Origin of the sequence: Paraburkholderia sp. CNPSo 3274 (genome assembly GCF_024206475.1) — a bacterium.
Taxonomy (GTDB): Bacteria; Pseudomonadota; Gammaproteobacteria; order Burkholderiales; family Burkholderiaceae; genus Paraburkholderia.
Genome location: NZ_JAMBPR010000022.1, coordinates 57,672 through 113,748 on the forward strand (window position 1 = coordinate 57,672; position 56,077 = coordinate 113,748).

Consider the following 56,077-nt stretch of genomic DNA (forward strand, 5'->3'; position numbering starts at 1 on the left):
GGCGTGTACTCCTGTTTGTGCTGCCCATCACGGTATCGCTGTCGCTATCGCTTATCGCCGACATCGACAGTCCTCGCGGAGGGCTCATCCGCGTCGTTCCACAGAATCTCATTAGCTTGCAGCAGTCGCTGCCTACGAACTGACCTGATAGACAGCAATTGGCTAATTTTTAAATGGAAATATTTGGGACCACGGCGATGCCGCGCCAGGCTTAGGCGCTGTAACGTTACGTTCCGAGCAATCGCGCCAACTACCGCCTACCCTGCTGGCAAACGCGCTTATCGATGTGGGGATTCCGGCAATCACGCCTGAGATCGGCGCTGCGCGCGTCTTCGATTTCGACATGATCCCTTTGTTCGTCGAAGGCACGATGAATGTGCTCAAGCGCTACAGTGTCGTTTCTGGCCCGATGGGACGCACCGGGCGGGATGTCGGCATCTTTGTCGGCAATAGCGCGCACACGATCATGACAACGCATGGCGGATTCGTCGAATTGCTGGTCAAGCTGAACGACAAGGTCAAGGCGGGGCAGAAAGTGGCGATTCAGCGCAATACCTTCGGCGAAGTGGTCGCGGAGTATACGACGGAGGTTGCGGGCGAAGTGACAGGGCGCCGTAACGATGCGACAGCAGAGCCTCGCATTCCCCTCGTTATGGTTCTTTATCAGAGCCCGGCCAGGGAGAATCCGGAGGATTACTCCGAGTGATGTTGGGCCAACATTCACGAGACACTCACGCCGCGCGCAAGGCACGACGTATCAAACGCGTAATCCCCGGCTCTTGAGCCGGTAAACGAGTTGCGCGCGCGTGATACCGAGGCTGCGCGCCGCCGCCGAGAGGTTGCCCGAGGCCTGTCGCACAGCGCTCTTGAGCAAGGCCGATTCGATGTCGTCGAGTGAGAGCGGCGCGCCATCGCTTTCGGTGCCCATCAAGAGACTCGTGACCTTGCGCGTGACGCGCTCGGCCTCGTCGCCCGAGCCTGCGCCCGCAAGCTCATTGAGCTTGTCGGAGGGCAGCAGGCTGCCATGCTCGTCCACGCCGAACAGTGACAGGTCGAACGTTTCCCCGCTGATAAAGAGATGACCAACGTCGATGGGTCCGTCGTCGGCCGCGAGTATCACGCCGCGCTCCACGATGTTCTCCAGCTCGCGAATGTTGCCGGGCCAGTTGTAGCTAAGCATGGCGTCAATCGCGCGGCTCGTGAAGCCCGAGACCTTGCGCCCGTGACGCTCGCGATACTTGCGCAGCAAATGATTCAGCAGCACCGGCAAGTCCTCCTTGCGCTCGCGCAGCGAAGGCACGCGAATAGGAAACACGTTGAGCCGGAAATAGAGGTCTTCGCGAAAGCGCCCCGCACGCACTTCATCGCGCAGGTCGAGGTTCGTTGCTGCGACGACGCGCACGTCCACGCGGCGCGTTTGCGTATCGCCCAGGCGCTCGATCTCGCCCTCCTGCAGCGTGCGCAGCAACTTGCCCTGCGCCGTCATGGTGAGAATGCCGATCTCATCGAGAAAAAGTGTGCCGCCGTTCGCGCGCTCGAAGCGGCCAGGGCGGCTTTGCGTGGCGTCTGTGAAGCCACCCTTCTCTACGCCGAACAGTTCCGACTCGACCAGCGATTCCGGAATCGCCGCGCAATTCACGGCGACGAACGCGCCCGCGCCGCGGTTGCTGATGCGATGGAGCGTGCGCGCGAACACTTCCTTACCTACGCCGCTCTCACCGAGAAACAGCACCGTCGCGCGAGTGGCCGCCACGCGGCGGATCATGTGGCATACGGCATTGAAGCCCGGCGATGCGCCAACCATATTGACGTCGCCGAACGCGGTGGGTGTGGCAGGCGCCTCGCGCGGTGCGAACGCATCGTAGGAGCTTACGGATTCCGTACGATCGCCGTCCGCTGCCAGGCCTTGCGTAAATGCCTGCGCTTTCAGGAAGCGAAGATCGTTGGCGGCTTCCTCGCCCCACTCCTCGATCGGCTTGCCGATGATGCGGCAATACGCTTGCCCGAGCGCGCGGCACTCCACCTCGCGATAGAGAATGGGGCGGCCCATGAACACACTCGTATAGCCGCTGGCGTAGCCGATCTGCGTCCAGCACACGGGCTCCGCGCCGATGCCGTAAATGCGCACGTGCTCCTCGTCTTCGGCGCAGCCCTTCCAGAGAAACTCGCCGTAGTACTGGCCTTTTTCGACATCGATCTCGAGCCGCACGGGCTCGACCTCGGTCAGCCCTTCGAGCATATGGAGCTGCGGCCCGACGGCGAACATCTCGGTGACATTGTTCTCGGGGCGCACCTTGGCCGCCAGTTCGGCGTCACGCGCGCCGGAGTTGTAGCCCATGCGTGTGAGCAGCCCGCGCGCCGCGTCAATGCCGAGGCTGTCGATCAGCTCACGCCGCAGCGTGCCGAGCGACTGTGCGTGCAGCAGCACCATGCGCTGGTCGTCGAGCCAGATGCGTCCGTTGCCGGGCGCAAAGCGCAGGCGCGACATGAGGTCGGCGATATCGGGATAGCGCAGGCTGTCCACGCGCGCGCCCTTTGGCGTCACGAGCTTCATCGCTTCCTCTGCCTGCTCTGACTTGCGCTGCGTGCCCATGCTGCCGTGCCCCCTCCATCGATGAACGGCCCCACGATAGGGGAAGCCGCGTGGCCGCGCAAGGCGGATTTGTGCGTGTCGGCAAGGCCCGCGGGTTATCCCCGATGCTCGTTTGATCAAACGATTTCGGCCTCATCAAGCGGCACTCGATCATTTGGTCGATCCGCCGGCGTGGCGCCCTGAGGACGCCGCAACGCGTCATGAAGCGCCGTGTGCGCGCCAACTCCCGGACGCAAAAGACCTTTCGCCCGCCAAGCCGTGCTCGGGCCACGCCACGAACCGCACCCTGGCCCGCTCATTGCATAAAGGGAATACAGCGCGGCCCATTGCACGAAAACATCCAGCGGCCGCGAGACTGAACAAAAACGGAGGAGGCAATGAGCAAACTGCAAGCGCATGCGCCAGCACTCGATCGGCCCTTCGACGTGGCGCGGCGCTATGTGCGTCTCAAGTCGCGCCGCGACGACGGCTTCGTCGAGTTCGACTTTTCGATTGGCGATCCACGCATCTGCGTGGAGCTCGTGATGCGCGAGCCCGATTATCGCGCGTTCTGCAATGCGCACGATGTCGTGTGGCTTTCCACCGTGGAAGCGGCCGCACTCGACGCCGAAGAACTCAAGTGGCGCTACGGCCTGCCCGGCTTAGCCGAATAAAGGCGGTAACGCCGTCCCCATTCGACCGATGACACGGAGGAGCACGAGATGCAAATCGATATCAAGACCTCGGCAGTACAGCCGGTCCGGCAGACGTTCTCGCATATCGCGCGGCGCCTCGGCGCCGACAAGCCCGCCTCGCGCTACCAGGAGGCGACGTTCGACCTGCAGCCCGAGGCCAACTTTCACTATCGCCCGCTGTGGCAGCCGCAATACGAGCTTTACGACAAGGCGCGCACTGCTATTCGCATGAACGACTGGTACGCGTTCAAGGACCCGCGCCAGTACTACTACGGCGCCTATACGATCGCACGCTCGCGTCAGCAGGAGACGATGGAGAAGAACATCGAGTTCGTCACCAGGCGGACGTTGCTCTCCGGGTTGCCGGAAGAGCAGAAGCGGCGCGTCGCTTCGCTCATGGTGCCGCTGCGCCACGTGGAGTGGGCGGCGAACACGAACAACTGCTTCGTCACCGCCTATGGCTGGGGCACCGCCATCACGCAGGCCACGATGTATCACAGCATGGACCGCCTCGGCCTCGCCCAGTATCTCTCGCGCATCGGCTTGCTGCTCGATGGCAACCTCGGCACCTCGCTCGTGGCGGGCAAGGAGGCCTGGCTCGAAGCGCCGATGTGGCAGCCCCTGCGCCGCCTCGTGGAAGACCTCATGGCAGTGCAGGACTGGTTCGAGACGTTCACGGCGCAGAACGCGGTGATCGACGGCCTGCTCTACCCTCTCGTGTACCGCCATATCGACGCGCGGCTCTGCGCGCAATGCGGCGCGGGGCTCAGCATGCTCAACGAATTCGCGATCGGCTGGTTCGACGAAACGAACCGCTGGGTGGACGCCACGCTGAAAACCGCGGCGGCCGAATCGCCGGAAAACGCGGCGCTGCTCTCGTGCTGGGTGGAGATGTGGCACGGCCGCACGCTCGACGCCTTGCATCCGCTCGCCGTGGAAGCGCTGGGCGCCGAGGGCGCCGCTGCGGCGCTCGCGGAAATCGATACGGCCTTTACGGCGCGCATCACGAAGCTTGGTATCGCCATCGCGACGCCGGGCGAACGCACGGAGGCAAATCATGGCTGACACCGTTTTCATTGCCTTCCAGACCAATGACGACTCGCGGCCCATCGTCGAAGCCATTGCCGAGGACAACCCGCATGCCGTGGTCAACGCCCTGCCCGCCATGGTCAAGATCGATGCGCAAGGCCGCCTCGTAATCAGGCGCGAATCGATCGAAGCGCGCATTGGCCGGCCGTTCGACTTGCGCGAGCTGCAACTGAACCTGATCTCGCTCTCCGGCAACATCGACGAAACCGACGACGAATTCATCCTGGCGTGGAACGCCTGATCAAACACTAGGAGCATGACGATGAGCACGCCCAATACCGCGCCGAAAAAACTCAGCATTAAGGAAAACTACGCCATGCTCACGCGCGGTCTCGCGTGGGAAACCACGTACCAGCCGATGGACGCAATTTTCCCGTACGACCGCTTCGAAGGCATCAAGGTGCACGACTGGGACCGCTGGGAAGACCCGTTCCGCCTCACGATGGACGCCTACTGGAAATATCAGGGCGAAAAGGAACGCAAGCTCTACGCGATTATCGACGCATTCCAGCAGAACAACGGCCAGTTCAACGTGACCGACCCGCGCTATATCAACGCGCTCAAGCTGTTTCTCACGGGCGTGAGCCCGCTCGAATATGCGGCGCATCGCGGCTTCGCACTCGCAGGCCGTAACTTTCGCGGCGCGGGGGCGCGCATTGCCTGCCAGATGCAGGCCATCGATGAACTGCGCCACGCGCAGACGCAGGTCCACACGATCAGCCAGTACAACAAGTTCTTCAACGGCTTTCATGACTTCAGGCACATGCACGACCGCGTCTGGTATCTGTCCGTGCCGAAGTCGTATTTCGAGGACGCGATGAGCGCCGGGCCGTTCGAATTCGTCACCGCCATTTCATTCTCTTTCGAATATGTGCTCACGAACCTGCTTTTCATGCCGTTCATGTCGGGCGCGGCGTTCAACGGCGACATGGCGACGGTCACGTTCGGCTTTTCGGCGCAGTCGGATGAATCGCGCCACATGACGCTGGGCCTCGAAGTCGTGAAGTTTCTGCTCGAGCAGGACCCCGGCAACGTGCCGATCATCCAGAAATGGATCGACAAGTGGTTCTGGCGCGGTTACCGCCTGCTCACGCTCATCGCGATGATGATGGACTACATGCTGCCCAAGCGCATCATGTCGTGGCAGGAAGCGTGGGAAACCTACTTCGAGCAAAACGGCGGCGCGCTCTTTCACGACCTGGAGCGCTACGGCATCCGCCTGCCCAAGTATCACGACGTTGCGACGAAAGAGAAGGATCGCCTCTCGCACGAGGCGTGGGGCATCTTCTACAACTACACCCACGCCGCGGCCATGCACACGTGGATCCCCACCGACGACGAAATGGACTGGCTCGCGCAGAAGTACCCCGCGACCTTCGACAAGCTCTACCGCCCGCGCTACGAATACTGGCGCCGCCAGCAGCAGGAAGGCAAGCGCTTCTACAACGACTCGCTGCCCATGCTGTGCCAGGTGTGCCAGATCCCGATGGCGTTCACCGAGCCCGACGATCCCACCAAAACCTGCTACCGCGAGAGCGATTACCTGGGCAACAAGTTCCACTTCTGCTCGGACGGCTGCAAGGACATCTTCGACAACGAGCCCGAGAAATACGTGCAGGCGTGGCTGCCCGTGCACCAGATCTACCAGGGCAACTGCTTCGAAGCCGACGTCGACCCCACCGCGCCCGGCTTCGACCCGATGCGCGAGGTGCTGCGTTACTACCACATCGAGCCGGGCGCGGACGGCCACGAATTCGAGGACTCGCCAGACTGCGCGAACTGGCGGCGCTGGACCGGCAAGGCGGCATACGGCGGCGAAACCGCGAAGGAAGCCGCACAGGAAGACAAGCAGGAAGAACGACGCGATCGCCGCGCTGCATGACGCGTGCGTCGCCCGACATAACTTCACGGAGACACATCATGGCTGTTGTCGCATTGAACGAAGGCTACGCAGGGCCGGTGCGCGACCGCGTGGAAAACTTCCACGGCAGCCAGTTGCTGTACGTGGGCTGGGAGGACCATCTCATGTTCTGCGCGCCGCATTGCCTCGCCGTCGCGCCGGACATGACATTCGGTACGCTCGCACACGAAGTGATTCCCGCGATGTATGGCATGCATCCGGACTGGTCCTCGGTGCAACCGGAAAGCATCGAATGGTTCCGCTCGCGCGAGCGCTTCATACCCGACTTCAACGCGAGCCTCGCCGCGAACGGGCTCGGCCACAAGGCGCTGCTGCGTCTGCGCACGCCCGGCCTCACGGGCATTGGCGGCTCGCATAGCTAGCGCGGGAGACACGCATCATGAGCTATCAATTGACCATCGAACCGATCGGCCAGACGATCGAGATCGAAGAGGACCAGACGCTGCTCGACGCCTGCCTGCGCGCGGGCGTGTGGCTGCCGCATGCGTGCTGCCACGGTCTGTGCGCGACGTGCAAGGTACAGGTGGTGGACGGCGAGATCGAGCACGGCGAGGCTTCGCCGTTCGCGCTCATGGACTTCGAGCGCGACGAACGCAAGTGCCTCGCCTGCTGCGCACGCGTGCAGTCGGACGTGACGATCGAAGCGGACATCGACGAAGACCCGGACGCACGCCACTTCCCGGTGCGCGACCACGTGGGGCGCGTGGCCGAGGTCGTCGATCTCACGCCGACCATCAAGGGCATTTTCGTCGAACTGCAAGGCGAAGGCATGGCCTTTCAGGCAGGCCAGTACGTGAACGTCCAGATACCGGGCGAGAGCGTGCCGCGTGCGTTCTCGCTCGCGGGCGAGCCCGGCAGCGCGGTGCGTATCGAACTCAACGTACGTCTCGTGCCCGGCGGCAAGGGCACGACCTGGTTGCACGAGCAACTGAATGTGGGCGATACGCTGCGTTTCTCGGGACCATTCGGCCGCTTTTTCGTGCGCGCTTCGGACCCGCAACCCGTCATCCTGATCGCGGGCGGCTCGGGGCTCTCGAGTCCGCGCTCGATGCTGCTCGATCTGCTAGCGCAAGGCGACACGCGCCCCATCACCCTGCTCTACGGCGCGCGCAGCCGCAGTGAGCTCTACTATCACGAAGCGTTCACGGCGCTTGCCCAGCGCCATGCGAATTTCATCTATGTGCCCGCACTCTCCGACGAGCCCGCCGATTCAGGCTGGGAAGGCTTTCGCGGCTACGTCCACGACGCAGCGCGCGAGCATTTTTCAGGCGACTTCCGCGGCCACAAGGCGTACCTCTGCGGGCCGCCAGTAATGATCGAAGCGGCGATCCGAACCCTCATGCAAGGGCAGCTGTTCGAGCGCGACATCTACACGGAGAAGTTCCTCACGCACGCGGACGGCGCGCAGGGCGCGGCGCGTAGCCCGCTGTTCAAGTCCATTTGAACATCTATCCCGGCAACAATATCGAAGGAGACCGCATCATGAACCACCAGGCCATCGACACGCTGCTTGCCAGCATGAGCGAACCCACCGCCGGCGCGGCGAACCCGCGCACGAAGGCTATCGTCGATCGCATCGTGCGCGATCTGTTTTATACGGTCGAGGACTTCGACGTCTCGGCGAGCGAGTTCTGGACCGCCCTCAACTACCTGGCCGACGCCGGGCCGGAATTGGGCCTCATTGCCGCAGGCCTCGGCTTCGAACACTTTCTTGATATGCGGCTCGACGAGGCCGAGTCGATGCTGGGCCTTGAAGGCGGCACGCCGCGCACGATCGAAGGCCCGCTCTACGTGGCGGGCGCGCCGGAATCCACCGGCTACGCGCGGCTCGACAACGGCTCGTGCCCCGGCGAAACGCTCCTTATGCGTGGGCGGGTGCGCGGCGAAAACGGACAACCGGTTGCGGGCGCGCTCGTGGAGGTCTGGCACGCGAACCATCTCGGCAACTACTCGTACTTCGATCAGTCGCAGCCGCCGTTTCATCTGCGGGCGTCGATCCGCACCGACGCCGAAGGCCGCTACAGCTTCCGCAGCATCGTGCCGGTGGGCTACAGCGTGCCGCCCACTGGCAAGACGCAGCAGTTGCTCGACCAGCTCGGCCGTCACGGCCACCGCCCCGCGCACATCCACTTCTTCGTTAGCGCGCCCAACCACCGCAAGCTGACCACGCAGATCAACATCGCAGGCGACCCGCACCTCTGGGACGACTTCGCGTTCGCCACGCGTGAGGGGCTCGTACCCGCCGTCAAGCGTCAAGACGCGGGCGACGGCAAGCCGTTGGGCATCGAGGGCGAATTCGCGCTCATCGACTTCGACTTCAGGCTCAGCCGCGAGCGGGAAGCGGCGCCGAGCACCGAAATCGAACGCCTGCGCGCCGCCGCATAGCGGGCGCATGCGTCATGCAGGCCAGGCGGGCGGCCGCCGCATTCTGGGAGGAACGGTGATGAAGATCGTCAGGCAAGACGCATGGACCTGCACACTCGAATTGATCGAGCGCCTTTCGTCCGGGGCCGCCATGCGCGCGGCGCCCTGCACGCCAACGCGCACGGTAACATGTAACGCCGCGCGCATGGAGTTCGTGGAGCGACTCTCGCCCACGATCGTCACGTTCAACTGGCGCGACGCGACTTCGGGATGCTACGGCGAGCAGCTCTGGCACCTCACCACCGCGCGCGCCCGCGCCAGTTGCATGCTGAGCGGTGCGCCAATCCGCAGAGGCAGCGCGGTTTATCGCCCGCGCCTGCGCGGGCGACGGGCCGCCAACGCGGACTGGATCGTACTTGCGGCGACGATCGACCGTATCGAAGGCGAGTCGTCCGGCTCAATCGATTAGCAGATCAACATAAATCAGCATGACGTAGAGCGAAAAGAGGATTCGGCGACAGCGGTTGATCGCCTTCCGTGTTTGGCCTGCAAGGCAGCGTGCTCTACGCGTTCGGCAATGTGACAGGCAATTTCCAGGCGGGCAAGCTTGCTCAAGCGAATACGGCAATGGGCAGAACGCCCATCGAAACCCGCGATTCGTGCGGCGGGAAGATATACCAGCCGCCATCGTCGTGACGGAAAAAGAACATACCGACTTCGCCCACGGCACAAACCGTACTGACATAGACGCAAGACCGCCGCCTCCTCGCGCCGTGAGCATGCCGCGTGATGCACAACTGCATCTCTGGTTGCAATGCGAGCCATTTTTCGGCCATGGCTCGCAATGACACTGGTTTCCCGTACATCTTCGTCTCCTTTCCGGCTCGCATGGCATTCGTCTGGCTCATGGCCGGCGAACTGGATAGCCGGTTGCCGTATTGATCGAACCGCCAGCGGCACTCTATGCAATGCAACAGACATGCCAAGTCTCCCCTGGCTGGGGAAGCTCGCGTGGTCGCCGCGCTGTGATGCCGGTGGGCTCGGCCTGCGCGGCGCCGGCGAGGCGGGTCACCGAGGAACAGAGGGCTGTTAGCGGATCGCGGGGTTTGATGAAATGAGCGAATACTGCCGGCAATGGCCCGCCATCGCTTCATCAATTGATGAAGCGATGGCACGAGCAGTCTGTGGAGGTTCATCCTCGAAATCGACAGCTAGTTTCCCGTTGCAGCAGTGCGCAAACGCTCCGCCCTTGTCTCCGATATCTTGAGGATGCAATGAATTAAATACTCTGCCGGTTTTGTAAGCTGCGCGTCGGGCGGCGAAAGGAGAAAGAGTTGCAACGGCGGAGGAGGAGGCTCGATTGGCAACTCTACGAAAGACCGCCCCACGACCGTATCAGTAAGCGCGAGAAGATTAAGCGAGAGCACGGCATCCGAATTCAGCGCAAGCGCGTAATAGAGCGAATACGAAGTACAAAGGGTGATCCGTTCTGGCGGCGCGAGGCCCGCATTCTGGAACATGCCGCGGACGAAGGCAGGATAGCTGGCGGTGACATCGGTGTGAATCCATTCGGCATCCTGCAGATCGGCCAGATCTTTTGCGCCTGAGAATTTTCCATGCGCACGCGTAACCAGCACCGAATCGAATGCGAAAAGCGCTTTGACTATCCCCGGTGCTTCCCCGCGATTCACGGGGAAGGCCGCCAATGCGATGTCGATGGTCCGGTTGCCCAGCCGCTCGGTCAGTTGATTGAACTCGAGTTCGCGAAACTCGACAGTCACGCGGGGCCAATGCCGGCGGAATTCGACGAAAGCTTCCACGAGCCCGGCCATACCCGCAAGCGGCGTCACACCGACGACCAACCTCCCTTCGCGTTGGCCTCTCAAATGTCCGAGATCTTCTTCGGCGCGCTCTAGTTCACGGACGATGTTGCGTGCCCGTTGCAGCAACGTCATGCCTTCCGCAGTCGGTGCCATGCCCCAGGGGTGCCGTTCAAGCAATTGAACGCCGCACTCGTTTTCCAGTTCACGAATCGCCCGGGTGACGGCCGGCTGCGTCAGGTGCAGTCGCCGCGATGCACCGTGGATGCTGCCCGTTTCGGCGGTTTCGATCAGGGCGCGCAGTTGCTGTATTTTCATAATGTGGAATAACGTGCGGTTTTGGTATTCAGATGCAAGTTTTTGATTTTTTATTTTGACCGATCGTTCGTAGTCTACGCCCTGGATTCTGAGAAACGCCAGCAGGAGGCAAAACTAATGACCCGAGCGACGACGCCCCCCGAAACGCTGCAATACGCCGAACTAGTGGAAGCATTGCGCCGTCACGAAGCACAATTCATTCAAATCCGCCACGACATCCACGCCCATCCCGAACTGGGCTTCGCGGAGAAGCGCACTTCTGCCCTCGTTGCCGAACAGCTCGCGCAATGGGGCTACGAGGTGACGACAGGCATTGGCGGCACGGGTGTCGTCGGGACGATCAAGCGCGGCGACTCGCCACGCGCCATCGGCCTGCGCGCCGACATGGACGCCCTGCCGATCCAGGAAGCGACGGGCCTGCCCTACGCGAGCACCGTTGCCCAAACGATGCACGCCTGCGGCCACGACGGGCACACCGCGGTCCTGCTCGCCGCCGCGCACCACCTCGCTACGCAGGGACAATTCGACGGCACGCTCAACGTCATTTTTCAGCCCGCCGAGGAGGGCCTTGGTGGCGCCTCACGCATGATCGACGATGGCCTTTTTCAACGATTTCCCTGTGATCAGGTCTTCGCCCTGCACAACGCACCCGGCCTCCCGGTCGGCCATTTCGCGGTGCGTCACGGCTGCATGCTGGCGTCGTCCGACACCGTGACGATCACCGTCACGGGTCGCGGCGGGCATGGTGCGATGCCTCATCTCGCGAGCGATCCGGTCGTTGCGGCAGCAAGCATCGTCATGGCGCTTCAATCGATCGTCGCGCGCAATGTCGAACCGACGCGCGCAGCGGTGGTGACGGTCGGCTCGATTCACGCGGGCAAGGCGGCTAACGTGATTCCTGCGACGGCCACGCTGGAGCTTTCGGTGCGTGCACTCGACAGCGAAACGCGCGATACGCTCGAGGCGCGCATCCGCAGCATCGCCGAACTGCAAGCGCAGTCGTACGGCTCGACTGCAACGGTCGACTACCACGCGGTCTCGCGCCCCCTCGTCAACGACCGGGCGGCAACCGATCACGCGATCGCCACCATCGAGGCACTCGTGGGCAAGGGGGCACTGACGATGATGCCCGACGCCCTGATGGGCAGCGAGGACTTCTCGTGGATGACCGAGGCGCTGCCGGGCTGCTACGTGCTGCTTGGTAACGGCGTCGGCCAGACGGGCGGCTGCCTCGTTCACAACCCGGGTTACGACTTCAACGACGCCGCGCTCAGCTGGGGCGCGGCCTGGTTTGTCGCGTTGACCGAACGCTACTTGCGCACTGAATAACCCCAGGCACGTCAGGTGATGGACCGCTGTCACTTGTCGCCCACGCGAGTCGCCGCCTTTCCTTTGCAGTTTCTGACCAACCACAAGAGCCTATAGATGTCAGCACGCAGCCTTCGGCAACATTTCTCCACCGATAACAAACGGGCCAACGAACAACGGAAGCGCTTTTCACGAGGCGCGCTGCGTGTCGGCTACGCCGCAACGCTCTGCGCGGTGAGCCAGGTGGCCTCAGCCCAGGCATCGAATCTGTTCTTCAACGACTACTTCCAGGGCGTGCCGTACGCGACAACCGATGCGTATACGCCGGGGCTCAGGCTCTATGGCGTGGTCGACGAAGCAATCGGCTTTACCAGGGGCGCCCAAACCGCCTTCGTTCAGCAAAGCGGCGGCGAGTGGACTTCAAAATTCGGCATGTACGGCGTCGAGGATCTCGGCGGCGGCTACCGTGTACGCTTCGCACTCGAAAATGGGTTCGACGCCTCCAACGGACAACTCGGCACCGCGAGCACCATGTTCAACCGCGAAGCGTGGATTGCGCTTGGCTCCGCGAAAACCGGCGAAGTGAAGCTGGGCCTGCAGGATGCCGTCGGCGTGCCACTCTTCGTAGACGTGTTCGGCGAGGTGCTGTCGATTTCGACGGTTGCCTATCTGGCCGGATGGACCTACGACCTCGGACCGGGCGCCAGCTATCAGCCGTTGCACATCTCCAACGCGATTAGCTACTCGTCGCCGTGGTACGGGCCGTTCAATGCGCAGGTCCTCGTGCAGACGCACACCCAGGATTCGACTGCGCCGACACTGACCAACCGGTCCGTCGCGGTCAATTACTTCGACGGCCACCTGTTCGGGACGATCAGCTATTTCGGCAACTATGCGGTCAACGGGCTCAATCCCTCGCAGTACGTGCGCACCGACAACATCGCCGGCGGCGTGCTCTACGATAGTGGACACTACGTGCTCTCCGCGGGCTACAGCTTCCTCGCGCCGCGGCTCGACGGCGACCGTGTTGCTTCCACTTATACGCTTGGCGCGATCTACCGCTACCAGAAGCGCAACGACTTTCGCGCAGAAGTGGTGTACCGCACCGTCGGCGGCTGGGTCGATCACTCGTACGGCGTGACGCTCGGCTATGACTACAACCTGTCCAAACGCACAGCCCTCTACGTGCGCGGCTCGGTCATCCATAACATCGGCACTGCGCCCACCTATAGCCACTATCCCTACCCTTACACGCAACAGCCCACGCTCGACAGCATCAACAATGCATACGCGGGTCAAAACGGTACGGAGTTCTACAAGACGCCGCACGTTGTGCTGCTCGGCATGTATCACAAATTTTGAGTGGCTCGCGCTACGCACGTCCATCGACTGAGGAAAAACACCATGACGATTCGCCAGCTCACCCGGCTCCCAGCCCTCCTGCTCTTGACCTTATGCGCGAATGTCGGGGCGCAGGGAGCAAGCGCCACTGCGGCGACGGCCGCCGCGACGGGCACATCCGTTGCAGCCGCGTCCGTGCCAACCGACAAGCAGTTGGCCGCCGACGTACGCCACGCACTACGCGACGCGCGCAAGCAAGGCCTGAAGTCGACGTACATACGCGTGCGCGCCCACAACGGTGCAATCACGCTGACCGGTGTCGTCGCAAGCGACAACCAGATCTCACTGGCTACGTCTGTCGCTAACAGCGTGAACGGCGTGCGTTCGGTGACAAGCAAGATCGAAATACGCGCCAACACGGGCCTGAACGGCAACCAGTAAGTGTCGCAGCGCGCGGCACGATACATCTGACGCGCGCCCACGCCCCTTTTACAGCAGCCTCAACATGAATGCAGTCAACGCCAGCGCAACGAGCGCAACGCGCACGCGTCGCTCGACGGTCGTCGCGGCCGCAGTCGGCAACGGCCTCGAGTTCTTCGATTTCACGGTCTATAGCTTCTTCGGGCCGATCATCGGCAAGCTGTTCTTTCCTGCCGACGACGAGTTCGCCTCGCTACTGATGTCGCTCGCCGCCTTTGGTGTCGGGTTCGTCATACGTCCGCTCGGCGGCATCGCGATCGGTATCTTCGCGGACCGCGCGGGCCGCAAGCCCGCGTTGCTCCTGACGGTCGCGATGATGGCGCTCGGCACCGGCCTCATCGGCCTTGCGCCCAGCTACGAACAGATCGGCATTGCAGCCCCCTTGTTAATCGTACTGGGCCGCCTGCTCCAGGGCTTTTCGGCCGGTGGCGAAGTCGGCGCGGCAACCACACTGCTGATGGAATCGGGCAACACCGGACAGCGGGGCGCGCTGGTGAGCTGGCAGATGGCAAGCCAGGGCGGCGCCGCGCTCGCGGGCGCCCTGATCGCGGTGTCGCTCTCGAAATCACTAACCCACAGTCAACTCATCGATTGGGGATGGCGGGTGCCGTTTCTGATCGGGCTCGCGATCGGGCCAGTTGGATTCTTCCTGCGCGCGCGCATCGAGGACACCTCGCAGCAGCTTCGTCCACGTGCGCACGGCTCCGCGAAATTGCGCCATCGCCTTCCGCTGCGGCAGATCGTTGCGGGCGTAATGCTGGTTGTCGGCGGCACGGCCACGATGTACACGATCGTGTTCTTTCTGCCAGCCTTTCTCACGCTGACGCTTGGCATGCCGCCCGCCACGGCTTCGCTGAGCGGTTGCGCAGCCGGTGCCATCCTGCTGGTCGGCTCGCCGCTCGCGGGCAAGCTGGCAGATCGCGTGGCGTCGCGCAAGCAACTCCTCACCAGTACGTCCGTTGCGTCGCTCCTCGCCCTGCCACTTGCGTTTTGGGCAATCGCGACCTTGCCTTCAATGGCCACCGTGCTCGCGGCAGTCTTCGTCCTGGTTGGCCTGATGACGTTGTCGACTCCAGCCGGTTTCCTGATGATCCTGGAAGCGCTGCAGCCCGAAGTGCGGGCAACTGCGCTTGGCATCATCTATGCGGTCGGAGTGAGCTTGTTCGGCGGGTTCGCGCCGTTCACAGTGGGCGCGATATGGCGTGCGACCGGAAGCTTCTACGCTCCGGCATGGTATGTAATGGGCTGTGGATGTCTCAGCCTGCTGGGTCTGCTGCTGTTCAGAGAAGCCCCTCCTTCCGGACATTAAGACGCCGCGCGGCGATCCGTACCCGTTGAGCCGCGCTGTCGGCAATTATCAGGAGTTGCCGTGAGTCCCGTTATGCTGCAGCGATCGCGTCGCGTGCGCCAGCGAGTGCTGCGCTGGCTACGTCCGGGCCCATAGCCAAGCCTTCGGCGTAGATAAACGTCACGTCGGTCATGCCGAGGAAGCCAAGGAAGGTTTGCAGATACGACGTATGGGTGTCGTCCGGCGAGCCGACATACTGGCCGCCGCGAGTCGTTACGACGAAGACCTTCTTGCCCGTCACGAAACCTTCAGCGCCCTCGGCTTTGTACTGGAACGAAATGCCGGCGCGAGAGATAAAGTCGAAGTACGTCTTCAGTTGCGACGAAATTCCGAAGTTGTACATTGGTGCGCCGATCACGATGATGTCGGCCGCCTGCAGCTCCGCGATGAGCGCCTCGCTTCGCGCAGAAATGGCCGCTTGTTCCGGCGTGCGCTGGTCAGCCGGCGTAAAGAACGCGCTGAGGATCGAATCGTCGAGGTGAGGCAGCGGCTTCGCCTGCAGATTACGGACGACGAGTTGCGCGCCCGGATTCGACTGTTGCAGCTTTTCGGTCAGTTCGTTGGCGAGCAAGGTCGATTGGGCGCCTTGCGAGCGGGCTGCCGAGTTTATTTGCAGGATCGTGGTCATGACAGGTTGCTTGCCCTTTGAAGGGGCGGTTGACTAAAGGAGTTCCAACAGTACCGATATCCCGCGTGACGCGGTAGAGCCATATCGGGTGACTCTGTGTCGCCGAATTTGCAACGCGACTGGCAACCTCGGTCCTCAATCCAATCGACACGGCTACAACGCACCGGTCAGGACCGTGAGCTTACGGATGACTGCGGGCGCCGAAATTTTCGATCAGCATCTCGATGAGCACGCGCACCTTGCGCGGTATGTGAGCGCCGGGAGGGCGGATCACGAAAATTCCAGCCTCGGGAACAGGGAATTCACGCATGATCGGAACGAGCGCGCCGGAGGCCACATGTTCGTCCGTCAAGAAATCCGGAAGTGAGGTAATACCGAGTCCTGCAAGCGCAGCAGCGACCAGAGCCTGACCGTTGTTAGAGGTGAACCGCCCGCGCGGATTGATAGTCATCACCCTCCCGTCCACCCTGAACCGCCACGTCTCGGCATTCTGGGAGAGCACTTCATGGTTGGCGATTTCGCCTGGCGTTCGCGGTTCCCCGTGCGCTCGAATGTACGCCGGGCTCGCTACCAGCTTGCCGAATATGGGCCCAATACGGCGTGCGATTAGACTGGAATCCGCGAGGTAGCCTATGCGGATGGCAGCGTCGAATCCCTCGCTCACCACGTCGACGAAGCGATCGCTGAAAGAGGTCTGGAGTTGCAGAAGCGGATGTCGTCCCGCCAGTTCGGCGAGTATTGGTGCGAGGTGGGTTGCGCCGAACGATACAGGTGCCGAGATCCTGAGATGTCCGCGCAACTCGCCGGCCGGAAGGATCGTTTCTCGCGCCAAATCCAGTTCTGCGCAGATGCGCGCCGCGTAATCACGAAACGCGGCACCGGCTTCGGTCAGCGTTGCCCCTCGCGTAGTGCGCGACATTAGTTGGACGGATAGCTCGCCTTCCAGCCGCGCAAGTCTGCGACTGACGACGGACTTCGAAATCCCCAGTCGCCGCGCGGCGGGTGTAAGACCACCTGCATCGGCCACCTCAACGAACGTTTGCAGATCCTCTATGTCGAGCATGCTCTTTCTCGTGTTCAGATCAAGATGGCTCGGGTAGCCACCAACGGAGCACCTCCGGGCATCTCAACGTTGCACTAGTTTGGTGTCGAACGCCATCCGTCCGGCGGGCAGAAGCGTGAGCGAGAGGAAAGCACCCTCGACCGGGGGACACCACTGCGACGCTGGAGAAGAACGTCTACGCGCCGTGCACATCGAATAGCGAGCAACTACAGCGTGAGCCCGCAATTTCTGCGTTGGCCGCCCAGAACTATCGACCGTGTCCCGCCGGTCGAGCACCGGCTGACGAACCACCGGACACTCTACTTTTTTTGGGCTCTCACCGATGCGCCGATAGTGACGGATTTGGGACATTTGTTGCCGGCTTTAAGCCATCGCCTCCGAATCCCCAAAATGGAATGCAGACGGTCCATCCGTTTCTTCCGGGGGAGTGCCTTCTTGATGAGTTCGCGGATTGGCCTTGTCCAACGAATGAACCGTAGGCAGTCGAGGAATGAATGGCTACTACAGCCCGCTCGTTTACCTGAGACTCGCGCATCGATAGACGGCATTGCCATTCAGGTCTGTACGAATCAGATCAGGGCTGACGCATGGTTGACTGAAGGGAACAATTGAATTGCCAAGGGCCGTGATGTTTTCGCGCCGAGACTGGCCCAGAATCGAATACACCCTGGATAAACGCTAACGGAGCAAGCAAATGGGCAAGTTCAGCGATTACGAGTACAGGAATCAACCCGGCTTCGATATGAATACCTTCGAGGGCGGGGACCAGGCCATCCCGATGAAGACACTTGTGATCCACTGTCTCGACCCTCGGGCTGTCGAAATCCCACAGGCCGTCGCTGAGTATTTTGGCGACGAGGTCTACCCGGGAGAAATCATCACCGACGAAAATGGCACTCGAGTTGGATCCACGCGAACACTGTTTGCCGCGACCAACGCGGGTGGACGCGCCGCCTTCGCCCTACAGTCCGTGGCCGCTATGGATTATATATTTGACGTCAAAAACGTCGTTGTCGTTCACCACTCACTCTGCGGTCTAACGACCTTGACGCCAGAGCTGATGATCGAGGAGTTTCGTGATCATCATCACGCTGATATCTCGACGTTGTTTGATCACGAGAGCCTCGCCATCATGGATTTTGAGGAGTCGCTCAGCTATGACATCAAGTTGCTTCGCTCGAGCCCGGCAGTGCCGAAGCACGTCAAGCTCTACGGCTTCTTTTACGAAATCAGTTCCGGCAAGTTGACCGAGGTGGTGCGGGACATTCCTGCATAGAGCGCGACGTGAACGAGTGGGTGCTGACAACGACCTGGAACAACTGGGAATCGAAAGCTGCATGCTGAGCGACACGGTTTTCTATCACCACGACCGCGAGCGCGCCCGAACCTGCATCCACCGCTTGCTCGGCTGGCCGTTCGAACGCGTCGTGCTCGCACATGGCGATTTCTTGACGGACAGCGCCAACGCCCTGGAGCGCGAGGGTCTGGGCCGCCGTGCGTGACCGGCAGCAACGGGTGGACTCCCGCCGACTGCGGACGGCCGACACTCAGCCGTTCTGCGGCGCAGATTCGCAGTGCAGCGCTATGAGCCACCGGTTCCTGGACCTACTCGATCGCAATACTTGACAGAGCACCTGCACTTTCAGCAATGTAGAAGTTGCCGGATTGCGAGAGCCTTTGCGGAGTTCGCCGGCCGGGAGGGCGACCCTTTTTGTGCTGTGCAATGCGTGGCGTCGCGCACCTGAAGGTGAAGCGCAGATGCTTGCGCGTCCGGCGCGCGCAGGCCTCGAATAGGTCCGCATCGCGCAGGAGTTCCACAGTTTGCTGAATCGGTTTGAGGATCCCGGTGCATATTGGCCAGACACATCGCCTGGCGACGATCACCGGCTGCATGTCAATCGTAGCTTCGAAGGGCGCCTCCAACATGTTCAATATCCTCCTGGTTCCCCTGGACGGCTCGCCCCAGAGTTCCCACGTCATCGATCTGGCCAACCGCGTGGCAGCGGCAGGTACGGCGACCGTACACCTTCTATGTATTGTCGACCCATCCTACGCAATGCCTTCCGGTTGCGAGAGCGGTGTCGCACCCGATGGTCTGACGTATCCTTTTGCACACGCGCAGACATCTTTCGCACAATCTGTCCTGGCTACCGCAGCCGCCCGGCTAGCCGACCAGAATCTCACGGTGGAACAGCACTTCTGCGCGGGAAATCCGGCCGACGTCGTCGTCGAACAGGCCCGGCTGCTGAACGCGGAGGTCATTGTGATGGGGCATCATCACTTATCGCGGCTACGCCGCTGGGCCACCCCGTCGACATGCGGAATAGTCATCGACAAGGCGCCCTGTGCAGTACTGATTGCAACTCGCGAGAAGGGATAGCCCCATTAGTTCGAAACTCCAGGGGACCCCTGTGATTGATGATTCTGGCTCGACGTTGGTCGCCGGCGTGCCGACGCAGTTCTTCACATCTGCGGCAAACAAAGTGACGCCGAGCGTGTGCTATTCACTGAGCGGAAACACGCCGTCGCGACGGCGTTGCAAAACCCGGGCATGAAATGCCCGGTAGATCACAAATGCCAACCACAGCGCCAGCACACCGAAGCTCCACCATCGGAGAAATATTCCCCATCCCCAAATAAGTGTCCCAAACGCCGAAAGCGTTAGCCCCCGCCTGGCATCGAGGATCTCGCCCCACACTTCCCCGGCCTTGAATCCGGCGTCCTCGTTTGTGTGGGCGACAACCAGATCCGTTACGGTGCGGTCAAAATAGCGGCGCGACGCCAACAGAAGGCCGGTGATTGTTATTATCGATCCAGACCGTTCAAACAGATGCCAACTTGCTGAGGTCTGCGCAAGGCAGGCGCATATGATCGACGGACAAACGGCCAGCACAATCAATGCGAAGCTGCGGACAAGGAAGCCCCATGGCGTCCGCCAGGCTCCTCGGTGAATCCCGCAAGGCTCTTTACTCAAGATACACACTCCCTGGTCCATTTGTGGGTACCAATCGCCAGCGGGTCATGACACGCATGGCGCATGCGGCGCAACGGCGAAATGTGGCCGGTTCATCAAGCGGGTACGACGCTGCCATGCTTCAAGCACACGGCCGCGCTTGTGTGCCTCCCGCATCAAGTTCCAGATGTCTGTGTTTGGTCGAATCACTACACACTTGAAACGAGCATCGCCAAGGGGGACCGCTTGCGCTCGCCAGGTATCCCCTCAAGCGGCTATTTTTCGTTCTGCCCCGAGGGGATATACGAGCACATCACGGTCAGACCGCGACCCTGAGCCAGGCAAGCGATGCACGTCGTGCGTCACGAAACCCTGCTCGCGGCTTGGCACGTCGAACCACGCGCGATTCGAAAACGAATCGCGAATATCTTCGAGACCGCTCTCCCAGTGCTCCCGCATCGTGTCGATGCTGAATTCGTAATCCTTATAGTGTCCTCCATAGGGCTTGTTCTTGTAGATGAGGTGCACCACATTGATCGCGCTGCCGTCGGCCGCCTCTTCAGCGAGACGAAAGAGCGCATCGGTCCTGCGCAGATCGCCGGGAATGTGCGCGAGCAACTGTTAAAGCGCTAATAGAGACCGGTTTCGCTGCTTGCTCCTCAGGCCGGCATCTTGCGGAAGGAAATCGCAAAGCGATTCCAGCTGTCGATCGCCGAAACGAGCAGCGTGAGATCGACGATCTCCTCGTCGCTGAAATGCGGCTTGACAGTTCCCCAGACCACGTCGGCCACGTGGCCCTGCGATACGCGATCTGTGTCGAATTGCGCGAGGCATGCTGCCGGCTGATCCGGGAGGCGAGTCGGATCGTCGAGGTCTTCATACAGGCACGCCTGAGCGCTTCAATGCTGCGGCGGTTTTGACGTCGACGGCAATCCGCCCCGCGGGCAGAAAAGTAAGCGAGATGACGGCACCGCCCTTGACTTCCGGAAAGTGGTGGCTGCCTGGCGCGGGTGCCGTCCAGCCGCCATAACACCAGCCGTTCGGACCCGCGAGCGCAGCGCCTTCATTGAGCGGTACCACCAGATTGATCTCGCCATACGGGTGCAAGTGATGGTCGGCGCGGAAGCTGCCTTCCGGGTTGTGCTGGATGTTATCCGTGCTGTCCATCAACACCGCTGTGGCGCTGAAAAAGAGCGTCTGCGCGCTGGGCGCAACGATTCGGGAGCGCCGGTAACGCGGGCCAGCGACTTCGGTGTCGGCCGCCCAGCCCTCCTTCACACCACGGGCGATCAGTCGCGACAGATCCCTGTACAACTCGCTTTCAACGCCATACTTTTCATTCAGCCATTGCTCGACCTCGGTGCTCGTGGTCATGTCCTTGACCTCTTGCAGAAAGGGGATGAAACGGGCGACAAGTTCGTCCTTGTGATTTGTGAATTGGGTCTGGGACATGTTTGACATAGCACCTATGAACGTCGGCGAAACCCGATGGAGTGACGCGTAAAACGTCTCTCGATTTCGACGACAGATTGAAACGGATGGGTGGCGCGACCGCAACGGCAATGGCCGCGAGCAACCATTCTTGCTCACGGTGTCCATTCAATCCATAATCAAGCGACCGAATTTCCTATTGCATCGTACAAATTATCCGTGGACCCGCTTTCTGACGTGTTGTCCCTCCTGAAGGTCAAAAGCGTGCCTTCGGCCCGCTTTGAGGCTGCCGGTGCCTGGGCCCTGCGATTTCCCGCCTATCGTCACGTGAAATTCGGCGGCGTCATCAAGGGCGCTCGATGGGTATGGATTGAAGGCGTCACCGACCCCGCGAAAATGGGGGAGGGAGACTTTTGTCTCCTCACTGATGGATTGCCCTACTGTTTTGCAAGCGATCCCGGCGTGGAACTGCAAGACGGAGAGCAGGTGTTTGCCCGCCACCTGGGTGCGGACGGGACTGTACGATTTGGACGGGGAGAGGCGCCCACGATTAGTGTCGGAGGGCTCTTCCAGTTCGACGGCGACATGAGTGGCTTGCTGCTTGGTTTGCTGCCCCCGCTTGTTCTCGTTTCCGCGGATTCCCCGGATGCCAGATCGTTGAGTGCGGCCCTCGAATTGATCAGGGCAGAGACAGAGTCAGTTCGGCCTGGAGCGGCAGCGATGGCGAGCAGCATCGCGAATATTGTGCTCGTGAACATCCTGCGGGTTCATCTTGCCGCCAGCCCGCGGTCAGCGGGCTGGCTAGGCGCGTTGTCGGATCCAAGGATCGGCTCCGCGCTAAGGATCGTGCATGAGGAAATAGCACGTCGCTGGAAGGTGCAGGAATTGGCGTCGAAAGTCGGCATGTCACGCACCGCGTTCATTGAGCGCTTCAAAGATCTCGTGGGATTGCCTCCGCTGGAATATCTGATCCGCTGGCGCATGACGATTGCCAGGGATGCCTTGAAGACGGGCAACGACAATCTCTCGAGCATCGCCGCCGCCGTCGGCTACGCGTCCGAAACCACTTTCAGTTCGACATTCAAAAGGATGTTTGGTCAGAGCCCCAGCCGGTATCGCTCGGAAGCACGAAGCAAGACTTGAATGACCTCACCGCGCATGCAGCCCGGCGGCTATGCGCACGTCTCGGAGTGTCGCCGGAGTTGAAGGCCGCAGAGAACGATCCGATACCCGCTCTCGACAGCGTCGCTTGTCAGCTTCACAAACGCTTTACTGTGGCAACCAAGGTCCAGGTCTATTTCTGCGATCCGCAGAATCCGTGGCAACGCGGCTCGAATGATCCCCCTCATTCGATAGACCATCGTCAACGGTGAAAAGCAACGCTTCCTAGATCTCGACGTAGAGCGCGTTGAACAGCTCGACCTCGGTCGGAAAGTACGTAGACAGGGAGCCGTTAGGCACCCTCGCTTCTTTCGCGATGGCGGCCGTAGCCGCACCCAAGCCTTCGCGTGCGATCAGGCTGATCGCACCGTCGATGATGGCCTGGGCCTCGCCTCACTTTTCGGTCTGGCCATCGCTAGTCGCGCTCAGTCCGATCACGCGAATATCCGAATTCGTCTATGTAAACCGGCGGTTCGAAATGCCGTGCTCGTGCCGAAAGCTGTTGCTGGAATAAATTGGGCAGGCACGTGTTTGCCGAGATATCACCTGCGCAATGGATAACCCTCTCCATTGCGGGTCGGACCGAACTCAATCGTCAGAAAGCAACGTATGGCTTGGACTAGCGACAACACGACAGTAAGGCGTTCAATTCACACACCGGCGTGGTTACTTGCGGGCATCGTCGCCATCACGGTCAATACCGCTCTGCTGGACGTTGCCGCGCGAGGGGGATTGGACACCGGCAATGGCGTCTTGCTACGACTCATACGTCCCTGGATTGGGCCCTTGCTCGATCGCACTGGGTGGGCGCATGCATGGCTAACTGTCGGCCTTTCAGGGCCTGAATCGCATGAGTTCTCGCTGGGTTTTCACATCTTCATCGGTATGCTGATGGCCTTGACTTATGGCTATGGCGAACGTCTTCTTACCTCGAAGCCTTGGAGAAAAGGTCTCGTTTTTGCCATTCTTGTGTATGCGGCCAACGCTTTTGTCCTGCTCCCGCTTTTGGGCGAAGGTATTGCCGGAAGCCGAAAACTATCGGGGATGGGTCAGGGCTATTTTGCCTTCGCGCATACCCGCTTTTTTCTGATCCTGGCTTGTTGTCATGACCGGTTGTCCCGCCGTTCATTCGCTACGAGCACCGCCTGCCGCGCCGACGCCAGGCGTGATTGATCAAGTACGGCACACACTTTGGTTTCCAGAACGGCACAGATATTGGTGTGATGCCCACTTGTGGGCCTCACACTAGCCACACATTTAACGGAAAGGAAATTTAGAATGTCTAAAGTTTGGCTAATTACTGGAAGCGGAAGCGGTCTGGGTCGATTCATTGCCGAAGCCGCTCTGGCTGCTGGCAACCAAGTCGTCGCGACTGCCCGCAACATCCGCCAGCTAGACGAACTGGTGAGCCTGTATGGCGCGAATGTCCGGGCGGTCGAGCTCGACGTCACCGACGAGTCTCAAGGCCAAGCTGCGGTCGATGCAGGGGTCAATGAGTTCGGACGACTTGACGTGCTCGTGAATAATGCAGGGTACGGGGACACACGCCCGTTCGAGCAGGTTCCCTCGAACGAGTTTCGCCGACTGGTCGAGACCTGCTTTTTCGGTGTTGTGAATCTCACTCGCGCGGCGCTTCCGGTCATGCGGCGGCAGCGGAGCGGACACATCATCCAGATTTCTTCGTTGGGTGGTCGTACGGCGTTCCCGGGCAACGCGGCCTATTTCGCGTCGAAGTGGGCCGTCGGTGGCTTCACCGAAGGTCTGGCGCAGGAGACTGCACCTTTCGGTGTCAAGGTAACCGCGCTTGAGCCGGGTGGAATGCGTACCAATTGGGGAAAGCGTGCGCACGCGGACCGACCGGTCTTGTTGCCAGATTACGAACCCTCAGTCGGTGCAAGCGTGAAACAGATGGAAGGCTATTGGGGCAATGAATCAGGGGACCCCGTCAAAGTCGCACAGGTTATCCTCCAGATTGCCGACACTGAGACAGTACCGCCGCACATTCTGCTCGGTAGCGACGCTTTCCAGTTTGCGCGCCAGGCGGAGCAAGCGAGAGCAACCGATGCAGACCGTTGGCAAGCGGTCAGTGTCTCAACTGACGTAGATGCTGTCGGTCCCATTCCGGCGTTTCCGAGCGGGTTGGACTGACGCCGAGACAATCTCCCCAGCCGACATAACCGCGTCGTTTTCCTGGCCAATTTCCGCAGTTATATCGCCATCCTCATCAATCCGTTGTGAATCGATGTGGGTCCTTCCTCCTGGCGACCATGCATGCCAGTTGCAGGCGCCCGATTGCGTGACTCGATCGGGCGCGAAAAACGTGAGTCATTGACCGGCGTAGATCGGTCGCAGACCCGGAACATCCGCTTGGGGTGCGGCCGGCGTGGCTTGCCCGGATGCAGAAGTCCCACTGGCCACGCCGCCATAGCCGCTCGACGCTGCAGCTGAACGGGCCACCCGCGCTTCGGCCTGCTGGATCTGCTGAGGGTAAGACGTCTGATCACCGTCTCCGGGCCGATATCCCGCCTTTTCGAGCTGGATGAGCTGATTGCGAACCTGCGCGCGGGTGAGTGCGCCGCTGGATTGAGCAAATGCGATAGCAGGCGCGGCGAGCGCCACTGCGATTGATAGGGCCGAAGCCAGAACTTTCACTTTCATGATTCACCTCGATGTCTATGAAGGGCTGCGTACGGTTGTTTGCAGCAGGTGAACGCATCGTAGATAGGTAAGCACTCAAGGTAAAGCGCCGCACGGGAACAACATTTGTGAGCACCGGTTAAAAGCCCGGCTTACGGCGCGTGAGCAGCGCATTGGCGATCCACTGCAACGCACCGCACAGCAGCAGATAGACGAGCCCGACGAACAGAAAGATTTGCGCGGGGTACACCAGCAGACGGTTATTGAGCTGATTGGCGAGGAACGTGAATTCCTGCACGCCAACGATATAGGCGAGCGACGTATCTTTGATCAATGCCACCCACTGATTGACGAACGACGGCATCATCACCCGCACGGCTTGTGGCAGGATGACTTCGCGCAGTGCCTGCCAGCGCGTCAAGCCAAGCGAAAGCGCTGCCTGCCGCTGCCCTGCGCCGATCGACGCGATGCCCGCAGAGACCGAATGCGACAGATACGCGCCGCCGATCAGCGCCAGCGCACACACAACGGTCGCAAGACCAGGAACGTCGACGTGCAGCAGGATCGGCATCAAGAAGAAAGTCCAGAAAATCAGCATTAGCACGGGTATCGCGCGAAAGAACGCGACCACGGCGGTCAGCGCGAGACGGACGACTCCGCGCGTCATGGCGAGCGCAACGCCCAGAGCGAATCCGATCAGGGCCGCGAGCAGCGCCGACACCACCGAGAGCGCGATCGTCAGCGCAACGCCTCCCAGCGGTCCCGCCGGAAACGCGCCGATCATCAAATAACGCAAAGCAGGAAACCACTCGAACTCGTTCACGCACGGCCTCGCTGCAAACCGTGCAGTCCGGCGCGTTGCCAGAGCACCAGCGCGACCTCGATGACCGCGATGGCCAGCACATAGAATACGGTCGCGGTGCCGAATGCCTGGAAGGTCCTGAAGCTTTCGGTATCGACCTGCCGCGACATGTACGACAGCTCGCCGACGCCTATCGCCATCGTCAGCGACGAGTTTTTGATCACGTTCATGTATTGGCCAGCGAGCGGCGGCGTCGCAATGCGCAACGCCTGCGGCAGGATCACGTAGCGCAGGGTCGCGTAACGGCTCATGCCAAGCGCCGCAGCCGCCTGCCACTGTGCGCGGTTCACGCCGCGCATACCGGCCAGAAACTCTTCGCCGATAAACGCCGTGGTGTAGCAGGTCAATCCGACCCAGCCAGCGAACAGTTCGAAACTCGGCCAGTGCAGCGTGAGCGGCCCGAACGTTGCCAGGTGCGGCGTGTTAAGCCAGGTCATCCAGCCGGGCGGCAACACGGCCGCGACGCCGAAGTACCAAAACAGCAATTGAACGAGCAGCGGAGAATTGCGGAAGACGAACACGTAGAGCGCCGCAGCGCGCGCAATCGCGCGTGCACGGGCCATGCGCGCAACCGCCAGGAGAAAGCCCAGCGGCGTCGCGCACGACGCCACGCAGGCAGAGAGCGTCAGCGTAACGAAGAACCCTTGTTCGAGCCACGCGAGATACTTCGGTTCAAGCCAGTTATGCATGAATCGGGCGCAGCGTTCAACTGTTCTTTTGCGGGTCGCCGATCTTGAAGAGACGGGGCAGCGGCGCCGCACTCTTCGGGCCGAACCACTTGTCATAAATCTGCGTGGCTTCGCCGTCGCTTTCCAGGTGCGTCAGCGTGCTGTTCACCACCTCGAGCAAACGCGTCTCGCCTTTGGGCACGCCGACGCCTTCGTAGTCGTTCGAAATCGTGAACGGGGAAATTTCGTAGCTCGCCTTGTCCGGCGCGCGCGCAAGCAGCGCGACGAGTTTCGGGCCGTCCTGCGTGATGGCCTGCACATTGCCCGTGCGCAGCGCAGCGAAAGCGAAAGGCGTGTCATCGTAAGCAATGATGGTTGCGCTCGGGAATTTCGCGCGCACCTGCTGCTCGTTGGTCGTACCTTTATCCGCGCCGATACGCAGACCATTGAGCTGTTCCGAAGACTTCAACACGCCCTTCTTCGCAATGAACTGGGTGCCGGACGCGAAGTACGGCGTGCTGAAATCCACTTCCTTCTTGCGATCGTCGGTAATCGTAAAGTTGGCGAATACCAGATCGACCTTGCCCGATTTCAGAAATGCGATGCGATTGGCGGGATTGGTGGGCTGAACTTCGAGCTTCACACCCAGACTCGTGGCGACGGCGCGCGCATAGTCCACGTCGAGCCCAACGATCTGATTGTCTTTCGGATCGACGAAACCGAATGGCGGATTGCTGTCGAACGCAGCAACGCGCAACACGCCCGCCCGCTTGATGTCGTCCAGACGATCCGCATGCGCGGAGGTTGATGCCACGACCAGAAGTGCCGTCAACAGTGCGCCTGGCACTGCGCCCCAGATGCTGCTTTTCATTGTCGTATTTCCTTCATTTCTCGTTGCCCTTGCGCTGCCACTTAAACTTCGCGCTGGCGAAGTACGCAGCCTATCGGCATGACGATTGCGAACGAACCAAGTATTTTTCAGATCGAAAGCGCTGCTGGCGATATGGCCCAACGACACGCTTCAACCGCGGGTGACTCCGCGCTATAAGCGCCGAGATACAGCGATCCAGTGACCCGCTCACGCACCAGGCGCCAGAAGTAATGTTGACGGATGCTTCCTCTCATGCAGACTTGCGCTGCAACTCTTGCCGGGAAAATCGCGTCGACCCGGTAATGTCGACTATCGCCAATGCCGTCGACGCGCATTTCTTTCGCGCGAAGAAATTGAATGCGAATATGTTGCGAAGTTCTTACAAATTCAAAGGGCTATCAACCTTGACCCGGGCACATCGGCTGCTTACGATCAACGCGGGACTTTGCTCTGGGCTTCTTCATCGATCAGTCGATGAATCAGATTCGGACTTCAGCAATGCTGTCTACAAAGCCCGGTTTGTCTGCATTTGGGGGACTTTTATGTCTTACCGCCGCTGGACGTCTCCTGCCGAGACCGCGGAATGGATTATCCTTGTCGGCGCAGCTTTCTCAGTGCTGGGCGGATGGATTCCCTGGATGGGCCATGCGCCATACTACTTCGTTGCCGGTGTTGCACTGATCGGCGCGGGCATCCTCATGCTATGGAACCGCTCAGCGGGACTATGGTGGTATTTCGGCATGTTCGCCGCCGCCCTGATCTGGTCTATCTTCAAGGTTGGGCTGGACGGCTGGAGTCTTCTGCCGCGACTCTTTGTGCTCGCCCTGATCGGCATCGGGATAAGCCTCGTCATTATCACCAGCAATTCGGCAATCGGCCGGCCACTACGCGTGGCGGCAATCATCACGGCGGCAATCTACGTTGTCGCGATCGCCAGCATGCTCTGGTCGGCCATCTCCTGATCAGGACCGCGCGCGGGTCCACTCACATAAACCCACGCGGGAAACTGCAATAGCAATGAATCGGCGCAATTGGGTGCTCGCACGCGGCCTCGACGCCCCTTATCTGATGAATGACGAGGTGCGCGACTTCTTCATCGAACTCGCCGAGCGGACCGATCTCGTTGCGACTCCATGGGTCTCGTTCGTCAAACTGGACGGCGTTCCGATTGCGGCGTCCGTGAACCTGAGCGGTCGCATGGCGCGGCAGGCTCGCTTAATTTCCCCTTGCCGCGGCGCAGCTTCGGCGCGTATTGCGCAGTGCGCGCGAGTTCGCCATCGACCCGTTGTATGCGAAGCTCCGCGCCCTCACGTCGGCGCGGTACATGCCGCATCTCATGGTCAGCCGTCATGCCGGATTGTCCAGGCCTTCACGTAAGCGGGGGCCTCGCGCTCCGGCGCTGTATCGGCCACGGGCGGCAACGGTGCGAGCACCAAAGGCAACACGCCTGCCCAGACGGGCCGATCCATATCCTCCTCGTCGTCCTTCGGGCCGCCCGTGCGGATCTTGGTCACGGACTCCGCAAGCGCTATTCGCATGACCGTGGTCGCCGCCAACTCCTTGCGATTGCCCGCACGCACTTCATGCCTGCGGCCCGGCGCGATGTGCTCCATGAAGGCATCGAGCACGGCAGCCTTGTGCTCCTCTGTCACCACCTCGAACACGCCGTAGATCACGGCGGAACGATAGTTCATCGAATGATTGAACGCCGAGCGCGCGAGCACCAGGCCATCGAGATGTGTAATGGTCACGCAAACCTGGAGGCCATCGGCCGCGAGACGCAGCATGCGGCTGCCGTTCGAACCATGAATGTAGAGATGATCGCCCTCGCGCCAGCATGCGGTGGGGATGCAATGCACGCCATGCTCGTCGGCGAAGGCGACGTGGCAGACGTAGGCGTCGTCAAGAATCTCGTGCAGCGTCGCCGCGTCGTAGTGCGCGCGCTGCGCCACCCGGCGCACGCGCGTACGTTGCGAAGGTGCCGCGCTGGTGTCGGCGGCGGGTTCGTTGACGGCATCGGCAAGGGACATCGTTTTGCTTCCTCTACGGTTCGGGTTGAGATGCTGCCTACGATAGACAACGCGTGGCCCTATGTGTAGATCCAGACTCACCTTGCATGGTGGAGCCACGGAATGACCGGGAGCCGGTTAACCGTATGTAATACACCGTAAACCGTTAAATTCACAACGAAATCATCCGCAATACGCGTCATCGAGATTTGTCAGGAAATAGCTGCAAGATCAAAAAATCTGCTGTACAATCCGGCCTCCTTGATTCCCCGATAGCTCAGTCGGTAGAGCGCCGGACTGTTAATCCGTAGGTCCCTGGTTCGAGCCCAGGTCGGGGAGCCAGATATGCGGGAGTAGCTCAGTTGGTAGAGCGCAACCTTGCCAAGGTTGAGGTCGCGAGTTCGAGACTCGTCTCCCGCTCCAGCACCCAGGCACGCCATCCGCCTGCGCTCAAGACAGCGCCTGATCGCGCCCGCCTCTGGTTTGAGGCAGCGAAAACCGGAAGCACGCCCCTTTCCCCTCCAGCGAAGTCGCTTCGATCTGTCCGCCGTGCGCCTCGACAATCGATTTGCAGATCGACAACCCCATCCCCATGCCTGCGTCTTTCGTGGTCGCGAGCGAGTCGAAAAGGTTGTGCACGATATGCCGTATCGGGTTTCTTTGTCGGCGCGGTCGCGGCCATTCCCGTGGCCATGGTCGATGCCTTTCCGCCCGCCGTGCGCTTTTCCGGCATCTCGCTCTCGTACAACGTGGCCTACGCGGTATTCGGCGGCCTGACGCCCGTTTTCGTATCGCTGATGCTGAAATGGAACCCGTCTGCCCCCGAACTCTATGTGTCCGCGCTCTGCGTAATCGGCGCGTTGACCCGTCTCGCATTGCCCCGCACGTCCGACGCGACGGGAAAATAACTTTCCATTCCGATACTATTCGAAACGAATAGCAAGCAACCTGCGCGGCCTGCACGTGTATCACGTGTGCCGCGCAGCGTTCGCACGCGCATCCGTCTCCTCAACGGCTCATGCGTCGTTGCCGCTGTTGTAAATATTCACGCACGCTATACAAGCGTATGATTCCGCCAGGCGAATTCCGTCATTATTATCAGCGCTGTCGACCCGCGCTGGCGTTCTGTTCCGGCGCGTCATTGTTGTTCAGGAGATCATGCGTGTCCGCCGCTCATCACGTCTGCGTGGTCGACGACGATCAGTCCGTTCGGCTTGCACTCGCCAGTTTGCTTCGTTCGCTCGGCTACGAAGTCGAAACCTTCGAATCGGGGAATGACGTCCTGCGATGGCTTGTGCACAATCGCACTGCGTGCGTCGTCTCCGATCTTCAGATGCCGGGTATGTCCGGCCTTCAAATGTTCGAGGGCATGCTCGACATGGGCATCGATGCGCCGTTCGTGCTGATCACCGCGTATCCGACCGCCGAAGTCGAGGCGCGGGCAATGTCGATCGGCGTGCGCGCGTTCCTCGCGAAACCGGTTAGCGCACACGCGCTAGCCATGCACGTCAAGCAGGCGGTCGCCCCATCCACCTGAAGTTCAGGGCTGCTTTTCGTCCGGCGCAGTGAACGCCGCGGCGAGCGAGAAAACAAGCAGGCACCGTGCGGCGTGTTCGGCTCGAACAGCGAACCCTCGACGCACGCTTGCAGCCCGTGGCCCGAGTCGGCCACCGTGATTTCGGCCCGGCCTCCCTCCACATGGCGAGTGGACATTGTCACCGCCGCTCATCGCATGGCGTCCTGATTCGCGACGATCATGAGAGTCTTTGCCTCGGTGGCCGTGAAAAAATAGTTTTGCGCCCCATAGGGTGCGCAAGCGCTGCATATTCGATGCCAGGCGTAACGTCGTTTTTGGCCAGCGGCTTGCGCACGCCACGATCGCTCTCGATTGGGTACATGCCAAACTCCACCGGTTGCTGATTTCAGGCGTCGATCCAAAGGCAATGCCGCGCGCGAGGCGCGCGATTGCGCAATTATTTTGTAAGCGTTGCCTGCTGAGCGAGAGGTCGTGCGGTGGGTGAACCCTCGTATCCCCCTTGCATCTTACTTACGGATTGCGGCAAACCCTATCTATACCTCCGTACGGCGACTGGAGGGCCAATGGTCTATGCTTCCCACCGGGCAAGGCCCGCATTGACAACCCCTCGTTCATTCTCAACGTCAACAGGTGATTCCATGACGCTTCGTTCCAAGGCGCTTACGGCCGCACTTGCCGTGCTGCTCTCTTCCGCAGCCCTCGCACAAACCACGACGACCGGTGACACGCCCGCGCTCACCAAGCAGCAGATCCGTGCGCAAATGCATGCCGACCGCGCCGCCAACCACGCGTTGGCGAAGAAGGTTCGCGAAGCCCTCTTCAAGAACCGCGATCTGAACGACACGGACATCGCCGTGTTCGCAAATACGCGTACGGGCAAGGTTATCCTGGCGGGCACGATTCTCGACGAATCGCAGGACCAGGTCGCTCAGGACGTCGCATCGAAAGTGCCGGGCGTCCAGTCGGTTTCGTCCAAGCTGACGCTCTACGCAGCACCCTGATGCTCGCGGTGCCAGCGTAAGCGAGTGCGCCGGCCACGCCGGCTCACTTCAGGATTCAACTCAGTCGTTCAATCAAGCGGCAACGGCCTCGCTCAGCACGGCGCTTACTTCGTCGAGCAGTCCGCCCATGCCGTCCAGCACCGAGTAATGGGCGGCGAGAATGATGGTCGAGCCGCTTTCGCCCTGCAATAGGGTTGCGCGCACAAGCGGTGCAGTCGACCAGTCGAACGGCGTGTTCATTTCCCTCGCCGCCTCGACTTCCCACGACGCCCGCGCATTCTCCACCACGCGCAGGGGAAACGTTGAACGCAATCGCTTCCTCATCGAGAACACCCATAGAGCGCCACGCATTCCACGATGTATTCGAAATTCAGCACGACGATTTGTGTCGCAATAGGTATGGCTTCCGGCATTGATACAATAATTTTCAATAATCAGTTGACCGGACATATAGCAGATACCTTCTCTGGTATTAATGCGTTTTGTCTCCTGCCCGCCAGGCGCCAGGCACGTCATGAAGATGAGGAGGACCGGCAATATTCGGCGCGTATGGAATTTTGTTCGCCCGCCGGGTGTTCTGGTCAAGGCGACGGTTTTTCCGCTTACCCCCTATCGTCGAAAAATGAAATCTACCGAGACGATGACTGTCGCCGAATTGTCCGCGCTCCTGCCTTCCACGCTTGTGGGCGTTCGCGCTGCGCATTTCGGGCGATCAGCATGATGCCGAAGATCTCGTGCAGCGCGCGTGCGCTCGAACGTGTGCATCAACTCGGAGCCGGAACGGCGCCACTCAGCTGGATGTTCTCTATCGTACAGTCCACGTGGCTCAACGAACTGCGGGCCCGCAATGTGCGCAACGGTTCGGGCAGGGAATGGGATGACGATTTCCTGGAAACCGTTCCCGATCCCTCTGCAAGGACACCGGAAGAACAGGCCATGAACGGGCAAATCATCCGCGACGTCCAGCAATTACCCGACGCACAGCGCGTCGTCATGCTGCTCGTCGCGGTGGAAGGGTTAAGCTATAGCGAAGCCGCCGAGGTGCTGGACGTACCGATCGGCACGATCATGAGCCGGCTTTCGCGGGCACGCCAGGCAATTGGTGTCCTGTTCAACGACCAGAAAAAAGAAAAGCGCGCGAAAGGCGCGGTGAACAGCAAGCAAATTGGGGCATGACGATGTATGACATCCTGCTCATGGCTTATGTCGACGGCGAACTCACGCCGCGTGAGCGCGAGGACGTGGAGAAGACGATCAGCGCGTCACCCGAGATCGCGGAGCGCGTCGCGCTATTTTCGGCCTCGGCGCTGCGGTACCCGCACGCTTTTGCGCACCAGAAGCTGCCGCCCGTTCCCGAACGGCTCACGCTCAATATCGCGCAGCTCAGCCGCGCGTATTCCGATGTGCCAGAAGCTTCGGACAGCGCTCGACGTAGCGCTGCTGAACCTGCGGGGTTTTCGCGGCGTTTCTCGCGCTTGCCCTTTCGCTTTCCCCTGAAGCTATCGCTGCCAGGACTTGCCATGACTTTCGCCGCCGGTGCGCTAAGCTGTGCGCTGGTGCTGCGCTACGCGACGGACTGGACACGCAACGACCACGGCGCCAGCGCCAGCGCGTTGCACGCCGCGGCCGCGAACGTTTCACCGTGGGTCGCGGCCGCGGTGAACTATCAACAGCTTTACACGCGCGACACCGTAGCCTTCGACGCGCTCACACCGGAAGTGGCCTCGCAGGTGATCGCGCAGATTCACAGCGACGACGGCGTGCCGATACGCGTGCCCGACCTGCGCCCGGTGGGGCTCATCTTCACGCGCATTCAACGGCTGCGTTTTCACGACAGGCCGCTCGTGCAAATTGCGTACCTGTCCAAAACGGGTTTGCCCGTGGCCCTGTGCGTCATGAAGGACCCAAAGCCGGACGCGAACATGACGCATGAGCATGTCGAAAGCATGAACGTTCTGACGTGGCGGCGCGCCAACCTCAGCTACGCGTTGATTGCGTCGCTCGATGACGATCAGCTGCTGGCAATCGGCAAGCAGATCGCCAAGGGCCAGACGGACGAAACCGTCGGACAGGTGGCGCCGCGCGGCAACGCCGCGGGTTGATTGATTACACGCTTTGTCTGTCATTCTGGATTCCGAATTATGTCGGAGTATATATTTTCCAGAAGGAACACCGCAGCGTAGCCCGAACGAACGCGCCGCCTGGAATAAACACCGATAACGGACTGTTCTGATTGCACGGCCAGACAGCTCGCCCTGCTGGGCGAATGCGCTGGCCCAACCTTCATGTTCAGTCAGGCGCCGCCAGCGGCTCCGTTACGTTATCGGCACATCATGTCCTCCTTTTCACGCATGCTGCTCGTGTATGACGGCACGAGCGAGGCCCAGGCCGCTCTGCAACGCTGCTCGCAGCTCTCGCTCGCCTTTTCCTCACCCGTCGGCCAGTAGAGCGAAATATCGTCGAGTATTTCGTCGCGGGTCAGCGAGCGCTCGGGAACGCCGCCGCTATAGGTCCATTGGGAGATTTTGTCGTACATCCATGCCGCCTGGCCCACCGGCGAATCGGCCAGGGCGTAGCCGACCGTCTGAGGGCGCGTCACCATCATGGCCGAATAGCCGCAATTGTCGCGATAGAAAACATTCAGCTTTTCGTACGCGCGTTTCTCGTCCGGCGAGAGGCTCGCGGGTGCGGGCTCGCTCAACGCGCGCAGCCGCGCAATATGCGGCGGCACGGTTGCCGGCATGTTCACGTGAATGCCGATCAAGCCCTTTACGTGCTGCATGGCCATGCGGTGCGAGACGACCGAGCCGCAATCGCCGCCCTGGGAAACGAAACGGGTGTAGCCAAGGCGCGCCATCAGCTCGCCCCAAGCCCGTCTATTCCCGTGACGAACATGGGAAATTCATTGAGCTTCGCTTCGCCCTTGCGCCAGTCATAATCGCTGCCCCAATACTGGACGAGTTGCTGCATGCGCGCGAGACGGACGCCTTGGGATTCATCGGCCACGGTCTCCTTTCCAGGCCAACGCGTATTGGCGAGACGCCGCCGCAAATCGACCAGCGCGGCGTCCGGAATACTCGCCTTGAATGGACGGATTTTCGCGGTCTGAGTGTCGGCGTAAATCACTTTGGGAAAGATCGCGAGCGCGCCAACCGCCGCCGATGCGGCAAGCAGGCTACGTCGCGTCGGAGAAAAAACGTTCGAAGACATTGCTGGCATCCTGTTCATAAGGGATAGTCAAATGAATGCGGCGATACGGCAACGCGTGGCCTTCACGCTGACGATCGTTTCCGGAAAGTCGCCCCTCATTGAAAACAGGCAATGTATCTCGTGTGTGTCGGCTGTGTAATCTTTCGTAAGCCAAAAGCTGAATGACACGGCGCGCGCGGCTCGTTACATCAGGACGCTGCACAACGAGGGCTACATTCTTTCCACGCAGTGACGGTTCACCACGACGCGCGCGAAGCCGCGCAGGGTAGCCGTGCCTGCGTAGAAAGCGAAGCGCTGTGGCCGGCGATGAATAGCAGGACCAGCACCTCCCGCTCACGCGGCGTCAGCGCGTCCCAGCGCTCGCGCGCTTGCACGAGCGAGCTGTTCGCTTCGAGACGTTGCGCGTCGCGCTGCAGCGCGGCGACCACGGCGTCGATCATGTCCTGATCGCGAAAGGGCTTGGTGAGGAAGTCGATGGCGCCCGCGTTCATCGCCTCGACCGTCATGGCAATGTCGCCGTAGCCTGTCATGAAGACGACCGGCATGGGCGAGCGTTCCTGCGTCAGGAGGGCCACGCAAACGGACGTCGAGCACGAGACACGACGGCCCCAGGCTCCTGGGCGCCGCGAGGAACGCTTCGGCGGAGTGAAAGGCGTGGACATCCAGGTCGATCGAGCGCAGCAGGCTCGCTAGTGCGCCTCGCACCGAATCGTCGTCGTCCACGATCCCGATGCGGAAACGTCTTGCGTATTGCGCCCACTGATTTCGAATGACTGAAGCTTAAGGAGAAGCGCGGCTATCCGGTATTCTTCCCGCGCATAGACTTATAGACGCTTTTGGATGGCGCCCCCATACCCAGGCATACATTCGTCATTCAGTACACACTGAATAGCCGCAAGCGGATTACCATATCTGCCTCGCCGCACGACGGCAACGCACGAGATTAATAGAGGGCCTGTCAATTCATCGGCGGCTGCGCGAGGCCCCTGCGCTGATTTATGTCCCGTCTTTCGCATTCGCAACTGCTTGTCAGGTACGCATTCATCGCGCTCACGCTCGCGGCCTTCGCCGCGGCGTTCGCATGGGCCGCGGGCTGGATACATTGGCCCGGCGCCCAGGCCGCGCTCACGCCCGACCGGCTCATCGACGCATTCGAACGCAGCGCCGGCAAGCATCCCGGATTTCGCCGCAACCATGCGAAAGGTATCTGCGTGAGCGGCTATTTCGACAGCAACGGCAACGGCACGGCGCTTTCTCGCGCGAGCGTATTCGAGCGTGGCCGCACGCCGTTGATTGGCCGCTTCTCCGCGCCCGGCGGCAATCCCGCTGAAGACGACGCGGACACGACCGTGCGCAGCTTTGCACTGCTTTTCGCGATGCGCGACGGCGAGCAATGGCGCACCGGCATGAATTCCGCGCCCGTATTCGTGGTGCGCACGCCGCAAGCGGTGTACGAACTGCAAGAGGCGATGCAGCACGACAAGCGCACGGGCGGTCCCGACCCGGCGAAACTCGAGGCGTTCTTTGCGCAGCACCCCGAAACCAACGCGCTGCGCGACTGGCTCGCCGCGCACCCGCCGGCTTCCGCGTTCTACAACGCCAGCTATTACAGCATCGATGCGTTTCGCGTCACTAACGCAAGCGGCAACATGCGATTCGTGCGCTGGAGTGTCGTGCCCGATGCGCCTTACGCGCCGATAGACACCCGGAATTCGAACGCGAGAGACCCCGACTTTCTCGCGCACGACCTGACAGTGCAATTGAAATCGGGTCCGGTGCGCTGGCGCCTCATGCTGACGCCCGCGGGCGCGGGTGACCCGGTGGACGACGCTACACGCGCGTGGCCCGCCGAACGCGAGCAGCATCGCGTCGATGCGGGTACGATTGTCATTGAGCATGCACAGTCGCAGATCGACGGTCCCTGCCGCGACATCAATTTCGACCCAACAGTGCTGCCAGTGGGCATTGCGCCCTCGGACGACCCGCTGCTCGCCGCGCGCGCCGCCGCTTACGCGGTGTCGTTCGACCGGCGCACGAGCGAAGAAGCGCACGCCGGCATGAAAGGCCGTTGAAGGCGGCGCGAGCGCAACCCAAACGAAAGCATGGAATAAAGCGCGCCGGCCAAGCGTTTCGTTTCATGTTGAGCATAGAGGCCCGAGCCGCGCACCCCTAACCAGACGGTCACACACGACCGCGAAGCGCGCGCCAGACTAGATTGGACGGGGATCGTGGAGAAAACCCTTCGATGAGCGGCACAGACCTACCGGGCATGCTACCCGCCATGATTCCGCGGCTGTGGGCGTTTGCGCTGCGCCTGTCCGGGGATCAGCACGATGCCGAAGATCTCGTGCAACGCGCCTGCCTGCGCGGGCTCGAACGCGCGCATCAGCTTCAACCCGACACGGCTCCCCTGAGCTGGATGTACTCCATCATGCATTCCACATGGATCAACGAGCTGCGAGCCCGCAGCGTGCGTAAGCGCGCGAGCTTCGAATGGGACGACGATTTCCTCGAAAATCTCCCCGATCCCGTTGATAATGGCCCCGAAACGCAACTCATGCACAGCCAGATCATCGAGGCGGTCGAGCGCCTGCCCGAAGCCCAGCGTGTGGTGATGCTGCTCGTCGCGGTCGAAGGCATGACGTATCAGCAGGCCGCCGACGTGCTCAAGATACCCATTGGCACCGTGATGAGCCGGCTCTCGCGAGCGCGGCAATCGGTCGGCGCCATGTTCAGCGGTGCAGCGCCCAAGGCGCCGCCCGCCCCGCAGCACAAGGACTCAATCGCATGATTGCCGACGACGCACAGTTACTCGCCTATGTGGACGGCCGCCTGTCGCCCGACGAGCGCGCCGCGATCGAAGCGCAGTTGCGCGAGTCCACCGAGGCGCGCAAGAAGGTCACGCTGCTGCGCGCCTCGCAGGTCGATTTCGCCGGCGCCTTCGCTCAGCAAACGCTGCCGCCCGTGCCCGAATCGCTGCGCCTTGGCATCGAGGAAATGGTGCGCGCGCAACCTTCTTCGGGCGAGAACGACGAGGCGATGTCAGCCGCGGAGCAACAAACTTCCTCGCCCGTGAGATCGCGCCTGCGCCGCGTGCCGGTCTGGCTCGCGGCGGCATGCGTGGCGGGCGCGTTCCTGGCCGGCCAGTTCGTGCGTTTCGACTCGCTGTTCGGGCCTGGCGGCCAAGGCTCCGGCTCCGCGCAACTGGCGAGCGCATCGGACCTGTCGCCGTGGGTGAAGGCGGCGGTTGGCTACCAGAAGCTCTATACGCGGGAAACCGTCGCGTACCGCCAGGACGATCCCGCGCTCGCCGCCAGGGTCGTCGAGGACATCCGCCGCGACGACCGTCTCGCGCTGCGCGTGCCCGACCTGAGCAGCGCCGGACTCACCTTCAAGTCGGTGCAGCGCCTGCGCTTTCACGACAAGCCGCTCGTGCAGATCGTTTATCTGCCGCGCAGCGGGCCGCCCATCGCCTTGTGCGTGATGAAGGACGCGCGCCCGGACGAAGCGGTCGCCTCGCGCACCGTCGACTCGATGGGCGTCACCACATGGCGCCAGAACGAGCTGACTTACGCGCTCATCGGGGGGGCGGGCGATGTCGATCTCGCCGCGCTCGGCAAGCGCATCTCCAACCTCGATACGGCCGCGCTGTTCAGCGAGGCGCAGGAATCCGTATCGCCGTTTAACGGGTAAGCGCCAAGGTCGGCGCGGAATAATTTCGCCGCCAGGCTGTTGTGTTGAGGAACCTTCGACCAATGGCTCGGCATGATTCATCGATTGCACATCTGGGCAGCGGGCATCGCAATCATGGCGGCGCTCGCGTCGCCCGCGCACGCCGACTGGCGGCTCGCGAGCAGCGATGCACCCGTCACCGTCGTGCGCGGCGCGAACGTGACCTCGGCAGCGGCGGGCGACACCTTGCGCGACGGCGACCTTCTCGAATCGCGCGAAGGCGTTGCGCATCTGCAGGACGAGCACGGCACGCTCGTCGCGCTCGGTCCGCGAACGCGTGCGATGCTCATGACCGACGCACATGTCGCCTTGCTCAGCGGCTGGCTGAAGATCGCCGCAGCCGCGTGCGCCGCTGCGCCGTGTGCCCAGGTACGCGTGGACACGGAACTCGGCGCGCTCGATATTGGATCGAGCGCGGCGGCGATCATCGCAGCGCCCGAAGACACGCAAACGGTGAATGTATTCAGCGAAACCGGCACGCAGAGCCTCTCGGCAAAGCCGCCCACGTCGATACCAAGCGGCCGTTTCGCGAGCATCGGCAGCCTTGGGCATGTGCAATTATCGGGGCGCCCCACCGACGCTTTCGTCACGAACATGCCGCTAGCCTTTCGCGACGCCTTGCAGCCGCTCGCCGTCGCAAAGCCCGCACGCAGCGCGCCGCCCTCACACGCCGCGACTTACGACGACATCGCGCCGTGGCTGGACAGCAAGCTGCCCGAGCGCAAGAGCTTTCCCGCACGCTTTCGCTCGCGTCTGACCGATCGTGCATTTCGCCACGATGTTCAAGCGCACCTTAACACCCTGCCCGACTGGCGCGCCCTGCTCTATCCGCCCGAGCGCCCGGGCGTTCGCAGAGTACGCTATCTATAAGGCTCGATCCTTCACCGCCATGAAGCCCGGACTCACACTCAGCGTCAAGTTCAATTTTGTATTCCTGATCATCTTCGCGATCGCGCTAGTGGTGACCGGCGTGGTCTCCGACCGTCTGCTGCAAAAGCAGGCGCTCGAAGAAACCGCGCACGATGCCAACATCCTCGCGAGCGCTGCATCGTCGATGCAGAGCTACACGGCGGCGCACGTCACGCCGCTGCTCGCCACGCAAATCAAGTACAGCTTCGTGCCAGAATCGATCCCCGCGTTTTCGGCCATCGAGATGCTCAAACTGCTGGAAAAGGACTTCCCGAGCTTCTCGTACAACGCCACGATGCTCAACCCGACCAATCCGCGCGACCGCCCCACCGACTGGGAAACCGACGTCATTCGCCATCTGCACGATCATCCGGAACTCAAGGAGCTGACCGGCCAGCGCGATGCGCCAGGCGGCCGCTCGTTCTTCCTCGCGCGGCCCAGCAGCATTACCGACACTGCATGCATGCAGTGCCATAGCACGTCAGGCGCCGCGCCCGCGACGATGATCGAGAAGTACGGCACCTCGAACGGCTTCGGCTGGACCATGAACGAGGTGATTGGCGCGGAGTTCGTGTCCGTGCCGATGGCGCAGCCCATTGCGCGCGGGCGGGCCGTATGGCGCACGTTCATGCTTTCGCTCACCGCCGTGTTCGCGGTCGTGCTGATCGTCATGAACGTGATGATGCACGTGCTGATCACGCGCCCCATTCGTGCGCTATCTCGCGCCGCCGACGAAATGAGCCTCGGCAAGCTCGACGCGACCACGCTGCCGACGGGCGGATCGGACGAAATCGCATCGCTTGCGGTGTCCTTCGGACGCATGCAAACCAGCCTCATCGAAGCGTTCCGCATTCTCGACGAAGAGCAGACGTAAGCGATGTCCCACTCCGCCGACATCCCCGCGACATTCGACCGCTACGTCATCGAGCGCGTGCTCGGGCGCGGCGCGATGGGCGTGGTGTATCTGGCGTTCGACCCGCGCATCGAGCGCAAGGTGGCGCTCAAGACCCTTCAGCGGCCTGCAGGCGGCGAAGCGGATCATGAACTCACCGCACGCTTTCTGAACGAAGCGCGCGCCGCGGGACGTCTCGCGCATCCGCACATCGTTGCGGTGTACGACTATGGCGAAACGGGCGACACCGCTTTTATCACGATGGAATACGTGCGCGGCGAAACGCTTGCTGCGCATCTCGCGCAGCAAGCGCGCGCGGGCACGCACATGAATCCGCTCGCCGCCCTGCGCTGGTTTGCGCAACTGCTCGATGCGCTCGACTACGCGCACGGCGCAGGCATCGTTCATCGCGACATCAAGCCCGCCAATCTGCTGATCTCGCCGCGCGGCGAATGCAAGGTCGCGGACTTCGGCATCGCGCGGCTCGACACGTCCACGCTCACGCAAACCGGCGCGCTGCTCGGCACGCCGAGCTATATGTCGCCAGAGCAGTTCACCGGCGACGCCGTCGATGCACGCTCCGATCTCTTTAGCGCCGCAGTCGTCCTCTACGAAATGCTCACCGGCGTGTGCCCGTTCACGGGAACGTCGGGCGCCGTGATGCGCAAGATTCTGGATGAGATGCCGCCTTCCCCTTCCGCGGTCGCGCCCGGCTTGCCCGCGTATGTCGACGAACTGGTGATGAAAGGCATGGAGAAGCGCCCGCAAGTGCGCTACGCCTGCGCGCGCGAATGGCGCGATACGCTGCTTGCGGCACTCGCGGCTGAGGTCCACGAGGATGCAGAACGAACCGTGCTCGCGCATGCGATCCTTGAATCGCCGATTCCCGCGCCGCCAACTCAGACGCAACTCGACCCCGAACTCATCGCGCACCTGGAGAAGCATCTGGCGAGCCATGTCGGGCCCGTGGCGTCGCTGCTGATACGGCGTGCATGCGTAGGCGCGACGAACATCGATACGCTGCGCGAACGCCTGAGCGCCCACTTGCCCACCGACGATGCGCGACGCGACTTCGATTCGCTGTTGATGCCGGTGGGCGCAGGCGCGCCGCGCACGATCGGCGCGCAGACAATCAGCGCAGAAAGCGTGAACGAAGCCGCCTCGCGCCTCACGACGCTTCTGGGCCCCATCGCCCGTATCGTGGCGCGCCGCGCCGCAGCCCGCGCCACCGATCTGCGCGCCTTCCACGCGCAACTGCTCGACGCGGTGCCGGAGCCGCACCGCGAAGCGCTGCGCCGCGAATGGGGCATCGACGGCGACTAGTCCGCGCTGTCGTGCGCTTCGAGCAGATCCAGGAACAGGCGCGCATCGAGCGCGCCCTCGTGCCGATACGTCACGCCATTCTCCGGAGTCCACCACGCGCTGGCGCCTTCGCACGATGCCAACGCGACTGGCTGCTCGCGCAGCGTAGCGAGTTTCGACTCGAACGCCTTTAGCGAAAACGAAGGCGCCAGCGTGGACAGGGCAAGCGCGCATGCCACGTCGTGCCAGCGCGAATCGACGGCGCGCGCTCCGCTTTCGATCTGCCGCGCGATCACGAATGGAAAGTAACGCCCCACGGTGTCGATGCCGGGCATGAGCACGCCGGTGCACGCGCAGTCGTCGATAACGGAGGGCGGAGCCGAAAAGCGCCACACGGGCATCTCCAGATAACGCCCGAGCCAGCCTCCGGCATGACGCTCGCGCGCGGCCAGCAGGCCGCGCTGCAGCCACGCGTCCCAGCGGCCGACGAAAGCCGCGGAAAGGCCGCGTCCGACAAAATCGCCATGCGTGCGGACTTTGCCGAAAAAACCGGCGTCGATTCGACAATCTGCGGTCATAGCGAGGCCGGGCAACGAAAGCCATTGAGCACGCCCGCGCGAAACGGATTGTTCACGCTGCTGGCCACGAGCGCGAGCTTGACCTTGCCGCCGTCGAACGTGGCGTTGAAATGATCGGCCTGTCCGGCCTGCTCGATGCGCGCGGCGTCGAGCAGATGGAACAGCGCCCAGGGTCCTTCCGCGCGAGGCGGCGGCGCAGTCGCGGGGTCGAGTTCGACATGCGCCTGCCCCGTGCCTTTCCCGTTCGGCCACTGGAACGCGGCGGTGGCGTCGGGCGCATCGCTCGTCGCGCTCAGCTGTGTGCCGTCGATATCGAGCACGAAGCGCTTCAGCGAAGGATCGAGCGTGACCACCTTCGCCGAGAACCGCACGGACACGTCGTGGCCGCCGTCGCGGAACAAAGCGTCCCGCAACATCGCCGCACGCTGGAACGCCACAGGCACATCGTCAGGAATGCCGAGGGCTTTCGCTTCGGGCCGCCACTTCCAAACCGTGCCGGACGTATCCACCCGATTCTGCAGATTCTTCTGGAAGAACGCGTCGATCAGGCCGCCAGGCGCCAGCACGCGCGCAAAGTCGTCGGGCGCGGCGTCGCGCGCCGACGCCCTCACGAGCGGGTAGCGGCCGTCGAGCGCCTGCCTGCACGCGGGCGCGACGGTCGTGGCCCATAGTGACTGCAATTGCGCATGCTGGCTCTGGATCTGCACGGTATCGGCGTTGCCCGCTACGCCTTGCAGCACCGCCGCGAGCGGCGCGGGCGCATTCTGCGAGAGCAGCTTCAGGCGGTCGAGCGGCCCCGTGGCGGGCGGCGGCAGCGACTGCCTGCGCGCCGTGTCTTCCGCCTGCAGGGTCGAAGCGGCGTCCTTCAGCGCGTTGACGTCTTCTTCGAGCGCCGCGCCGGCCAGATCATGCAGCGCCTGAAAATGCGCATCGACGGGCGTCGGCGCGGCGGCCTGCTCCGCCTCCACGCCTATGTGCTTCTCGAGCACGTCGAGCTTGCCGGGCGCAGCGGCCGGCGGCGTGAAGGTCGTTTCGTGCGCAACGGCCTGAATCAGCGCGCGCAACGGCGAATTCGCCGAGCCAAGCAGGTTCGCGATGCGTGCGCCCTGATCGGGCGCACTGAACGGCACGACGCCGATATCGGCAAGCAATGCGTCCCACTGGCGGATCGCCTCCTCGCTGTAGAGCCGCGTGAGCGCTGCGCGCAACGCCTCCGTGCTTTGCGCATCTGTATGCGCCTGGCCCGCGCCGAGCACCCAGTCGTCCTTCGACAGATTGGCGAGCGCATCTTCGCGCAAACGCACGAATGCGTCGAAGCCCGCACGCGTGTATGCGCCCTCGATGCCTTGCGTGAGCGGCGCGCCGCTCCTTCTCACGAACACGATCTGCCCGCTTGGCCCCGCCGCTTTCGCCACAGTGAATTCCGGCAGGCGCAGTTGTGCGAGTTGCTGATCGATACGCCCATCTAGCCGCTGCGCGAGCGGCACCCGGTCGAGCACGGCACGCGCCTGTGCGATCAGGTTCTGATCGAGCGGCAAGTTCGAATCGAACTCGCCACGCCGGAACAACGCCTGCAAATGCTGCTCGATGTCCGCGCGCTGCGCGTCGCTCGCATTTTTCATCGAACCCGTCCGCCAGGTACGCAGCGCCCAGACCTGCAGCGCGTCCGGGTCGAAATGCGTCGGGTCGCCCAGCATCAGGTACGCGCGCAGTGCTTCATAGAGCGTGGCGGGATCTTCCGCGCTGGCGTGGCGAAGCTCGTCCTCCATGCGTTGCACGACGATCGGCAGCAAGGTCTGCCGCAACAGCCGCTGGTACACACGCTGCGCTTCCAGGCCGAGCTTCTGGCGCTGATCGAGGCCGAGGCCTGCCCACCACGGCGTGTCACGCGCGGCGCGCTCCGCTTCGCCGCCGGGCAAATCGCGCGCGGCGTCGAGTAACGGCAGGACCGTGAGCGGACTGTCGCCCGCGCTCGTCTCTTTCGCGAGACCGGCAAGCGCGGCGATCTGCTGACGGCTTGCGTCGACGAAGCGGCGATTCGCGCGATCGCTCGCGAACAGGGCGATCAGCCCCGCCGCCAGCAACACGGCGATCCCCGCGATCGCTGCCTGCTGAAAGCGCGTGCGCCGCCGCACCGCGCGCGGATCGCTGCCCGCGATGCCCTGCTCGGCAAAAATCACGTCGCGCAGCAAACGCTTGACGAAATACGCGCGTCCGCTCGAGGCGTCCGCCATCACGACCTCACGGCTCAAGCCAAGCGATGCCGCTATCGCGCTCATCATGCGATCGAGTGGACGTCCGCTCTGCGTGCCGCTCGTAAAGTACACGCCGCGCAGTGACGGCGCGCGCGCGAAACGCGATTCGCCGAAGGCGTCTTCGAGAAACCGCCGCAACGCGCGCTCGATGCCCGCAAACTGCTGCGGGAACGCATAGATCAGCGCGCGCCGCCGCGCGTCGGTTTCCTGTTGCATGCGTTGCAGCACGCGGCCTTGTAGTTGCGCGTGCAACAAGCCGAACTCTTCGGAGAAACGCACGAGCGACGACGCACTGCCGCCGCTCGCCTCTTGCTCTGACGCGAGCGGGAACGTCATGCCCCACACCTGCTCGCGCTCGTCGCGCCCGAAATCGTCGAAGTACTCGGAGAAGCCTGCGAGCATGTCGGTTTTCGTCACGACGACGTACACCGGCAGGTGCACACCGAGTTGCTGATTCAGCTCGGAAAGACGCTCGCGGATCGCGGCGGCATAGGTGGCGCGCCCGGCGTCGGACTGTTGCAGCAGATCGGCAGCCGAAACCACGGCCATCACGCCGTCGAGCGGCCGGCGCGGCCGGAACTTGCGCAGCAGCCCGAGAAAGCCGAGCCATGCGCCGCGATCGGCCTGCTCGTGGCTGTCTTGCGTGGTGAAGCGGCCGGCCGTGTCGAGCAACACGGCGTGGTCCGTGAACCACCAGTCGCAGTTGCGCGTGCCGCCCACGCCGCCCACCGCCTGCGCGCCAAGCCGGTCAGCGAGCGGGAAGCGCAGCCCCGAGTGCGCAAGCGCGGTCGTCTTGCCCGCGCCTGGTGCGCCAACGAAGAGATACCACGGCAAGTCGTAGAGCGTTTCGCGGCGTGGAGCGAGCCACGCGAACAGGCGCGGCAGTCCGCGCGCGCCGATGGCGGGCGCGCGCGACTCTCGCAGTGTCTTCAGCGCCGCTTCGAAGCGCGTGCGCAGTGCCGCGACCTCGGCGTCGGCGGCCTTGCGCGCGGGGTCCGGTGCGTGCTTCGCGGGATCGAGCGCATTGGCCACGAGGCTCTGCACGAACGTCGAACTGGCGATGCGTGCCTTGGCAAACCGGACGCCCCAATAGAGCGCCCAGCACGCGAGGATGAGCGCGATCACGGTCCAGCGCCGGGCGCTGCTCTCGAGCGGCGCCGTACCATTGAACGCCACGAGCGGCCCTTCGAACCAGACCAGCGCGCAAAGCGCCAGTACGCCCGCAAACGTCACGACAGCGGGTTTTTTGAACCCCTGGATCCACTTCATGGCGCGGCTCCCGGCGCAAGAATGGCGATGGTCACGCGCCGGTTGCGCGCGCGGCCCGCCGCGGTTTCGTTCGATACGACCGGCTCGGTATCGCCGCGGCCTTCGGCGCTCACGCGCGCAGGGTCCGCAAGATGCGCCGCGAGGATCGCGCGCACCGTATCCGCGCGCGCCTGCGAAAGCGCGACGTTGGAGGGAAAGCGCGCCGACACGATGCGCTGGTCGTCCGTATGCCCGATCACGACGACATTGCCCGGCTTGTCCGTCAACGCCTCGCCGATGCGCTGCACGAGCGGGACGAAACGCGGATCGAGTTCGGCGCTGCCGGACGCGAAGATCTGCGTGCCTTCGGCGCTGTTGTTGATGGTCACGGTCGTGCGGTCACCCGATTCGCCGACCGTGACCAGCCCTTGCGCTATCTCGGGCGCGAGAAAGCCATCGAGCGCCGACGCGAACTTCGGCGCCGCCTGCGTCTTGGCCGCGAGCACGGGCGCGGGCGCCACGCGAATGCCGCGCATCGCCTCGAACACCGGGTCGGAGAACGCGTTGATGCGCAGCCCGAGCACGAGGCTCGTCGCCATCAAGACGAGGGCCGCGAACGCCAGCGCGACCCACAGCGGCACGAAACCCAGCGTCCGTTCGCGCGCGTGCTCCGCGGGCTGCCAGTGCGGCGACAGCGCGCGCTCGACCGGGCCGCGTTGCGCGCGGATCATCTGTTCGAGGCGTTCGCGAATCTCGTCGAGCTGCCGCTTACCGCCTTCGATGAGCCGGTAGCGCCCGTCGAAGCCAAGCGCGAGCATCACGTAGATCAGTTCGAGCAGGTCGATATCGGCAGCGGGGGTTTGCGCGAGCCGCTGCAACATGACGAAAAGCCGCTCGCCGCCAGAGGCCTCGTTGTGAAACGTCACCAGGAGGCTCCTGCGGCCCCAGACCCCCGCGCCCCACGGCGTCGCCGCAATGGCCTCGTCGATGAAGGTGCACAGGCAATAGCGCGCCGGACCGAGCTGCGTGTCGGGCACGCCGAACGCGCGGCCGTCTGCCTCGAAGCGGCGCACCATCTGGATCAGTTGCGCGCGCAGCGTGTCGAGATCCGGGTGGCTCGGCAGGCGGCGCAGCGGCAGCGCGAGTTCCAGCAACGGATTGGCCGCCCGGAGCAGCGGGTTGCGCCCTGCGATCGAGGCATCGAGCGGCGTGAGCGCGGGCTCTGTGGCTTGCGGCTTGCGCCGCGGCGTGGGTTCCGCTTCGGCGCTGGCCGTGCGTTCGCGCTTGCGCCCCGGCATCGGCATGCGGATGGTGCGCGCTGCGTCCAGATAATCCGCATCGTCGAGCGGCGCGTTCGTGCTATCGGTCATGGAAAGGGGTCCTCTATGCGTGACTTCAATGGCGGATAGCCCAGAGTTCCATCGCCAGCCCAGGGAACTCGCCCGCCACGTGCAGCGCCATGCCCGCCGAAGCAGCAAGCGTTGCCCATGCTTCGTTCTGGTCGTCGAGTTCGAAATAGCTGTAGCCCGCATGGAACGGCAACTGGCGTGGCGCGACCGCCAGCGCGCGCAACGCGATGCCTGGCAGTTGCAGGTTCACGAGATCGCGGATCTTCTCGATGCTGCCGATCTTCACCTGGCTTGCGAACGCGGAGAGCAGCGTGCCGGCCGGCACCTGCGCCCGCACCGCGAGCACGAAGGTCGCGCCGGCAAAGAGCGTGCGGTCCGCGACCCGCGCCACACGCAAACCATATTTGCGTTCTTCGAGCGCGATCGCCACGACCTGCGGATCGGCGACGCGCGAAAGCGCGAGCCGCAACGCATCGATCACGGGTTCGAAGGTCTCCTTCAGCCGGTCGTGCCGGTAAGCCGCGAACGCGGGTGGCCGCCGCCCAGCCTGGCTGAAGGTGGCAAGCTCGCCAGCCAGCGCGATGCACGACTGATAGAACGCTTCGGGATGCAAACCATCCACTGCGTTGAAGTGAGTGACGAGCGGCTGCGCGCGATTGACGATCTGCAGCAGCAGGAAATCGGCGATTTCTGCCATGCCCGCGCCATCGGGTTGTGCGAGACGCCCGGCGAGCGCTTCGCCGCGCTGCTGAAGGAGCCCGCCCAGCTCTGTCGAGAAGCGCGCAAGGCGCCCCGCCACGCGATAGTCGAGGCACGGCGCGCAGTAGTCGTCGTCGAGCACGACGCGGCCGTCGCTACGGCGCTCGACCACGTGCGCCACGCCCGCGCACGCATGCGCGTTGGCAACGTCGGGCGCGAGCGCGAGGCGCAGGCGCAGCTTGCCGATCTGCACCAGCGTGCTGGACGCGTCGGCGTCGTTGCTGTCGTGAACTTCGAAGTCCCCCGCGCCGTAACGCGCGAGATTGTCGGCATGCCCGTCGCCGCCCGATTCGGGCGCGCCGGCGCGGCGCACCGGCAGCGCGAGCATCACCGTCACGTTCGCGGCGTTTTCGGGGATATCGAGCGGTTCGGGCAGATCGTCGTCTGCGGGCAGGTTGAACGGCGTGCCGTCGGGCAGCACGCCCGCCGCTGCGCGCAACGCCAGTTTGCCGAGCTTGAGCAGCGCCTCGTCGATCTCCAGCGTCGTAAAGCCCCAGCCATAAGCGCGCAGGCCGTTCACGCGGCCCGCGAGCAGCGCCTCGACGTGCCGGTCGTGCTGCTGGAGATGTTGCGGCTGAAGGAACATGCCCTCCGACCAGATGACTTTGTTGTTCCAGTACATGCTGTGACTCAATCCTTTGGAAACTGCAGCGCCTCGAGCTGCGCCTGATAGGCGCGGCCGAACGGTTCGCCAAAGCGCTGCTGGAAATCGTCGCCCGCGTCGCGCGACACCTGCTCCCACGTCTTCACGAAGCGCTGCCACAGGCGCGCCCGGCGATTGCCGACGAGCGCTTCGAGGCCGCTGGGCGCGTCGAGCGAGCGCTCGATCGCCTCGGGGTCGATGCGCGCCATTGCGTCGTCGAACGCGGCGCGCATGCCGGCGACGAGCGCGAGTTCGTGCGCCTGGATATCGCGGTAGGCGGCGCGCAAGGCTTCGTCCGCCGCGAGATAACCGCGCCCTCGCGCGCCCAGCATTTGCGTCAAGGCGCGGTCGGCGTCGGGGAAGAATTTGAGCGGGTTGTTGTCGCGCGCCTCGATCATCGTCATCGCCATGCGGGCCTCGCGCCGCGCCATCGCGCGCGAGCGCAACACGTCCATCGTCCCCTGCGTGGCTACGCGCAACAGCGCACCGGCCAGGCGTGCGACTTCCGGCCCGCTCAGGTGGGCGACATCGGCGGGCGCGATGCCGAGACCCTCCAGCAATGCGTCCAACAGAGCGGAATCGTCCGCGCGCGGGGCTGCGGCGCGGGTCTCCGGCGTCGCGGGGCGCGAGTCCTCGAACCGGTGCACCGGTAGCGCAGCCAGCGCTTCTTCCGGCGAAACGTGCTCGAAACTTCGTGACGGCGCGGCAGGTTCGCGCTCCACCCGCGCGGGACCGTCGCGCAACGGGTCGGTGGAGCCCAACGCGTCCAGCAGCGCCTGATTCGCTTCGCCGCCGAAATGACCCGGTTCGTGCAACAGCGGCGTCGCGGCAAGCGGATCGGGCGTGAACGCCGCTTCGTCGCGCACGGGCTGCGGCGCGCCGGAAGCGCGGGGCACGTCCCAGTCGTCGGGGATGAGCGACGCGCTCGGCGGCGCCTCGAACTCCGGCGTGCCCGGCAGGCTCGCAGCGGGTGGCGGCGTAGGTGGCGTGGATTGCGTCATCAACGTTTGATCGAATGGCGCCCAGCTTTCCTCGTCCTTTTCGATGGAAACCGCGAGCGTATAAGCGCCAATCCGGATCTGATCGCCGTGCGACAACACGGCCTCGCGCGTGCCGTTCAGCGCGTCACCGTTCAGCAGCGTCGGATTGCTTCCGGCATCGACGAGCACGTAGGTCTGCGCGCGGCGCTCGATGCTCGCCTGCATGCGCGAAATACCGCGATGCACGTCGCTCAGCACCACCGTACTTTCCGGTGCGCGGCCAATGGTTGCGCGTTCATCGACATCCATCGTGCGAAGCGCGGCGTGCTCGCCGCCTTCGCCGCCCTGTACAGTCAGCGTCAATCTCACGGGGCCTCCTGGTTGCGAATCTTGCTCGTGCCGTCGTCGGCATCGCGCGGCGGCATGGGCGGCGCCGGGGGCACGGAAAGCGGCACCGGCGGCACGCCCGGGCCGAGCGGAATCGGGAAGCTCGACATCTCGATGGTTTCCGGACCGATGAGTATGTACGACGCCCCCGCGCGCAGCACGATGGTTGCGTCCGCCTCGATCTCCACCGCCGCGCCAGCCTTGATGTGCACTGCCGCGCCTGCGTCGAGCGAATACGCCTCGCCCACGAACTGCTCGTGCGTCGTCATGCTGGCCGCCGAAACACTGCCAATCACGCGCGACGTACTACTGCCCAGTACGGAATCGTTGCGCGCGCCGCGCGTCTCGCGAAACTCGCCGCCGCCGATGCGCAAATGCCGCTCGCCGGTGACGTTCATCAGCGCGTCGTGCTTGATCCATGTTTCGTGATCGCGCTCGGCGTGAAAGAACATCTGCTCGCCGCCCTTGCGGTCGTCGAAGCGGACTTCGTTGTAGCCGTTGCCACCCTTCGTGGACTGACTCTTGAGCGTGGACACCGCGCTTTGCGCGGGCAGGTCGTACGGCGGCATGTTGGTCGAGTTGTAAACCGCGCCGACGATCACAGGCCGGTCAGGATCGCCTTCGATGAAATCCACCAGCACCTCCTGACCGATGCGCGGCAGGCACATCGCGCCCCAGCGCCGGTTCGCCCAGCCCTGCGCCACGCGCACCCAGCAGCGCTCGAGTCGATCCGCGCCGCCTGCTTGCGAAAGCTGTTCCCAGTGGAACTGCACTTTCACGCGCCCGTACTTGTCCGTGAGAATCTCCTCGCCCGGCGGTCCGATTACAACCGCCGTCTGCGGGCCCGCGGCGCGAGGAACGGGCGTGATGCGGAGCGAACGGAACGTGTTGTCGCTGCGAATCGCCCTGAAATGGCTGTCGAACAACGGCTGCGTGGGGTCGCTCGTGGATACATAGGCATCCGATACAACTTCGGCCCGATTCTCGATGACCAGATACTGGCGGTTCTGCGCGCCGCCCGGATGATCGCGCAGCCTGAACAGCCCGCCCGCCGCGATGCCGCGCGCGGTGGTGCGCCCTTCCATCGCGTCGTTCTGCGTTTGATGGATCTCCACGTTAATGCGCGCGAGCCGCTCGCCGTCTCCCGCTTTCAAATGTCCGCTCAGATGCTCCTGCATCAAATAGCGCGGCGGGTCGTAGGGTGCGCTACGCGTCGCGCGCGAAACAAGCCCTTCGCTGTTGCTCATCGAAGCCTTTTCGAAGTCGTAATCGTTGACTTCGTAGCGCCCGGTTTCGAGCGTCGCGCCCGCGTGCCAGCGGTATATGCATTCTTCGTCGGGTTCAGGCGTGTCCCAGCCCTGAAACGGCACCGACTCATAGTGCGCGATGGGCCGATGCTCCGCGCCGGAATCGGCCAGCACGAGCGTATGCTTGCCGCCTGCGTGCTCGAAGAAGTAATGCATGCCTTCGCGCTCCATGAGGCGGCTCACGAAGTCGAAATCCGTCTCGCGGTACTGCACGCAATGCTCGAGCGCCGGATAGCTCGCTGTGCATGCATTGCGAAAGTCGATGTCGTACGACTCCAGCACCTGCGCGACGATTCGCGGCGCCGTGCGTTGATGGAAGAAGCGCCGGTGCGAGGCGCGCGTGAGCAGCCACAGGCGCGGATGCACGACCGCCTCATAACGCGCCATGCGATTCTTCGTGGTGTCGCCAGGCGCGAGCAGACGCAGCGTCGTGACGATGCCGTTGAACTCGCGCGACCCGCCCGCCGGATAATCGAGCGTCACAGAAAGGTTCTGCCCGAGCACCGCGCCCGGATCGATATCGTTGCGCGTACCAAGGAATGCGATCTCGAAGCGGCTCAGGCGTCCCAGCGCCTCGCTCGCCGACATGCGCAGAAACACCGCGTCGTCGCCGAGCGCCGCACAGGTCATACGCACATGGCGACTAGTCGAAGGCATAGGTGAACTCCTCGCACTCAACGCTCACGTGCACACGTGCAAGCGTTTTGCCGTCCATCACGCGCGAAAGAAACGCCGTGCTGATGCGCGGCAGCACGCTGTTGGTGAGAATGGCGTCGATCATGCGGCCGCCGCTGTCCATCTGCGTGCAACGCTGTGCGATTTGCGTCACCACGCTCTCGTCATAAGTGAACGGCACACCATGCGTGAGCGTCACACGCTCGGCCACGCGGCCGAGTTGCAGCCGGATGATGGCGCAAAGCATCTCATTGGAGAGCGGGTAATACGGAATGGTCACCATGCGCCCGAGCAACGCGGGCGGGAACGTCTGCAGCAACTGCGCATGGAGTTCGCGTTCGATCATCTCCATCGGTGGGACCGTTCGTGGATCGCGGCACAAGTCCGCAATGCATTCGGTGCCCGCGTTGGTCGTGAGCAGAATGAGCGTATTGCGGAAGTCGATTGAACGGCCTTCGCTGTCGTCCATGCGGCCTTTGTCGAAGACCTGGAAAAACAGCTCGTGCACGTCGGGATGCGCCTTCTCCACTTCGTCGAGCAGCACGACGCTGTGCGGTCGCCGGCGCACCGCTTCGGTCAGCACGCCGCCCTCGCCGAAGCCCACGTACCCCGGCGGCGCGCCCTTGAGCAGCGACACCGTGTGCGCTTCCTGATACTCGCTCATATTGATGGTGATGAGGTTTTGCTCGCCGCCATAGAGCGCCTCGGCAAGCGCGAGCGCCGTCTCGGTCTTGCCCACGCCCGATGTGCCCGCGAGCAAAAACACACCGACGGGCTTGTTCGGATCGTCGAGACCGGCGCGCGAAGTCTGCACACGCCGCGCGATCATTTGCGTGGCATGTTGCTGGCCGATGATGCGGCGGTCGAGCACCTCGCCCAGGCGCAACACATTGCCGATCTCGTTCTTCAGCATGTTGAGCACGGGCACGCCGGTCCAGTCCTGCACGACCGCCGCCACCGCATGACGGTCCACGCCCGGCAGCACGAGCGGCGCGTCGCCCTGATGCGCGGCAAGCTGCGCCTGTCGTTCGCGCAACGCAGGCAGATCGGCGTGCGGGGCACCTTCCCGCAGTGCCTTGCGGCGCGCGAGGATGTCTTCGACCATCTCGCGCTCCACGTGCCAGCGCGCGTGCAGATCGGCAAGGCGCGCGGTTTCGGCTTGCAATGCCGCCGCCGCGGCTTCGCGACGTGCCGCCGTATCGACGCCGATAGCCGCCTCGCGCCCGATCACTTCCAGTTCCGTGTTGAGCGCATCGATACGCCGTTGCGCGTCGTCGACAGCGGGGGGAGTGGCGTGCTGGCTCACCGCAACGCGTGCGCACGCGGTATCGAGCAGGCTCACCGACTTGTCCGGCAACTGCCGCGCGGGCAGATAGCGATGCGACAGCTTCACCGCCGCCTCGATCGCCTCGTCGAGCACCTGCACGCCGTGATGCGTTTCCAGCGCGGCGGCAAGACCCCGCATCATCGTCACGGCGCGCGCCTCGTCGGGCTCGTGGACCTGCACGACCTGAAAGCGCCGCGTGAGCGCCGGATCCTTTTCGATGTGCCTGCGGTACTCCGACCACGTCGTCGCCGCAATGGTGCGCATGCTGCCGCGCGCAAGCGCGGGCTTGAGCAGATTCGCCGCGTCGCCGGTGCCCGCCGCGCCGCCCGCGCCGATCAGCGTGTGCGCCTCGTCGATGAAGAGAATGACGGGATGGGGCGCCGCTTGCACGGCCTCCAGCACCTGGCGCAAACGCGCTTCGAATTCGCCTTTCACGCCCGCACCGGCCTGCAGGAGCGCAACGTCGAGCGCTCGCAGGCTCACGTCGCGCAGCGCGGGCGGCACGTCGCCCGCCGCAATGCGCAGCGCAAGGCCTTCGGCCACCGCCGTCTTGCCAACGCCCGCCTCGCCCGTGAGGATCGGATTGTTCTGCCTGCGCCGCATGAGAATGTCGACGACCTGCCGAATCTCCGCGTCGCGGCCCACCACGGGATCGAGCCCGCCAGCACGCGCTTGCGCGGTGAGGTCGACCGTGAAGCGCTGCAAGGCGTCATCCGTGCGATGCGCCGTGTCGGGCTCCTGCATCACGACAGCCGCTTGCGTCGATGCTTCCGGCGAACCGTCGAGCACATCGACGAAGTTGTCGACGAGGTCATCCAGCTTCACGCGATCGAACTCGCGCGAAATGCCGCGCAATGCGTTGCGCAGCACGGGCGTCTGCAACATGCCGACGAGCACATGCGCGCTGCGCACCTTGGGGGCGTCGAACAGCAGCGAGGCATAGACCCATCCGCGCTCGACGGCTTCCTCCAGTTGCGACGAGATATCGCTGACGGAGGCCGCCCCGCGCGGCAGCCGATCGAGCGCATCGGTCAGATCGCGCGCAAGCGCGGCGGGCTCGATGCGGGCGTGCCGGATCACGCGATGCAGGTCCGAGTCGGGCAACTGCAGCATCTGATGCAGCCAGTGCACAAGCTCGACATACGCATTGCCGCGCAAGCGGCAGAACGTGGTCGCGCTCTCCATCGCGCCGAAACTGAGCGTATCGAGCTTGCCGAACATGACGGCGCGGCTGATGTCTGCCATTGAACTAGTCCTTTGCATGAGATGGGGTCAACGGACGAAGCTTGAGGTGCGCCACGTCGGCCGTGGCCGCGCGCGCGTGCAGCCAGGTCGTGTAGCCGAGGCGCTGCTTGCCCCCCAGCGCCAGACGCGGCACCTGCGCGCGACGCAATTGCAGGTTCACGTCCCATTCGAGTGGATCGCGCACATACAGACGCACCCAGTCGGCGAGCCGCGCGAGACTTGCGCCGCCCGGCAGAAAGCGCTCGTAATCGCTCAGCGAAAGCGGTCCGAGCACGACGCGGAACTTGTGCTGCCGATCGAACACTCTCGCCCCGAGCATCGTGCCGACGCCCATGCGGGCGTTTTCATCGCGCGCGCCGAGGCGCGTAAGCGCAGCTTCGGGCAGCTTCAACCAGTGCCCTACGTTTTGCACGACTTCTACCGGCAAGCCGAAAAAGCGCGACAACACAGTCCGCAATCCCGCTGCGTGGCGCGTGGGCCCCGCGAGCAGCCCCGCGAAATGCAGCTTGGCGAAATCGGGCACGGAGTCGCGATTGCGCAGCGCCGCTTCGTTGAGCCCGAACACGGTGCCCACGTAAGCGGAGAATCGGTCGTCGTCGTCACGGTCGAGGCTCACCACAGGCTGCGCCGTGGCCCACGCGCGATAGAACAGCGAGGCCGCGCGGTGATGAAATATGTCGAGAAAGCGCGCGAAAGTCGGATCGCCCGCGTTACGCGCGCGGTGACGCACGTATTCGGTCAGATGCGTGGGCATCGGTCCATTCGGGCCGAGCAGACCGAAGAAGTTCACGGCGAGCTTCGGTGCGGTGTCCTGCGAGGCGGTGAAATAGCGCAGCGCCGTTGGAAAGAAGATCAATTCGGGTTCCTGACCGAATCGCATCGCATCGTCGCGCGGGCGCAGCGATGCGCCCACGCGCGGCAACCCGCGATGCGTGCATTCCACCAGCCGCACGGCCTGAAAGAAGTCGAAGCGGTTCGCATCGACGGAGAAGCGCTCGAATAGCATCACAGCGTCCGGCATTGCCCGCTCCCCGGCGCCCAGCGCATGATTTCGCCGCGTGTGGTCGAGGACACGCAGGTTTCGGCAAACGAATTCATCGACACGTATTGCTCGAAGAAGCGCGCGAGCACCGCGCCGAACAGAAACGCGCTTGCACCTTCAAAAGCGCTCTCGTCGAGCAGCACATCGAGCGCGAGGCCGC

General features: G+C 63.0%; 54 protein-coding genes, 2 tRNA genes and 6 pseudogenes (2 of these 62 only partly in view). 34 read left to right on the plus strand and 28 right to left on the minus strand.

Annotated features, from left to right (window positions below; translation table 11 throughout):
- On the plus strand, nt 1–143 hold the final stretch of the coding sequence (locus tag M3I54_RS17070) for a hypothetical protein (RefSeq protein WP_254337855.1). Its footprint begins 625 nt before the window's first position; only the last 143 of its 768 coding nucleotides appear in the window; its start codon lies beyond the left edge, outside the window; it ends in the stop codon at nt 141–143.
- 122 nt (nt 144–265) lie between these two features.
- Complete coding sequence (locus tag M3I54_RS17075) at nt 266–706, plus strand: succinylglutamate desuccinylase/aspartoacylase family protein (RefSeq protein WP_375542156.1); 441 nt, start codon at nt 266–268, stop codon at nt 704–706.
- Nucleotides 707–757: 51 nt separating this feature from the next.
- Here M3I54_RS17075 and M3I54_RS17080 read toward each other — a convergent pair whose 3' ends face one another.
- Nucleotides 758–2,593: a sigma-54-dependent Fis family transcriptional regulator gene (locus tag M3I54_RS17080; RefSeq protein WP_254337858.1), complete on the minus strand. Its 1,836-nt coding sequence runs from the start codon at nt 2,591–2,593 to the stop codon at nt 758–760.
- 377 nt (nt 2,594–2,970) lie between these two features.
- Here M3I54_RS17080 and M3I54_RS17085 point away from each other — a divergent pair, with 377 nt between their 5' ends.
- From M3I54_RS17085 to M3I54_RS17120, 8 genes are read left to right on the plus strand one after another with little or no spacing between them, the layout of a single operon-like run.
- Nucleotides 2,971–3,246, plus strand: coding sequence for a phenol hydroxylase subunit (locus tag M3I54_RS17085; RefSeq protein ID WP_254337860.1), 276 nt, complete (start codon nt 2,971–2,973; stop codon nt 3,244–3,246).
- A 48-nt stretch (nt 3,247–3,294) separates the two neighbouring features.
- Nucleotides 3,295–4,332: an aromatic/alkene monooxygenase hydroxylase subunit beta gene (locus tag M3I54_RS17090; protein WP_254337862.1), complete on the plus strand. Its 1,038-nt coding sequence runs from the start codon at nt 3,295–3,297 to the stop codon at nt 4,330–4,332.
- Nucleotides 4,325–4,597: an MmoB/DmpM family protein gene (locus tag M3I54_RS17095; RefSeq protein WP_254337863.1), complete on the plus strand. Its 273-nt coding sequence runs from the start codon at nt 4,325–4,327 to the stop codon at nt 4,595–4,597. The genes M3I54_RS17090 and M3I54_RS17095 overlap by 8 nt, the downstream gene beginning before the upstream one ends.
- A gap of 21 nt (nt 4,598–4,618) precedes the next feature.
- Entirely contained in the window at nt 4,619–6,238 is a 1,620-nt protein-coding gene (locus tag M3I54_RS17100) for an aromatic/alkene/methane monooxygenase hydroxylase/oxygenase subunit alpha (RefSeq protein WP_254337865.1), read from the plus strand.
- A 38-nt stretch (nt 6,239–6,276) separates the two neighbouring features.
- A complete protein-coding gene (locus M3I54_RS17105; RefSeq protein WP_254337867.1) occupies nt 6,277–6,639 on the plus strand; it encodes a phenol hydroxylase subunit P4 in 363 nt (120 codons plus the stop codon).
- Nucleotides 6,640–6,656: 17 nt separating this feature from the next.
- Entirely contained in the window at nt 6,657–7,721 is a 1,065-nt protein-coding gene (locus tag M3I54_RS17110) for an NADH:ubiquinone reductase (Na(+)-transporting) subunit F (RefSeq protein ID WP_254337869.1), read from the plus strand.
- Nucleotides 7,722–7,759: 38 nt separating this feature from the next.
- Nucleotides 7,760–8,662 (plus strand): catechol 1,2-dioxygenase, encoded by a 903-nt coding sequence (gene catA, locus M3I54_RS17115; protein ID WP_254337871.1) that lies wholly within the window; start codon nt 7,760–7,762, stop codon nt 8,660–8,662.
- 58 nt (nt 8,663–8,720) lie between these two features.
- Entirely contained in the window at nt 8,721–9,110 is a 390-nt protein-coding gene (locus M3I54_RS17120) for a DUF3331 domain-containing protein (RefSeq protein ID WP_254337873.1), read from the plus strand.
- A 142-nt stretch (nt 9,111–9,252) separates the two neighbouring features.
- Here M3I54_RS17120 and M3I54_RS17125 read toward each other — a convergent pair whose 3' ends face one another.
- Both M3I54_RS17125 and M3I54_RS17130 read right to left on the minus strand, forming a co-directional pair.
- The gene (locus M3I54_RS17125; RefSeq protein WP_254337875.1) at nt 9,253–9,549 is read right to left on the minus strand and encodes a hypothetical protein; all 297 of its coding nucleotides are present in this window, start codon (nt 9,547–9,549) and stop codon (nt 9,253–9,255) included.
- 303 nt (nt 9,550–9,852) lie between these two features.
- On the minus strand, nt 9,853–10,779 hold the full coding sequence (locus M3I54_RS17130; RefSeq protein WP_254337877.1) for a LysR family transcriptional regulator: 927 nt from the start codon (nt 10,777–10,779) through the stop codon (nt 9,853–9,855).
- A gap of 117 nt (nt 10,780–10,896) precedes the next feature.
- Between M3I54_RS17130 and M3I54_RS17135 the strand changes: the two genes are divergently transcribed.
- The 4 genes from M3I54_RS17135 to M3I54_RS17150 all read left to right on the plus strand — a co-directional run bounded on the left by M3I54_RS17135 (nt 10,897) and on the right by M3I54_RS17150 (nt 15,217).
- Nucleotides 10,897–12,108, plus strand: coding sequence for a M20 aminoacylase family protein (locus tag M3I54_RS17135; protein ID WP_254337879.1), 1,212 nt, complete (start codon nt 10,897–10,899; stop codon nt 12,106–12,108).
- A gap of 96 nt (nt 12,109–12,204) precedes the next feature.
- A complete protein-coding gene (locus tag M3I54_RS17140; RefSeq protein WP_254337881.1) occupies nt 12,205–13,449 on the plus strand; it encodes a porin in 1,245 nt (414 codons plus the stop codon).
- 42 nt (nt 13,450–13,491) lie between these two features.
- The gene (locus tag M3I54_RS17145; protein WP_254337883.1) at nt 13,492–13,869 is read left to right on the plus strand and encodes a BON domain-containing protein; all 378 of its coding nucleotides are present in this window, start codon (nt 13,492–13,494) and stop codon (nt 13,867–13,869) included.
- Nucleotides 13,870–13,933: 64 nt separating this feature from the next.
- The gene (locus M3I54_RS17150; protein WP_254337885.1) at nt 13,934–15,217 is read left to right on the plus strand and encodes an MFS transporter; all 1,284 of its coding nucleotides are present in this window, start codon (nt 13,934–13,936) and stop codon (nt 15,215–15,217) included.
- Between the two features lie 70 nt (nt 15,218–15,287).
- On the opposite strand, the gene M3I54_RS17155 is transcribed toward M3I54_RS17150, so the two are convergent.
- The gene (locus M3I54_RS17155; RefSeq protein ID WP_254337887.1) at nt 15,288–15,884 is read right to left on the minus strand and encodes an FMN-dependent NADH-azoreductase; all 597 of its coding nucleotides are present in this window, start codon (nt 15,882–15,884) and stop codon (nt 15,288–15,290) included.
- Nucleotides 15,885–16,065: 181 nt separating this feature from the next.
- Nucleotides 16,066–16,947 carry a LysR family transcriptional regulator gene (locus M3I54_RS17160; protein WP_254337889.1) on the minus strand — a complete coding sequence of 294 codons (882 nt, stop codon included), beginning with the start codon at nt 16,945–16,947 and terminating at the stop codon, nt 16,066–16,068.
- 694 nt (nt 16,948–17,641) lie between these two features.
- On the opposite strand from M3I54_RS17160, the gene M3I54_RS17165 reads away from it, so the two are divergent.
- The 3 genes from M3I54_RS17165 (at nt 17,642) to M3I54_RS17175 (ending at nt 19,327) form a co-directional block, all read left to right on the plus strand.
- Nucleotides 17,642–18,223, plus strand: coding sequence for a carbonic anhydrase (locus M3I54_RS17165; protein WP_254337891.1), 582 nt, complete (start codon nt 17,642–17,644; stop codon nt 18,221–18,223).
- Between the two features lie 16 nt (nt 18,224–18,239).
- Nucleotides 18,240–18,449: a hypothetical protein gene (locus M3I54_RS17170; protein WP_254337894.1), complete on the plus strand. Its 210-nt coding sequence runs from the start codon at nt 18,240–18,242 to the stop codon at nt 18,447–18,449.
- A 422-nt stretch (nt 18,450–18,871) separates the two neighbouring features.
- Nucleotides 18,872–19,327, plus strand: a complete 456-nt coding sequence (locus M3I54_RS17175; RefSeq protein ID WP_254337896.1) for a universal stress protein — start codon at nt 18,872–18,874, stop codon at nt 19,325–19,327.
- Nucleotides 19,328–19,447: 120 nt separating this feature from the next.
- Here the strand turns inward: M3I54_RS17175 and M3I54_RS17180 are convergent, their stop codons facing one another.
- From M3I54_RS17180 to M3I54_RS17195, 4 genes and pseudogenes are all read right to left on the minus strand, one after another.
- The gene (locus tag M3I54_RS17180; protein WP_254337898.1) at nt 19,448–19,921 is read right to left on the minus strand and encodes a hypothetical protein; all 474 of its coding nucleotides are present in this window, start codon (nt 19,919–19,921) and stop codon (nt 19,448–19,450) included.
- 246 nt (nt 19,922–20,167) lie between these two features.
- Nucleotides 20,168–20,521 (minus strand): annotated as a pseudogene (locus M3I54_RS17185) (DUF3734 domain-containing protein); the annotation flags it as partial.
- Between the two features lie 38 nt (nt 20,522–20,559).
- Nucleotides 20,560–20,706 (minus strand): annotated as a pseudogene (locus M3I54_RS17190) (carboxymuconolactone decarboxylase family protein); the annotation flags it as partial.
- Between the two features lie 70 nt (nt 20,707–20,776).
- Nucleotides 20,777–21,352, minus strand: coding sequence for a DUF4863 family protein (locus M3I54_RS17195; protein WP_254337900.1), 576 nt, complete (start codon nt 21,350–21,352; stop codon nt 20,777–20,779).
- Nucleotides 21,353–21,442: 90 nt separating this feature from the next.
- Here M3I54_RS17195 and M3I54_RS45130 point away from each other — a divergent pair, with 90 nt between their 5' ends.
- Nucleotides 21,443–22,474, plus strand: coding sequence for an AraC family transcriptional regulator (locus M3I54_RS45130; protein WP_254337902.1), 1,032 nt, complete (start codon nt 21,443–21,445; stop codon nt 22,472–22,474).
- Nucleotides 22,475–22,717: 243 nt separating this feature from the next.
- Here the strand turns inward: M3I54_RS45130 and M3I54_RS45350 are convergent, their stop codons facing one another.
- Nucleotides 22,718–22,870, minus strand: coding sequence for a TetR family transcriptional regulator (locus M3I54_RS45350; RefSeq protein WP_375542157.1), 153 nt, complete (start codon nt 22,868–22,870; stop codon nt 22,718–22,720).
- A 231-nt stretch (nt 22,871–23,101) separates the two neighbouring features.
- Between M3I54_RS45350 and M3I54_RS17205 the strand changes: the two genes are divergently transcribed.
- Nucleotides 23,102–23,665, plus strand: a complete 564-nt coding sequence (locus M3I54_RS17205; RefSeq protein ID WP_254337904.1) for a hypothetical protein — start codon at nt 23,102–23,104, stop codon at nt 23,663–23,665.
- A 105-nt stretch (nt 23,666–23,770) separates the two neighbouring features.
- Nucleotides 23,771–24,640, plus strand: coding sequence for an oxidoreductase (locus M3I54_RS17210; RefSeq protein ID WP_254337906.1), 870 nt, complete (start codon nt 23,771–23,773; stop codon nt 24,638–24,640).
- 177 nt (nt 24,641–24,817) lie between these two features.
- Here M3I54_RS17210 and M3I54_RS17215 read toward each other — a convergent pair whose 3' ends face one another.
- From M3I54_RS17215 to M3I54_RS17230, 4 genes are all read right to left on the minus strand, one after another.
- Entirely contained in the window at nt 24,818–25,150 is a 333-nt protein-coding gene (locus M3I54_RS17215; protein WP_302058990.1) for a DUF4148 domain-containing protein, read from the minus strand.
- Nucleotides 25,151–25,268: 118 nt separating this feature from the next.
- On the minus strand, nt 25,269–25,952 hold the full coding sequence (locus M3I54_RS17220; RefSeq protein ID WP_254337908.1) for an amino acid ABC transporter permease: 684 nt from the start codon (nt 25,950–25,952) through the stop codon (nt 25,269–25,271).
- The gene (locus tag M3I54_RS17225) at nt 25,949–26,680 is read right to left on the minus strand and encodes an amino acid ABC transporter permease (RefSeq protein ID WP_254337910.1); all 732 of its coding nucleotides are present in this window, start codon (nt 26,678–26,680) and stop codon (nt 25,949–25,951) included. Before M3I54_RS17225 ends, M3I54_RS17220 begins: the two co-directional genes overlap by 4 nt.
- Nucleotides 26,681–26,696: 16 nt before the next feature.
- Nucleotides 26,697–27,530, minus strand: a complete 834-nt coding sequence (locus M3I54_RS17230; RefSeq protein ID WP_254337912.1) for an ABC transporter substrate-binding protein — start codon at nt 27,528–27,530, stop codon at nt 26,697–26,699.
- A gap of 302 nt (nt 27,531–27,832) precedes the next feature.
- On the opposite strand from M3I54_RS17230, the gene M3I54_RS17235 reads away from it, so the two are divergent.
- Nucleotides 27,833–28,492, plus strand: a complete 660-nt coding sequence (locus M3I54_RS17235; protein WP_254337914.1) for a hypothetical protein — start codon at nt 27,833–27,835, stop codon at nt 28,490–28,492.
- Nucleotides 28,493–28,870: 378 nt separating this feature from the next.
- Here M3I54_RS17235 and M3I54_RS17240 read toward each other — a convergent pair whose 3' ends face one another.
- Nucleotides 28,871–29,623: a pyridoxamine 5'-phosphate oxidase family protein gene (locus tag M3I54_RS17240; protein WP_375542158.1), complete on the minus strand. Its 753-nt coding sequence runs from the start codon at nt 29,621–29,623 to the stop codon at nt 28,871–28,873.
- A 182-nt stretch (nt 29,624–29,805) separates the two neighbouring features.
- On the opposite strand from M3I54_RS17240, the gene M3I54_RS17245 reads away from it, so the two are divergent.
- Both M3I54_RS17245 and M3I54_RS17250 read left to right on the plus strand, forming a co-directional pair.
- Nucleotides 29,806–29,881 (plus strand) — tRNA-Asn (locus M3I54_RS17245).
- Nucleotides 29,882–29,886: 5 nt separating this feature from the next.
- Nucleotides 29,887–29,962: transfer RNA gene (locus M3I54_RS17250), tRNA-Gly, on the plus strand.
- A gap of 27 nt (nt 29,963–29,989) precedes the next feature.
- Here the strand turns inward: M3I54_RS17250 and M3I54_RS17255 are convergent.
- The gene (locus tag M3I54_RS17255; RefSeq protein WP_309249615.1) at nt 29,990–30,178 is read right to left on the minus strand and encodes an ATP-binding protein; all 189 of its coding nucleotides are present in this window, start codon (nt 30,176–30,178) and stop codon (nt 29,990–29,992) included.
- A 2-nt stretch (nt 30,179–30,180) separates the two neighbouring features.
- Here M3I54_RS17255 and M3I54_RS17260 point away from each other — a divergent pair.
- From M3I54_RS17260 to M3I54_RS17270, 3 genes and pseudogenes are all read left to right on the plus strand, one after another.
- Nucleotides 30,181–30,447 (plus strand): annotated as a pseudogene (locus M3I54_RS17260) (MFS transporter); the annotation flags it as partial.
- Nucleotides 30,448–30,701: 254 nt separating this feature from the next.
- Nucleotides 30,702–31,076, plus strand: coding sequence for a response regulator (locus tag M3I54_RS17265; RefSeq protein ID WP_254337918.1), 375 nt, complete (start codon nt 30,702–30,704; stop codon nt 31,074–31,076).
- 638 nt (nt 31,077–31,714) lie between these two features.
- The gene (locus tag M3I54_RS17270; protein WP_254337920.1) at nt 31,715–32,077 is read left to right on the plus strand and encodes a BON domain-containing protein; all 363 of its coding nucleotides are present in this window, start codon (nt 31,715–31,717) and stop codon (nt 32,075–32,077) included.
- A gap of 72 nt (nt 32,078–32,149) precedes the next feature.
- Here M3I54_RS17270 and M3I54_RS17275 read toward each other — a convergent pair whose 3' ends face one another.
- Nucleotides 32,150–32,527, minus strand: coding sequence for a hypothetical protein (locus M3I54_RS17275; protein WP_254337922.1), 378 nt, complete (start codon nt 32,525–32,527; stop codon nt 32,150–32,152).
- Nucleotides 32,528–32,721: 194 nt separating this feature from the next.
- On the opposite strand from M3I54_RS17275, the pseudogene M3I54_RS17280 reads away from it, so the two are divergent.
- Nucleotides 32,722–33,253 (plus strand): annotated as a pseudogene (locus tag M3I54_RS17280) (RNA polymerase sigma factor).
- Nucleotides 33,250–34,179, plus strand: a complete 930-nt coding sequence (locus M3I54_RS17285) for an anti-sigma factor (RefSeq protein WP_254337924.1) — start codon at nt 33,250–33,252, stop codon at nt 34,177–34,179. Before M3I54_RS17280 ends, M3I54_RS17285 begins: the two are co-directional and overlap by 4 nt.
- Before the next feature lie 314 nt (nt 34,180–34,493).
- Here M3I54_RS17285 and M3I54_RS17290 read toward each other — a convergent pair.
- Together M3I54_RS17290 and M3I54_RS17295 are read right to left on the minus strand one after the other, a co-directional pair.
- Nucleotides 34,494–35,287: pseudogene (locus M3I54_RS17290) on the minus strand (epoxide hydrolase N-terminal domain-containing protein); the annotation flags it as partial.
- Nucleotides 35,288–35,607: 320 nt separating this feature from the next.
- Nucleotides 35,608–36,019 (minus strand): annotated as a pseudogene (locus M3I54_RS17295) (response regulator transcription factor); the annotation flags it as partial.
- Between the two features lie 266 nt (nt 36,020–36,285).
- Here M3I54_RS17295 and M3I54_RS17300 point away from each other — a divergent pair.
- From M3I54_RS17300 to M3I54_RS17325, 6 genes are all read left to right on the plus strand, one after another.
- Nucleotides 36,286–37,359: a catalase family peroxidase gene (locus tag M3I54_RS17300; protein WP_254337926.1), complete on the plus strand. Its 1,074-nt coding sequence runs from the start codon at nt 36,286–36,288 to the stop codon at nt 37,357–37,359.
- 173 nt (nt 37,360–37,532) lie between these two features.
- Nucleotides 37,533–38,078, plus strand: coding sequence for an RNA polymerase sigma factor (locus M3I54_RS17305; RefSeq protein ID WP_254337928.1), 546 nt, complete (start codon nt 37,533–37,535; stop codon nt 38,076–38,078).
- Complete coding sequence (locus tag M3I54_RS17310; RefSeq protein ID WP_254337930.1) at nt 38,075–38,980, plus strand: anti-sigma factor; 906 nt, start codon at nt 38,075–38,077, stop codon at nt 38,978–38,980. The genes M3I54_RS17305 and M3I54_RS17310 overlap by 4 nt, the downstream gene beginning before the upstream one ends.
- Nucleotides 38,981–39,052: 72 nt before the next feature.
- The gene (locus M3I54_RS17315) at nt 39,053–39,889 is read left to right on the plus strand and encodes a hypothetical protein (protein WP_254337932.1); all 837 of its coding nucleotides are present in this window, start codon (nt 39,053–39,055) and stop codon (nt 39,887–39,889) included.
- 19 nt (nt 39,890–39,908) lie between these two features.
- A complete protein-coding gene (locus M3I54_RS17320) occupies nt 39,909–40,802 on the plus strand; it encodes a DUF3365 domain-containing protein (protein WP_254337934.1) in 894 nt (297 codons plus the stop codon).
- Nucleotides 40,803–40,805: 3 nt separating this feature from the next.
- Nucleotides 40,806–42,143 (plus strand): serine/threonine-protein kinase, encoded by a 1,338-nt coding sequence (locus tag M3I54_RS17325; protein ID WP_254337936.1) that lies wholly within the window; start codon nt 40,806–40,808, stop codon nt 42,141–42,143.
- Here the strand turns inward: M3I54_RS17325 and tagF are convergent.
- The 9 genes in view from tagF to tssF are tightly spaced (at most 25 nt apart) and all read right to left on the minus strand, a layout consistent with a single transcriptional unit that may run on beyond the window.
- The gene (gene tagF / locus M3I54_RS17330; protein WP_254337938.1) at nt 42,140–42,700 is read right to left on the minus strand and encodes a type VI secretion system-associated protein TagF; all 561 of its coding nucleotides are present in this window, start codon (nt 42,698–42,700) and stop codon (nt 42,140–42,142) included. The two genes, M3I54_RS17325 and tagF, sit on opposite strands and share 4 nt — an antisense overlap.
- Complete coding sequence (gene tssM, locus M3I54_RS17335) at nt 42,697–46,224, minus strand: type VI secretion system membrane subunit TssM (RefSeq protein ID WP_254337940.1); 3,528 nt, start codon at nt 46,222–46,224, stop codon at nt 42,697–42,699. The genes tagF and tssM overlap by 4 nt, the downstream gene beginning before the upstream one ends.
- The gene (gene tssL, locus M3I54_RS17340; protein ID WP_254337942.1) at nt 46,221–47,573 is read right to left on the minus strand and encodes a type VI secretion system protein TssL, long form; all 1,353 of its coding nucleotides are present in this window, start codon (nt 47,571–47,573) and stop codon (nt 46,221–46,223) included. Before tssL ends, tssM begins: the two co-directional genes overlap by 4 nt.
- 25 nt (nt 47,574–47,598) lie before the next feature.
- Nucleotides 47,599–48,933 (minus strand): type VI secretion system baseplate subunit TssK, encoded by a 1,335-nt coding sequence (gene tssK, locus M3I54_RS17345; protein ID WP_254337944.1) that lies wholly within the window; start codon nt 48,931–48,933, stop codon nt 47,599–47,601.
- 8 nt (nt 48,934–48,941) lie between these two features.
- Nucleotides 48,942–50,303: a type VI secretion system-associated FHA domain protein TagH gene (tagH, locus tag M3I54_RS17350; RefSeq protein ID WP_254337946.1), complete on the minus strand. Its 1,362-nt coding sequence runs from the start codon at nt 50,301–50,303 to the stop codon at nt 48,942–48,944.
- Complete coding sequence (locus M3I54_RS17355) at nt 50,300–52,285, minus strand: type VI secretion system Vgr family protein (protein ID WP_254337948.1); 1,986 nt, start codon at nt 52,283–52,285, stop codon at nt 50,300–50,302. The genes tagH and M3I54_RS17355 overlap by 4 nt, the downstream gene beginning before the upstream one ends.
- Entirely contained in the window at nt 52,272–54,875 is a 2,604-nt protein-coding gene (gene tssH / locus M3I54_RS17360; RefSeq protein WP_254337950.1) for a type VI secretion system ATPase TssH, read from the minus strand. The genes M3I54_RS17355 and tssH overlap by 14 nt, the downstream gene beginning before the upstream one ends.
- 4 nt (nt 54,876–54,879) lie before the next feature.
- Nucleotides 54,880–55,896 (minus strand): type VI secretion system baseplate subunit TssG, encoded by a 1,017-nt coding sequence (gene tssG / locus M3I54_RS17365; RefSeq protein ID WP_254337952.1) that lies wholly within the window; start codon nt 55,894–55,896, stop codon nt 54,880–54,882.
- Nucleotides 55,881–56,077: the 3' portion of a type VI secretion system baseplate subunit TssF gene (gene tssF, locus M3I54_RS17370; RefSeq protein WP_254337954.1), read on the minus strand. It continues 1,657 nt past the right edge of the window; the window shows 197 of its 1,854 coding nt (coding positions 1,658–1,854); its start codon lies beyond the right edge, outside the window; the stop codon is at nt 55,881–55,883. Before tssF ends, tssG begins: the two co-directional genes overlap by 16 nt.

Excerpts from the sequence above, each read along its gene's own strand:
- M3I54_RS17275 (WP_254337922.1), bottom strand. The coding sequence starts at position 32,527 with ATGTCCGGTCAACTGATTATTGAAAATTATTGTATCAATGCCGGAAGC.
- M3I54_RS17100 (WP_254337865.1), top strand. The coding sequence starts at position 4,619 with ATGAGCACGCCCAATACCGCGCCGAAAAAACTCAGCATTAAGGAAAAC.
- M3I54_RS17090 (WP_254337862.1), top strand. The coding sequence starts at position 3,295 with ATGCAAATCGATATCAAGACCTCGGCAGTACAGCCGGTCCGGCAGACG.
- catA (WP_254337871.1), top strand. The coding sequence starts at position 7,760 with ATGAACCACCAGGCCATCGACACGCTGCTTGCCAGCATGAGCGAACCC.
- M3I54_RS17165 (WP_254337891.1), top strand. The coding sequence starts at position 17,642 with ATGGGCAAGTTCAGCGATTACGAGTACAGGAATCAACCCGGCTTCGAT.
- tagF (WP_254337938.1), bottom strand. The coding sequence starts at position 42,700 with ATGACCGCAGATTGTCGAATCGACGCCGGTTTTTTCGGCAAAGTCCGC.
- M3I54_RS17140 (WP_254337881.1), top strand. The coding sequence starts at position 12,205 with ATGTCAGCACGCAGCCTTCGGCAACATTTCTCCACCGATAACAAACGG.
- M3I54_RS17285 (WP_254337924.1), top strand. The coding sequence starts at position 33,250 with ATGACGATGTATGACATCCTGCTCATGGCTTATGTCGACGGCGAACTC.
- tssK (WP_254337944.1), bottom strand. The coding sequence starts at position 48,933 with ATGTACTGGAACAACAAAGTCATCTGGTCGGAGGGCATGTTCCTTCAG.
- M3I54_RS17215 (WP_302058990.1), bottom strand. The coding sequence starts at position 25,150 with ATGAAAGTGAAAGTTCTGGCTTCGGCCCTATCAATCGCAGTGGCGCTC.
- M3I54_RS17095 (WP_254337863.1), top strand. The coding sequence starts at position 4,325 with ATGGCTGACACCGTTTTCATTGCCTTCCAGACCAATGACGACTCGCGG.
- M3I54_RS17080 (WP_254337858.1), bottom strand. The coding sequence starts at position 2,593 with ATGGGCACGCAGCGCAAGTCAGAGCAGGCAGAGGAAGCGATGAAGCTC.
- M3I54_RS17150 (WP_254337885.1), top strand. The coding sequence starts at position 13,934 with ATGAATGCAGTCAACGCCAGCGCAACGAGCGCAACGCGCACGCGTCGC.
- tssH (WP_254337950.1), bottom strand. The coding sequence starts at position 54,875 with ATGGCAGACATCAGCCGCGCCGTCATGTTCGGCAAGCTCGATACGCTC.
- M3I54_RS17120 (WP_254337873.1), top strand. The coding sequence starts at position 8,721 with ATGAAGATCGTCAGGCAAGACGCATGGACCTGCACACTCGAATTGATC.
- tssG (WP_254337952.1), bottom strand. The coding sequence starts at position 55,896 with ATGCCGGACGCTGTGATGCTATTCGAGCGCTTCTCCGTCGATGCGAAC.
- M3I54_RS17320 (WP_254337934.1), top strand. The coding sequence starts at position 39,909 with ATGAAGCCCGGACTCACACTCAGCGTCAAGTTCAATTTTGTATTCCTG.
- M3I54_RS17325 (WP_254337936.1), top strand. The coding sequence starts at position 40,806 with ATGTCCCACTCCGCCGACATCCCCGCGACATTCGACCGCTACGTCATC.
- M3I54_RS17130 (WP_254337877.1), bottom strand. The coding sequence starts at position 10,779 with ATGAAAATACAGCAACTGCGCGCCCTGATCGAAACCGCCGAAACGGGC.
- M3I54_RS17160 (WP_254337889.1), bottom strand. The coding sequence starts at position 16,947 with ATGCTCGACATAGAGGATCTGCAAACGTTCGTTGAGGTGGCCGATGCA.
- M3I54_RS17300 (WP_254337926.1), top strand. The coding sequence starts at position 36,286 with ATGTCCCGTCTTTCGCATTCGCAACTGCTTGTCAGGTACGCATTCATC.
- M3I54_RS17085 (WP_254337860.1), top strand. The coding sequence starts at position 2,971 with ATGAGCAAACTGCAAGCGCATGCGCCAGCACTCGATCGGCCCTTCGAC.
- M3I54_RS17225 (WP_254337910.1), bottom strand. The coding sequence starts at position 26,680 with ATGCATAACTGGCTTGAACCGAAGTATCTCGCGTGGCTCGAACAAGGG.
- M3I54_RS17145 (WP_254337883.1), top strand. The coding sequence starts at position 13,492 with ATGACGATTCGCCAGCTCACCCGGCTCCCAGCCCTCCTGCTCTTGACC.
- M3I54_RS17210 (WP_254337906.1), top strand. The coding sequence starts at position 23,771 with ATGTCTAAAGTTTGGCTAATTACTGGAAGCGGAAGCGGTCTGGGTCGA.
- M3I54_RS17195 (WP_254337900.1), bottom strand. The coding sequence starts at position 21,352 with ATGTCCCAGACCCAATTCACAAATCACAAGGACGAACTTGTCGCCCGT.
- M3I54_RS17310 (WP_254337930.1), top strand. The coding sequence starts at position 38,075 with ATGATTGCCGACGACGCACAGTTACTCGCCTATGTGGACGGCCGCCTG.
- M3I54_RS17270 (WP_254337920.1), top strand. The coding sequence starts at position 31,715 with ATGACGCTTCGTTCCAAGGCGCTTACGGCCGCACTTGCCGTGCTGCTC.
- tssM (WP_254337940.1), bottom strand. The coding sequence starts at position 46,224 with ATGAAGTGGATCCAGGGGTTCAAAAAACCCGCTGTCGTGACGTTTGCG.
- M3I54_RS17235 (WP_254337914.1), top strand. The coding sequence starts at position 27,833 with ATGTCGACTATCGCCAATGCCGTCGACGCGCATTTCTTTCGCGCGAAG.
- M3I54_RS17175 (WP_254337896.1), top strand. The coding sequence starts at position 18,872 with ATGTTCAATATCCTCCTGGTTCCCCTGGACGGCTCGCCCCAGAGTTCC.
- M3I54_RS17315 (WP_254337932.1), top strand. The coding sequence starts at position 39,053 with ATGATTCATCGATTGCACATCTGGGCAGCGGGCATCGCAATCATGGCG.
- M3I54_RS17110 (WP_254337869.1), top strand. The coding sequence starts at position 6,657 with ATGAGCTATCAATTGACCATCGAACCGATCGGCCAGACGATCGAGATC.
- M3I54_RS17135 (WP_254337879.1), top strand. The coding sequence starts at position 10,897 with ATGACCCGAGCGACGACGCCCCCCGAAACGCTGCAATACGCCGAACTA.
- tssL (WP_254337942.1), bottom strand. The coding sequence starts at position 47,573 with ATGACCGATAGCACGAACGCGCCGCTCGACGATGCGGATTATCTGGAC.
- M3I54_RS17305 (WP_254337928.1), top strand. The coding sequence starts at position 37,533 with ATGAGCGGCACAGACCTACCGGGCATGCTACCCGCCATGATTCCGCGG.
- M3I54_RS17205 (WP_254337904.1), top strand. The coding sequence starts at position 23,102 with ATGGCTTGGACTAGCGACAACACGACAGTAAGGCGTTCAATTCACACA.
- M3I54_RS17355 (WP_254337948.1), bottom strand. The coding sequence starts at position 52,285 with ATGCCTTCGACTAGTCGCCATGTGCGTATGACCTGTGCGGCGCTCGGC.
- M3I54_RS17155 (WP_254337887.1), bottom strand. The coding sequence starts at position 15,884 with ATGACCACGATCCTGCAAATAAACTCGGCAGCCCGCTCGCAAGGCGCC.
- M3I54_RS17105 (WP_254337867.1), top strand. The coding sequence starts at position 6,277 with ATGGCTGTTGTCGCATTGAACGAAGGCTACGCAGGGCCGGTGCGCGAC.
- M3I54_RS17125 (WP_254337875.1), bottom strand. The coding sequence starts at position 9,549 with ATGAGCCAGACGAATGCCATGCGAGCCGGAAAGGAGACGAAGATGTAC.
- M3I54_RS17230 (WP_254337912.1), bottom strand. The coding sequence starts at position 27,530 with ATGAAAAGCAGCATCTGGGGCGCAGTGCCAGGCGCACTGTTGACGGCA.